The organism is Pseudomonas sp. MAFF 730105, assembly GCF_055380705.1.
Map to the genome: position 1 here is coordinate 2,945,830 of NZ_AP018438.1, position 57,671 is coordinate 3,003,500.

The 57,671-nt window shown below is 63.9% G+C and carries 33 protein-coding genes and 4 pseudogenes (2 of these 37 only partly in view); 13 read left to right on the forward strand and 24 right to left on the reverse strand.

The genetic code is table 11. The annotated features are described in order from the left end of the window. The 7 genes and pseudogenes from PCOSP_RS13165 to PCOSP_RS13195 form a co-directional block, all read right to left on the reverse strand. A pseudogene (locus PCOSP_RS13165) lies at window positions 1–4,551 on the reverse strand (non-ribosomal peptide synthetase) (it extends 5,657 nt beyond the left edge of the window). A gap of 91 nt (window positions 4,552–4,642) precedes the next feature. Beyond that, window positions 4,643–13,900, reverse strand: coding sequence for a non-ribosomal peptide synthetase (locus PCOSP_RS13170; protein WP_464711599.1), 9,258 nt, complete (start codon window positions 13,898–13,900; stop codon window positions 4,643–4,645). Next, window positions 13,876–18,591 carry an amino acid adenylation domain-containing protein gene (locus PCOSP_RS13175; RefSeq protein WP_464711601.1) on the reverse strand — a complete coding sequence of 1,572 codons (4,716 nt, stop codon included), beginning with the start codon at window positions 18,589–18,591 and terminating at the stop codon, window positions 13,876–13,878. The genes PCOSP_RS13170 and PCOSP_RS13175 overlap by 25 nt, the downstream gene beginning before the upstream one ends. A 58-nt stretch (window positions 18,592–18,649) precedes the next feature. Beyond that, window positions 18,650–21,709, reverse strand: a complete 3,060-nt coding sequence (locus tag PCOSP_RS13180) for a non-ribosomal peptide synthetase (protein ID WP_464711603.1) — start codon at window positions 21,707–21,709, stop codon at window positions 18,650–18,652. A 111-nt stretch (window positions 21,710–21,820) separates the two neighbouring features. Then, window positions 21,821–22,867: a TauD/TfdA family dioxygenase gene (locus PCOSP_RS13185; protein ID WP_139642333.1), complete on the reverse strand. Its 1,047-nt coding sequence runs from the start codon at window positions 22,865–22,867 to the stop codon at window positions 21,821–21,823. 17 nt (window positions 22,868–22,884) lie between these two features. Then, window positions 22,885–26,295 (reverse strand): condensation domain-containing protein, encoded by a 3,411-nt coding sequence (locus PCOSP_RS13190; protein WP_464711605.1) that lies wholly within the window; start codon window positions 26,293–26,295, stop codon window positions 22,885–22,887. 8 nt (window positions 26,296–26,303) lie between these two features. Then, entirely contained in the window at window positions 26,304–27,281 is a 978-nt protein-coding gene (locus PCOSP_RS13195) for a TauD/TfdA family dioxygenase (protein WP_139642338.1), read from the reverse strand. 247 nt (window positions 27,282–27,528) lie between these two features. Between PCOSP_RS13195 and PCOSP_RS13200 the strand changes: the two genes are divergently transcribed. The 5 genes and pseudogenes from PCOSP_RS13200 to PCOSP_RS13220 all read left to right on the forward strand — a co-directional run. Next, complete coding sequence (locus PCOSP_RS13200) at window positions 27,529–29,595, forward strand: TonB-dependent receptor (protein WP_175386083.1); 2,067 nt, start codon at window positions 27,529–27,531, stop codon at window positions 29,593–29,595. A gap of 107 nt (window positions 29,596–29,702) precedes the next feature. Beyond that, entirely contained in the window at window positions 29,703–31,124 is a 1,422-nt protein-coding gene (locus tag PCOSP_RS13205; RefSeq protein ID WP_139642342.1) for a diaminobutyrate--2-oxoglutarate transaminase, read from the forward strand. Window positions 31,125–31,224: 100 nt separating this feature from the next. Further along, window positions 31,225–31,593: a fe2+ zn2+ uptake regulation protein gene (locus PCOSP_RS13210; protein WP_175386084.1), complete on the forward strand. Its 369-nt coding sequence runs from the start codon at window positions 31,225–31,227 to the stop codon at window positions 31,591–31,593. 229 nt (window positions 31,594–31,822) lie between these two features. After that, a pseudogene (locus tag PCOSP_RS13215) lies at window positions 31,823–32,500 on the forward strand (PAS domain-containing protein); the annotation flags it as partial. 114 nt (window positions 32,501–32,614) lie between these two features. Beyond that, window positions 32,615–33,088 (forward strand): annotated as a pseudogene (locus tag PCOSP_RS13220) (methyl-accepting chemotaxis protein); the annotation flags it as partial. 38 nt (window positions 33,089–33,126) lie between these two features. Here the strand turns inward: PCOSP_RS13220 and PCOSP_RS13225 are convergent. After that, window positions 33,127–34,613, reverse strand: a pseudogene (locus PCOSP_RS13225) (aldehyde dehydrogenase family protein). Between the two features lie 207 nt (window positions 34,614–34,820). On the opposite strand from PCOSP_RS13225, the gene PCOSP_RS13230 reads away from it, so the two are divergent. Further along, window positions 34,821–35,792 carry a methyl-accepting chemotaxis protein gene (locus PCOSP_RS13230; RefSeq protein WP_464711607.1) on the forward strand — a complete coding sequence of 324 codons (972 nt, stop codon included), beginning with the start codon at window positions 34,821–34,823 and terminating at the stop codon, window positions 35,790–35,792. A gap of 39 nt (window positions 35,793–35,831) precedes the next feature. Here PCOSP_RS13230 and PCOSP_RS13235 read toward each other — a convergent pair whose 3' ends face one another. Both PCOSP_RS13235 and PCOSP_RS13240 read right to left on the reverse strand, forming a co-directional pair. Further along, the gene (locus PCOSP_RS13235) at window positions 35,832–37,160 is read right to left on the reverse strand and encodes an alginate export family protein (protein WP_464711608.1); all 1,329 of its coding nucleotides are present in this window, start codon (window positions 37,158–37,160) and stop codon (window positions 35,832–35,834) included. 66 nt (window positions 37,161–37,226) lie between these two features. Next, window positions 37,227–37,418: a hypothetical protein gene (locus tag PCOSP_RS13240; protein WP_139642350.1), complete on the reverse strand. Its 192-nt coding sequence runs from the start codon at window positions 37,416–37,418 to the stop codon at window positions 37,227–37,229. 31 nt (window positions 37,419–37,449) lie between these two features. Here PCOSP_RS13240 and PCOSP_RS13245 point away from each other — a divergent pair, with 31 nt between their 5' ends. The 3 genes from PCOSP_RS13245 (at window position 37,450) to feaR (ending at window position 40,600) form a co-directional block, all read left to right on the forward strand. Beyond that, window positions 37,450–38,949: an APC family permease gene (locus tag PCOSP_RS13245; RefSeq protein WP_464711610.1), complete on the forward strand. Its 1,500-nt coding sequence runs from the start codon at window positions 37,450–37,452 to the stop codon at window positions 38,947–38,949. Then, window positions 38,894–39,514 (forward strand): DUF3156 family protein, encoded by a 621-nt coding sequence (locus PCOSP_RS13250; protein WP_464711611.1) that lies wholly within the window; start codon window positions 38,894–38,896, stop codon window positions 39,512–39,514. Before PCOSP_RS13245 ends, PCOSP_RS13250 begins: the two co-directional genes overlap by 56 nt. A 123-nt stretch (window positions 39,515–39,637) precedes the next feature. Continuing rightward, a complete protein-coding gene (gene feaR, locus PCOSP_RS13255) occupies window positions 39,638–40,600 on the forward strand; it encodes a transcriptional regulator FeaR (RefSeq protein ID WP_464711613.1) in 963 nt (320 codons plus the stop codon). A 427-nt stretch (window positions 40,601–41,027) separates the two neighbouring features. Here feaR and PCOSP_RS13260 read toward each other — a convergent pair whose 3' ends face one another. The 6 genes from PCOSP_RS13260 to PCOSP_RS13285 all read right to left on the reverse strand — a co-directional run bounded on the left by PCOSP_RS13260 (window position 41,028) and on the right by PCOSP_RS13285 (window position 45,979). Then, window positions 41,028–41,795 carry an SDR family oxidoreductase gene (locus PCOSP_RS13260; protein ID WP_464711615.1) on the reverse strand — a complete coding sequence of 256 codons (768 nt, stop codon included), beginning with the start codon at window positions 41,793–41,795 and terminating at the stop codon, window positions 41,028–41,030. Continuing rightward, the gene (locus tag PCOSP_RS13265) at window positions 41,785–42,588 is read right to left on the reverse strand and encodes an SDR family NAD(P)-dependent oxidoreductase (protein ID WP_464711617.1); all 804 of its coding nucleotides are present in this window, start codon (window positions 42,586–42,588) and stop codon (window positions 41,785–41,787) included. The genes PCOSP_RS13260 and PCOSP_RS13265 overlap by 11 nt, the downstream gene beginning before the upstream one ends. After that, window positions 42,581–43,402, reverse strand: a complete 822-nt coding sequence (locus tag PCOSP_RS13270; RefSeq protein ID WP_464711618.1) for a molybdenum cofactor biosynthesis F family protein — start codon at window positions 43,400–43,402, stop codon at window positions 42,581–42,583. Before PCOSP_RS13270 ends, PCOSP_RS13265 begins: the two co-directional genes overlap by 8 nt. An 85-nt stretch (window positions 43,403–43,487) precedes the next feature. After that, window positions 43,488–44,147 carry a helix-turn-helix transcriptional regulator gene (locus PCOSP_RS13275; RefSeq protein WP_464711620.1) on the reverse strand — a complete coding sequence of 220 codons (660 nt, stop codon included), beginning with the start codon at window positions 44,145–44,147 and terminating at the stop codon, window positions 43,488–43,490. A gap of 52 nt (window positions 44,148–44,199) precedes the next feature. Beyond that, a complete protein-coding gene (locus PCOSP_RS13280; protein ID WP_139642369.1) occupies window positions 44,200–44,565 on the reverse strand; it encodes a cupin domain-containing protein in 366 nt (121 codons plus the stop codon). Window positions 44,566–44,680: 115 nt separating this feature from the next. Next, a complete protein-coding gene (locus PCOSP_RS13285; RefSeq protein WP_024779817.1) occupies window positions 44,681–45,979 on the reverse strand; it encodes an NAD(P)/FAD-dependent oxidoreductase in 1,299 nt (432 codons plus the stop codon). 298 nt (window positions 45,980–46,277) lie between these two features. Between PCOSP_RS13285 and PCOSP_RS13290 the strand changes: the two genes are divergently transcribed. From PCOSP_RS13290 to hpaR, 3 genes are all read left to right on the forward strand, one after another. Then, complete coding sequence (locus PCOSP_RS13290) at window positions 46,278–47,447, forward strand: p-hydroxyphenylacetate 3-hydroxylase oxygenase component (RefSeq protein ID WP_139642371.1); 1,170 nt, start codon at window positions 46,278–46,280, stop codon at window positions 47,445–47,447. A 72-nt stretch (window positions 47,448–47,519) separates the two neighbouring features. Continuing rightward, on the forward strand, window positions 47,520–48,461 hold the full coding sequence (locus tag PCOSP_RS13295) for a p-hydroxyphenylacetate 3-hydroxylase reductase component (protein ID WP_464711623.1): 942 nt from the start codon (window positions 47,520–47,522) through the stop codon (window positions 48,459–48,461). A gap of 238 nt (window positions 48,462–48,699) precedes the next feature. Beyond that, on the forward strand, window positions 48,700–49,122 hold the full coding sequence (gene hpaR, locus PCOSP_RS13300; RefSeq protein WP_041020126.1) for a homoprotocatechuate degradation operon regulator HpaR: 423 nt from the start codon (window positions 48,700–48,702) through the stop codon (window positions 49,120–49,122). A 141-nt stretch (window positions 49,123–49,263) separates the two neighbouring features. On the opposite strand, the gene hpaI is transcribed toward hpaR, so the two are convergent. The 8 genes from hpaI to PCOSP_RS13340 form a co-directional block, all read right to left on the reverse strand. Continuing rightward, window positions 49,264–50,061 (reverse strand): 4-hydroxy-2-oxoheptanedioate aldolase, encoded by a 798-nt coding sequence (hpaI, locus tag PCOSP_RS13305; RefSeq protein WP_464711625.1) that lies wholly within the window; start codon window positions 50,059–50,061, stop codon window positions 49,264–49,266. A gap of 18 nt (window positions 50,062–50,079) precedes the next feature. Further along, window positions 50,080–50,883 (reverse strand): 2-oxo-hept-4-ene-1,7-dioate hydratase, encoded by an 804-nt coding sequence (hpaH, locus tag PCOSP_RS13310; protein WP_024779822.1) that lies wholly within the window; start codon window positions 50,881–50,883, stop codon window positions 50,080–50,082. Between the two features lie 10 nt (window positions 50,884–50,893). Next, the gene (locus PCOSP_RS13315; RefSeq protein WP_175386096.1) at window positions 50,894–52,198 is read right to left on the reverse strand and encodes an MFS transporter; all 1,305 of its coding nucleotides are present in this window, start codon (window positions 52,196–52,198) and stop codon (window positions 50,894–50,896) included. A 47-nt stretch (window positions 52,199–52,245) separates the two neighbouring features. Next, the gene (locus tag PCOSP_RS13320; protein ID WP_139642382.1) at window positions 52,246–52,638 is read right to left on the reverse strand and encodes a tautomerase family protein; all 393 of its coding nucleotides are present in this window, start codon (window positions 52,636–52,638) and stop codon (window positions 52,246–52,248) included. Between the two features lie 24 nt (window positions 52,639–52,662). Next, the gene (gene hpaD / locus PCOSP_RS13325) at window positions 52,663–53,520 is read right to left on the reverse strand and encodes a 3,4-dihydroxyphenylacetate 2,3-dioxygenase (protein ID WP_024779825.1); all 858 of its coding nucleotides are present in this window, start codon (window positions 53,518–53,520) and stop codon (window positions 52,663–52,665) included. Window positions 53,521–53,768: 248 nt separating this feature from the next. Beyond that, window positions 53,769–55,229: a 5-carboxymethyl-2-hydroxymuconate semialdehyde dehydrogenase gene (gene hpaE / locus PCOSP_RS13330; RefSeq protein ID WP_464711628.1), complete on the reverse strand. Its 1,461-nt coding sequence runs from the start codon at window positions 55,227–55,229 to the stop codon at window positions 53,769–53,771. A 5-nt stretch (window positions 55,230–55,234) separates the two neighbouring features. Next, window positions 55,235–56,005, reverse strand: a complete 771-nt coding sequence (locus tag PCOSP_RS13335; RefSeq protein ID WP_175362888.1) for a fumarylacetoacetate hydrolase family protein — start codon at window positions 56,003–56,005, stop codon at window positions 55,235–55,237. After that, a complete protein-coding gene (locus tag PCOSP_RS13340) occupies window positions 56,002–56,679 on the reverse strand; it encodes a fumarylacetoacetate hydrolase family protein (protein WP_464711630.1) in 678 nt (225 codons plus the stop codon). Before PCOSP_RS13340 ends, PCOSP_RS13335 begins: the two co-directional genes overlap by 4 nt. Window positions 56,680–56,863: 184 nt before the next feature. Between PCOSP_RS13340 and hpaA the strand changes: the two genes are divergently transcribed. After that, window positions 56,864–57,671: the 5' portion of a 4-hydroxyphenylacetate catabolism regulatory protein HpaA gene (gene hpaA, locus PCOSP_RS13345; protein WP_139642391.1), read on the forward strand. 98 nt of this gene lie beyond the right edge of the window; only the first 808 of its 906 coding nucleotides appear in the window; its start codon is at window positions 56,864–56,866; its stop codon lies beyond the right edge, outside the window.

Below are 57,671 nucleotides of genomic sequence, written 5' to 3' on the forward strand. Positions count from 1 at the left end.
CTGTTGCATCGACGACAACGGGTAGACGTCTTCGATGTTCGACCAGTCCAGGGGCTCGGCCGCCAGGGTCGTCGCTTGCGTGTGGCACAGCGGGAAGGCCTGGCTGGCAGGGCGCAGGTCGGTTGCGCTGTGCAGCCTGGCGAGTTCGCTCAAGCGTTGCATGAGCCGTGGTGCCCAAGTCGCGGCGAGGCCGCCCTGGCTGCGCAGGTGCAGGCAATCGTCCTGCCACCAGGCGTCGAGGGTCAGCGGACAGGTCGACGCGGTCGACGGGTTCGCCGCTTCGACCTGGGCGAGGATGCCGTGTGCTTCGCGATGGCTGTCGAGGTTGCCCAGCCAGCGAATGGCGACCGCTGCCGCCGGCAGATCGCGCAGGGGCTCTTGCAGGTAAGTGTTGTCCGACAGGTAGCGCAAGGCGCCGTAGTCAACGCCTTGTTGCGGGTAGGCGCGCATCTGCGCGACCAGGGCCTGCACGCGTTGCAGCAGGCTGTCGCCTTCGGTCTGGAGGAAGTACGGCACGGCCAGATCCAGGGGGCCGAGGATGCGTGCCGGTTCGAGGTCGGCCACGGCGATGGGCGCATCGACAGGCAAGCGCTCGGTGGCGGGGCGGGTGCCTTGAACGCTCAGTGCAACCAGGCCGTCGCCGCCCAGATCACGGCATTGTTCCACCACGGCAGCGGCCAGCAGGTTGTTCCAGTCCAGCTGCAGCACCTCGGCCACGCGTTTGAGTTCGCTGGAGGTGGTGGCGGGCAGGGCGTGCTCGACCATGCTGCTGGGTTGCTCGCTTTCCGGCAGTTGCAGCGGCTCCATGCCGGCGTATTGCAGCCAATGTTCCCAGGCGTCGTCGAGGGCATCGCTTTGGGCGTGTGCCTGCTGGTGTCGCGTCCACTGGCTGAAATCGCCGCCGGCATAGGACAGGCGGACCGGCCGGTGATACATCAGCTGTGCCAGCGCCAGGTTGAGGTCGGCGAGCAGCAGCGACCAGGATGCCTCGTCCACGCACAGCGGGTGAGCGGCCAGCAACAGGGACGGCTTGCCAGCCACGTCCAGCAGGCAGGCATGCAAGGTCTGGCCGGCGTCCAGTTCAAGCGCGTCGACACCGGCCTGGGCCAGGGCCTGCAAGTGCTGTGGGTCGCACTCGGCCAGTTTCTCGTGGGCGATCAGCGGCGCCTTGGCCGAGCCCAGTACCCGTTGCTGCCATTGCCCGTCGGGCAACGCTTTGAGTGCCAGGCGCAAGGCCTGATGGTGTTGCTGCAAGGCGCTGATCGCCTGGCCCAGCAAGTCGCTGTCGATGACCTGGGCCAGCGCCACGCAGCGCCAGGTGGCCTCGAGCGGGCCCTGTTGCAGGCGTGCCCGTTGGCCGGCGCCCAGTGGCAGCTCGTAACCGTCGGCAAGGTTTTCCGCCACCCCCTGGCTGGCATCGGCACCCAGTACCCGGGCGATGTCGGCGATGGTGCGGTTTTCGAACAACTGCCGAGGCGTGAGCTTCAGTCCCTGCTGGTTGGCGCGGGCGATGATCTGCAAGTTGATGATCGAGTCACCCCCCAGCGCGAAGAAGTTGTCGTGCACACCCACCCGTTCAAGCTTGAGAACCTCCTGCCAGATGTCGGCCAGCAGTGCTTCGACTTCGTTGCGCGGGGCGACATGGCTGGCGCTGTCGTCGGTGGGTTTCTGTGGCGTCGGCAAGCGCTGCACGTCGACTTTGCCATTGCGGGTGAGGGGCAGTTCGTCGAGGGTGATGAAGTGCGCCGGCACCATGTAGTCCGGCACGCGGGCGCTGAGGTCGTTGCGCAGCTTGGCGGGTGAGATCGATTGGCTGGCGACCAGCCAGGCCACCAGGCGTGGGCTGCCGTCCAGTTCGACGACGCGCACCAGTGCCTGCTCGATCAGCGGTGACAGGCGCTTGATCTGCGCCTCGACTTCGCCCAGCTCCAGGCGGTTGCCACGGATCTTCACCTGGCTGTCGACTCGGCCAAGGAACGCGATTTGACCGTCGACTTGCCAGCGCACGCGGTCGCCGGTGCGGTACCAGCGCTGTTCGTTCGCATCGACATGGAAGCGTTCGGCGGTGAGGTCGTCCCGGTGCAGGTAACCCCGGGCCAGGGCGCCGCTGATCAGCAGCTCACCGGACACGCCGATGGCGGCCAGGCGACCATTGCCATCGACCACCTGCAGTTGGCGGTTCGGCAGCGGCCGGCCGAGAGCGATGCTGCGCAGGCCCGCCGGCAGTTCGGTCGCGATGGCGCCGACGGTCGCTTCACTCGGGCCATAGTGGTTGAACACCTTCAAGCCCGGTGCCAGGCGGTTCACCTGTTCCAGCAGCGCCGGGCTGAGGGCGTCGCCACCGAACACCAGCAGCGCGCGGGGCAGCAGGCGGGCATCGGGCAGTGCCTGCAACAGGCCGGCGAGGTGGCTTGGGGTGATTTTCAGCACATCCACCGGATGCTGGTCGAAGAGTTCGGCCAGTGCCAGTGGGCTGAAACCGCTGTCTTCATCCACCAGCAACAGGCTGGCGCCGCTGCACAGCGCACCGAACAGTTGGGTATGGCCGAGGTCGGCGGCGATGCTCGACAGCAAGCCGTAGCGGGCGGCCGCCGGCGGGTTGAGCACGGCTTGCACCGCCGTCAGGTAGTCGACGATGGACCGGTGCTCGACCACCACACCCTTGGGCGTGCCGGTGGAGCCCGAGGTGTAGATCACGTAGGCGGCATCGCTCGGGCTGTGGGCCACGGCGGGTGGCACGTCTGGCTGGGCGGCGATGGCCTGGGCCTGTTCGGTCAGCCATAGCGTCGGTGTGTGCTCGGCCAGGCCCTTGAGCAGCGGCGAAGGGCTGGCGCCGATCAACAGCGCGGCGCGGCTGTCTACCAGCACGTCAGCCAGGCGGCCGGCGGGCTGCTTGATGTCCAGCGGCAGATACGCCGCGCCGGCCTTGAGGGTGGCGAGCAGGGCAACGACGAAATCGGCACTGCGCTCCATGGCCAGGGCGACCACGCTGTCGTGGCCGATACCCTGGGCGCGCAGGTATTGGCTGAGGCGGTTGGCCTGTTGATCGAGTTCACGGTAGGTCAGTGCCACCTGGCGATCGCGTACCGCCAGTTGTTCGGGGTATGCGGCTACCTGCTGTTCGAAACGCTGGTGCAGGCAGTCCTGGGATACCGGCAGTTGCGCGCCGAGCCCTTGTACCAACAACTGCTGGCGTTCTTCCAGGCTCAGCCACTCGAGTTCGTTGACCCGGCACTGGGCTTGCGCCGTCATCGCCAACAGAATCGCGCGCAACTGTGCGGACAACACCGCGACCTCGGCGTCGCTGAAGCGGCTGCGGTCGTAGCTGATCAGGTAGTGCAACTGTTTGTCCGGCATCACGATCAGCGACAGCGGGAAGTGGTTGCGACCCTGGGTCAGGGTGATGCCGTCGGCCCGCTGCTCGCTGGCCGGGGCGCTGAAGCTCAAGCCGCCGGTGTCCTGGTTCAGCGCATCGGTGACCGGGAAGTTTTCGAACACCAGGATCGAATCGAACAGCGCCTGTTCGGCGGCGATGCGCGTCATCGCCTTGAGTTTGCCCAGGGGCAGGTAGGCGTGGTGGCGCAGGTCGCTGTTGGCGTGCTGCAACTGCTGCAGCCAATCCACCAGCGCCGGGCTGTCGGCCCACTGTACCCGCAGCGGCAGGGTATTGATGAACAGGCCGACGGTGCTGTCGACCGCCGCCAGGTTCTCCGGGCGGCCGGCGACGGTGACGCCGTAGACCACGTCGTCACGTCCGGCGTGTTGGCCCAGCAGCAATGCCCAGGCGCCCTGGATCAAGGTGTTGATGGTCAGGTCGTGGCGCCGGGCGAACTGTGACAGCTGCTCGGTTTCGCTGTCGTCCAGCAGGCTTTCCCGCTCGGCGAAAGGCGCTCCAGCAGGCGCGGCCTCGCGCACGGCAAAGTTGGGCAGCGGGGTCGGTTCGCTGAGGTCCTGCAACTGCTCGCGCCAGAAGCCTTCGGTGGCTGCCATGTCCTGCTCCGCCAGCCAGGCGATGTAGTCGCGGTAGGCACGGGTCGGTGGCAGGTGGGCGGGGCGGCCATGGGCTTGCTCGTAGTAGAGCGCCAGCCATTCCTGCACCGCGATGCCGACGCTCCAACCGTCCATGAGGATGTGATGGAAGGTCCAGATCAGGTGCCAGCGCTCGGGTGCCAGGCGCACCAGGCAGACGCGCATCAGTGGCGATTCATTCAGCTCCAAGGGTTGCGCCCGTTGTTCCAGGCCCAATTGTTCCAGGGCGGCCTGTGGGTCGGCACGGTCCTGCCAGTCCAGTTCGGTCAGGGGCAGGTCGACGTCCTGCTGCACCACCTGATAGGCATCGTCCAGCTCTTCCCAGAGAAATGCGCTGCGCAGCACGGCGTGGCGCTGCATCAGCGCCTGCCAGGCACCGCGAAAGGCGTTGAGTTGCAGCGGGCCGTTCATTTCCAGGCTCAATTGCTGGTAGTACACCCGCGAATCCGGTTCAAAGACACTGTGAAACAACAGGCCGTGCTGGGTCGGCGAAAGGGAGTAGATGTCTTCGATGTTGTTCATGCTTGCTTGGTCCATTTCAAAGGCTTGAAAACAGTGGGTGTCGGGCGGGCGCCGCGGTGGTCAGGCAGTGACCCCGCGGCGGCTGCGCCACTCACTGGCTTTGGGAGTTCGGTTTGGTCTTGAGCTTGCCCAGCAGTTTGTCCAGGGACTTCTGGTTCAGCGCCTTGGCGAGCGGGAAGTCCGAGGGCATCAGCGCGCCGGCCTGCGGATCGAGGCAGTGCTCGACCAGCGCTTGCAGGTGCTCCAACAGGCGAGCGGGCAAGCGGCTGTCGGCCTCCGGCGTGACGCTGTGCCATTCGACACGCAACACGCCGTCCTCCAGCCACGCCACCACTTCGCGAGCATGGGTCACCCGGTTGGCCGGCGACACGTCCGCCGGTGGGGTCATGCTGCTGGCGCGCAACCAGCCCTCGGGCGTTTGCTCATGTCCGAGGTAGTTGAACAGCACATCGCCATGACTGGCCGGCAGTTCACCCCGTTGACGCAGCAAGCCGTAGCCAAGGCCCTGGCCCGGCACGGCACGCAAGGTTTCCTTGGCGTTGCGCACCTGGTCGCCACGGGCGCCGCTGGCGCTGACGCGCAACGGCAACAGCGTGGTGAACCAGCCGACCGTGCGGCTGACGTCCAGGCCGTCGAAAGGCGCATCGCGGCCATGGCGCTCCAGATCCACGACGATGTCACTGCGATCTTCGGTTTCCGCCAGGGTCGCGGCGAGGGCGGCGATCAGCAGTTCTTCCGGTTGCGTGCGGTACGCTGCGTGGGACTCGGTCAGCCATTGGTGGGTGCGGGTGACCTCCCAACGGGCCGACAGGGTCCGGCGCTCGGCCACGGTGGCAACCGGCGACCGGTTCACGCTGATCTGAGTGCTCCAGTAGCGCTGTTCGCCCGCGACCTTGGCGGCGTGGGCATGCAGGTGCTCGGCCCACTGGCGGTAGGAGGTGGTTTTCGCCGGCAAGGTGGTTTGTTCGCCGCGCTCCAGTCCTGAATACAGCTGTTGGAAATCCTCCAGCAGCGGCGTCCAGGACACCGCATCCACCACCAGGTGATGAGCCACCAGATACAGGCGCTGCGGTTCACCTTCCAGCAGGGCAGCGGCAAACAGGGGACCGTGTTGCAGGTCCAGGCTTTGTGCGACCTGTAGCAGTTGATCCGGGTGCTCGCAGCAAGTCATTTGCGCCGGCGCTACAGGAGCGATCCGTGCTTGCCACTGTCCATCGACCTCGGCGAAGCGCAAGCGCAGGGCGTCGTGGTGCGCGACCAAGCGATCCAACACCGCCTGCACGATGGCTGGCTCAAGACGCCGGTCGCTGTCGGCCAGCACGGACTGGTTCCAGTGCGCGGCCTGGGGTTGCTGTTGGTCGAAGAACCACTGGTGCAAAGGCATCAGCGGCATCGTACCGGTCACTTCGCCCTGTTCGGCCTGGGTCAGCAGGGCCGTGGTCACCTGGGCCAGCGCCGCCGGGGTGGGCGAGCGGAACAGGTCCCGTGGCGTCAGCGAGTAGCCGTGTTCGCGCAGGCGTGAGATCAGCTTCAGACCGAGAATCGAATCCCCGCCCAAGGCGAAGAAACTGTCGGTGGTGCCGACCTCGCGGCCGCCGGTCAGACTTTCGCCAAGCAGCTCGCCGAACAACTGGCACAACAGGCTTTCCAGCGCGTTGCGCGGCGCGGCGTAGTCTTTCTGGGTTTGCGGCAAGGGCAGGGCCGCCAGGGCCTTGCGGTCGATCTTGCCGTTGCTGTTGAGCGGCAGCGTCGGGACGTGGACCCACACCGCCGGCACCATGTAGGCCGGCAACTCGGCGGCGAGCAGGGTGTCGAGGCCCGATTGCGCCGCGCTGCTGCTGTAGAACGCCACCAGCCGGTTATCGATGACCAGGGTGCAGGCCCCGGTGATGGCCGGCAGGTTCAGCACCGCGGCGTCGATCTCACCGAGTTCGATACGCTGGCCGCGCAGCTTCACTTGGTGATCCAGACGTCCGAGGTATTCGATGTTGCCATCGGCCAGGAAGCGGCAGCGGTCGCCGGTACGGTACAGGCGATCACCGTCGATGAACGGGCTGGCGAGGAAGCGTTCCTCGGTCAGGTCCGGACGCTTGAGGTAACCGCGAGCGACGCCGACACCGCCGATGTACAGCTCACCGATGCTGCCGATGGGCAGCGGTTGCAGGCTTTCGTCGAGGATGTACAGGCGCAGGTTGGCGATGGGTTTGCCGATGGGCACGATTACGTCGTCCACCGAGCAGCGCCAGACCGACACGTCGATGGCCGCTTCGGTCGGGCCGTACAGGTTGACCAGTGCCGCCGGGTGTTGGCCCATGAAACGCCGGACCAGATCCACCGGCAGCGCTTCGCCGCTGGCAAACACCTGGCGCAGGCTGCGGCAGTCGACCAGGCTCGGCTCCTCGACAAAGGCGCGGAGCATCGACGGTACGAAGTGCAACGTCGTGACTTGTTCTTGCTGGATCAACTGGCTGAGGTACGCGGGGTCGCGATGACCATCCGGACGGGCGACCACCAGGGTGGCGCCAGTGATCAGCGGCCAGAAGAACTCCCACACCGAGACGTCGAAGCTGTACGGGGTTTTCTGCAGCACCCGGTCGTTCGGACCAATCGGGAACGCGTCCTGCATCCAGTACAGGCGGTTCATCAAGGCGCCGTGTTCGTTCATCACGCCTTTCGGTTGGCCGGTGGAGCCGGAGGTGTAGAGCACGTAGGCCAAGTCGTTGGCAGTAACGCTGATCGGGTCGAACGCCGGAGCCTGGGGCAGGGTGTCGAGGGTCCAGGCCTGATGACCGGTTGGCAGGCGCGACAACCACTGCGCCTGGGTCAGGCTGACCTTGGCGTCGGCATCTTCGATCAGGAAGGCCAGGCGCCCGGCGGGCAGCTCCGGATCCAGCGGCAGCCACGCGGCCCCGGCATGGACGATGCCGAGCAGGGCGACGACCATGTCCACCGAGCGCTCCATGCACACCGGCACGATGTCATCGGTGCCGATGCCGGCCGCACGCAGGGCCCGGGCAACGGCTTGCGCCCGTTGATCCAGCTCGGCGTAGCTCAGGCGTTGAGCTTCGAACACCAGCGCCGGGGCGTTGGGGCTGAGGGCCGCTTGTTGGCTGAGGGCGGTGTGCAGGTTGGTCGGGCCGCTGTAGTGACGCTCGGTGGCGTTCCAGCGGTCCAGTTGCTGCTGATCCTGCTGCTGCGGGAACAGCTCGATCAGCGTTCGCCCAGGCGCCGCCACCAACGCATCCAGCAGCGCACACCACTGCGCGCTCCAGCGTTGCATCGTCGACTCGTCGAACAGCGCCGCTTGGTATTCCAGCGCCAGGGTCATGTCGTTGCCGTCATCCTGGACTTCCCAGCTCTGTTCGAACTTGGCGTCGATCACCGGCAGCGTCTGCTCTTCGACCTCCAGTCCCGGCCATTGGCTGCTGTCCACGCGGCCATAGTTGAGGGAGAACAGCACCTGGAACAGCGGCGTGCGGTTCAGGTCGCGGTGTTGGGCGACGGCGCCGACCAGGGTGGCGAAGGGCAGGTCCGCGTGGGCCTGGGCCGCACGCAGATCGGCTTCGAGACTGGCGAGCAATTGCTCGGCCGGGGCCCGCTGGTCGACTTCGCTGCGGATCACCAGGGTGTTGACCAGGCAGGCCAGCAACGTCTGGGATTGCGGCTGATCGCGCTGGTCTGCCGGGGTGCCGAGACGAATCTCGCGCTGACCGCTGTAACGCGCCAGCAGTGCGCTCAGGGCCGAGGCCAGCACCACGTAGCTGGTGGTGCCGCGCTGACGGGCGAACTGGCGGATCGATTCGGCGCGCTGGGCACCGAGGTTGACGACCAGTTGCCGGGCCCGACGATCGGCTTCGGCGCCCCGTGGATGGTCGATAGGCAGGTCGAGCTGGTAGTCGTCCTGGCCCAGGTGGTTTTTCCAGTAATCCAGGCTGTCATTGCGTCGGGCCTGGGTGTCCGGGTGCTGTTGCCACAGGGCGAAGTCGACATAGTCGATCGCCAGCGGCGTCCAGGCCGGCGACTGTCCATCGAGGCCGGCGGCGTAGGCCTGGGTCAGCTCGTCGATGAGCAATTGCATGGCCCAACCGTCGGTGGCGCTGTGGTGCAGGCACACCAGCAACAGGTTTTCGTCGCTGTCCTGGCGTTGCAACAGATGGGCACGCCAAGGTGCGGCGGCTGCCAGGTCGAACGGCGCCATCAACTCGGCTTGGGCCTTGGCGCAGGTCGCGGTCCAATCCTGTGTGGCAACGGCCGTGACCGCGAGCGCTGGCCCATGGTCGTCGATCAGCAGCTGCGGCTCGCCCTGGACTTCGACAATCCGGCTGCGCAGCACCAGGTGGCGTTGGCTCACCTGTTCGAAGGCGTCGCGCAAGACGCGGACCTGCAGCTCGCCGCGTAACGTCAGGGCGAACGGCATGTGGTACTCGCGGGAGTCCGGCACCAGGCGACTGAGCATCCAGAAGCGCTTCTGCGCCAGCCCCAAGGGAAGTGCCGCCGGACGCGGCTGCGCGGTGATCGATTCGTCCACTGTCGCCACGCCCAGGTAATCGGCGAGGGCCGCGACTGTCGGGCGTTCGAACACCACTGCCAACGGCAGGGAAACCCCCAGGCGTTCACGGACCCGGCTGACCAGTCGGGTCGCCAAGAGGGAATGGCCGCCGAGCTGGAAGAAGTGATCTTCGATGCCCACCGACGCGCACTCCAGCACTTCGCTGAACAGCTCGCAGAGCGCGCTTTGCGTGGCGGTGCGCGGCGCGGTATACGGCCGGTCACTGTGGTGTTCCGGCAGCGGGGTCGCGGCGAGGGCCTTGCGGTCGAGTTTGCCGTTGCTGTTCAGGGGCAGGCTGTCGAGCTGGACGAAGAAGCTGGGCAGCATGTGCGAGGGCAGGTTGTCGCTCAGTGCGCTGCGAATGGCAGCCTCGTCGGCGTCACCGCACCAGAAACTCACCAAGCGTCGCTCCAGCAGCAGGGTCGCGGCGTCGCGCACACCGCTTTGCGCCAGCAGCTCAGCGTCGATTTCGCCAAGTTCGATACGCTGGCCGCGCAGCTTCACCTGGTGATCCAGACGTCCGAGGTATTCGATGTTGCCATCGGCCAGGAAGCGGCAGCGGTCGCCGGTGCGGTACAGGCGATCACCGTCGACGAACGGGCTGGCGAGGAAGCGTTCCTCGGTCAGGTCCGGACGCTTGAGGTAACCGCGAGCGACGCCGACACCGCCGATGTACAGCTCACCGATGCTGCCGATGGGCAGCGGTTGCAGGCTTTCGTCGAGGATGTACAGGCGCAGGTTGGCGATGGGTTTGCCGATGGGCACGATTACGTCGTCCACCGAGCAGCGCCAGACCGACACGTCGATGGCCGCTTCGGTCGGGCCGTACAGGTTGACCAGTGCCGCCGGGTGTTGGCCCATGAAACGCCGGACCAGATCCACCGGCAGCGCTTCGCCGCTGGCAAACACCTGGCGCAGGCTGCGGCAGTCGACCAGGCTCGGCTCCTCGACAAAGGCGCGGAGCATCGACGGTACGAAGTGCAACGTCGTGACTTGTTCTTGCTGGATCAACTGGCTGAGGTACGCGGGGTCGCGATGACCATCCGGACGGGCGACCACCAGGGTGGCGCCAGTGATCAGCGGCCAGAAGAACTCCCACACCGAGACGTCGAAGCTGTACGGGGTTTTCTGCAGCACCCGGTCGTTCGGACCAATCGGGAACGCGTCCTGCATCCAGTACAGGCGGTTCATCAAGGCGCCGTGTTCGTTCATCACGCCTTTCGGTTGGCCGGTGGAGCCGGAGGTGTAGAGCACGTAGGCCAGGTCGCTGGCCGCGACGCTGATCGGGTCGAACGCCGGAGCCTGGGGCAGGGTGTCGAGGGTCCAGGCCTGATGGCCGGTTGGCAGGCGCGACAACCACTGCGCCTGGGTCAGGCTGACCTTGGCGTCGGCATCTTCGATCAGGAAGGCCAGGCGCCCGGCGGGCAGTTCCGGATCCAGCGGCAGCCACGCGGCGCCGGCGTGGACGATGCCGAGCAGGGCGACGACCATGTCCACCGAGCGCTCCATGCATACCGGCACGATGTCATCGGTGCCGATGCCGGCCGCACGCAGGGCCCGGGCAACGGCTTGTGCCCGGCTATCCAGCTCGGCGTAGCTCAGGCGTTGGCCTTCGAACACCAGCGCCGGGGCATTGGGGCTGAGGGCCGCTTGTTCGCTGAGGGCGGTGTGCAGGTCGGTGGGGCCGCTGTAATGGCGCTCGCTGGCGTTCCATTCGGCCAATTGACGCTGGCGCTCTGTCGCTGCCAACGGCGACCAGTCCGCGAGGCGGGTCTGTGGTGCATCGAGCATGGCTTCCAGCAGTTGCTGCCATTGCTCCAGCCAACGCCGGGCGGTGGTTTCGCTGAACAGCGCGGCGCGGTATTCCAGCAACACCGACAGCACCTCGCCGTCATACACTTCCCAGTTCAAATCGTACTTGGTGGCCTGGGCGCTCACGGCGCGTTCGCTGACCTGCAACGACGGCCAGTGCGGGCAGGACGCATCGGCGTTCTGCATGGCGAACAGCACCTGGAACAACGGCGTCTGGCCGAGGCTGCGGGCCGGCTTGAGGTGCTCGACAACCTGGTCGAACGGCACGTCCTGATGCTGCTGGGCGTCCAGTACGCGGTGACGGACCTGATTCAGCAAGCCTTCGAAGTCCAGGCTCGGATCGAGATCGGCGCGCATGACCACGGTATTGACGAAGCAACCGATCAGCGGCTGCAGCTCGGCGAACGGACGTTGGGCCACCGGGCTGCCGACCCGCACGTCGCGCTGGTTGGCATAGCGACCCAGCAGCAATTGCGCGGCGCTGAGCATCAGCATGTACAGGGTGGCGCCGCGTTGCTGGGCGAACTGTCGCAGACGTCCGACCAGGGCCGGCGGCAGTTGCAATTGCACCGCACCGGCTGCCGGGGCGAGGTGGTTGGGGCGGCCCTGTTCGGTGGGCAGGTCCAGCAGGTAGTCGCCGTCCTCCAGTTGCCCACGCCAGTATTCCAACTGGCTGCTGAACGCGCTCTGTTGACCCGGCTCGCGCTGCCAGAGGGCGTAGTCGGGGTATTGCAGCACCAGTTCCGGCAGCGTGGCTGCCGTGCCCTGGCAATGGGCGCTGTAGCAGCGGCCCAGTTCATCCAGCAGATTCTGGCTGGAGGCATCGTCGGTGGCGCAGTGGTGCACGGTGAGCAACAACAAGGCCTGGGTGTGACCGCTGCGTTGCAGCAGGGTGGCGCGGATCGGCACTTGGCTGGCGAGGTCGAAACGGCGTCCGGTTTCTGCGTGGATGGCGTCGTCGCTCAGTTGCTGCCAGTGCGCGTCGCTGGTGGCTTCCAGGGCTGTCGACTGCAAGGTGATGTCGACTTGTGGCTCGATGACCAGCGCCAACTCGCCATCGCTCTCGCGCACGATGCGGCTGCGCAGGATTTCGTGACGTTGCACCACACTGTTCAGGGCCGCTTGCAGGGCCTGGGTGTCGAGCTCACCGTCCAATTGCACGGCGCTGACCACGTTGTATTCGCCACCGCCGGCGCTCAGTTGTTCCAGGAACCACAGGCGTTGCTGTTCGAACGACAACGGCAAGCGCGCGGGACGTGGTGCCGGGACGAAGGTCGCGGCGGACGCTTGCAGCGGATCGCCCAGCAGCGCGGCCAGGGCCTCCAGGGTCGGATGTTCGAACACGGCCCGCAGCGGCGGCACCGTGGCGAACTGTTGGCGCAGACGGGCAAACAACGCCGCTGCCAGCAGCGAATGACCGCCGAGGTAGAAGAAATGGCTGTCGCGACCGATCTGCGTCGACGGCACCTTCAGCAACTCCGACCACAGCGCGGCGAGTTGTCGTTCGGCGCTGCTGCGTGGCGGATCGAGGGCGTCCGGCGCGGCTTGGATGTCCGGGGCCGGCAGGGCCTTGCGATTGAGTTTGCCGTTGTCGGTCAGCGGCAGTTCATCGAGCAGCACAAACGCCGAAGGCACCATGTAGTCGGGCAGGGCGGCGCCGATGGTCTTGCGCCAGGCGTTGACATCGGCCTGCTCGTCACAGGTCACGTAGGCCACCAGGCGCTTCTCGCCGGGCACGTCTTCCCGAGCCAGCACCACGGCCTGGCGGACGCCGGGTTGGGCGCCGATCAGGGTTTCGATTTCCCCCAGTTCGACGCGGAAGCCACGGATCTTCACCTGATGGTCCATGCGCCCGAGGTATTCGAGCTGGCCGTCGGGCAGCCAGCGCACCAGGTCGCCGGATTTGTACATCCGCGCGCCTTCCAGCGGCGAGAAGGGGTCCTCGATGAACACCTTCGCGGTCTGCTCGGCACGGTTGAGGTAGCCCAGGGTCACCCCGGCACCGCCGATGTGCAGTTCGCCCGGAACGCCCACCGGCAGTGGGTTGAGGAACCCGTCGAGAACGTAGGTGCGCACGTTGGCAATCGGCCGTCCGATGATGGGGCGCGCCGGGAAATCATCGACCGCGCAACCGGTGGCATCCACCGTGCACTCGGTCGGGCCGTAGGTGTTGAAGAAGCGGCTGCCGGCAATCGACGGCAGGCGTTGCCACAACTGCGCGTCCACGGCGTCGCCACCGAACAGCACGAAACGTGGCAGGTACACCTCGCCACGGCGTACGCCGTCGCTTTCGAGCAGGGCCTTGAGTTGCGCCGGGGTGCACTCGAAGGCCTCCAGGCGGGTTTCTTCGAAGAACTGCGCCAGTGCTTGTGGGTCGTAGCGCACGTCTTCCGGGGTCAGGTACAGGCTGTGGCCATCGAGCAGCAGGATGAGTTCGGCCACCGAGCTGTCGAAGGCGAACGAGTAGTTGAAGCTGGTGCGCATCGGCTGGTCGGTGTAACGGCGGTACAGGCCATGGATCCGCGCCCAGGCCAGGTTGACCACCGAACCGTTGGTGACCAGGGTGCCCTTGGGCTTACCGGTCGAGCCGGAGGTGTACATGATGTAAGCCAGATCATCCGGTCCGGCGAGCGGCGGCAGGTTGTCGTCCGGCTGGTCGGCGAACAGCGCCGCGTCGCTGTCCAGGCGCAGGCGTGGCAGGTCGGCGCCCAACTGTTCCAACAGGCCCTGTTGGCCGAGGAACAGCGCCGGTTGCGCGTCTTCGAGCATGTAGGCGAGGCGATCCACCGGGTAGGTCGGGTCCAGCGGCACATAGGCGCCGCCGGCCTTGAGAATCCCCAGCAGGCCGACCAACAGTTCCAGCGAGCGCTCGACACACAGCGCCACCGGACGATTGGCGACCACGCCACGGCTGCGCAGATAGTGCGCCACCTGGTTGGCCCGGCGGTTCAACTCGCCGTAGCTCAGGCGACGGCCCTCGAAGCACAACGCGTCACGCTCGGGGTGCGCTCGGCCTGTTGTTCGAACAGTTGGGCAAAGGTCAGATGGGTGGGCACCGCCATCTCGGTACGGTTCCATTCCACCACCGTGCGCTGCCATTCCGCGTCCATCAACAGCGGCAGGGCTGCCACCGGGCGTTGCGGTTCGGCGAGCATCTGCTCGAGCAAGTGCTCCAGGCGGGCCAGGGTCTGGCGAGCGCTGTCGGCGACGAACAGGTCCAGGGCGAACATCAGCTCCAGTTGGATCGGTGCATTGGCCGGGCACAGCACGTGCAAATCCAGGTCGCATTCCGAATGCCGCAACGGAGTGTCCAGGGCTTCGAATTCCAGCCCCGGGAAGCGCAACCGCGACTCCATGGCCAGTTGCTGGGCCACCATCACTTGGTACAGCGGTGCGTGGCTGAGGCTGCGGGGCAGTTGCAGGCTATCCACCAGTTGCTCGAAGGGCAGGTCCTGGTGCAGCAGGCCGCTGCGCAGGCGCTCGGCCACCTGTTGCACCAGGGCGGTGAAGTCGGCCTGGGGCTCGAAGTCCGCCCGTATTGCCAGGTTGTTCAGCAGAATGCCGAGCAGGCCTTCGGTGCCCGGTTGTTCGCGGTGGGTGACCGGGGTGCCGACCAGCACGGTGGCATCGCCGCTCAAGCGGTGCATCAGCACGGTGAAGCCGGCGAACAGCACCGTGAACGGCGTGGTGCCGAGGCGGCTGGCGAAGGCTTGCACCCGGCCGCTGAGGTCGGCACTGAGTTCGCGCTGGACGATCCCGGCGCGGTAGCTCTGCATCGACGGCCGTGGATGGTCGGTGGGCAGCGCCAGCAGCGGGCTGCCTTCGCTGTCGCGGCGGTCCAGGGTGCTGGTCCAGTAATCCAGCTGGCGCTTGAGTTCGGCGCCTTGCAGGTGTTCGCGCTGCCAGAGGGCGAAGTCGGCGTATTGCACCGGCAAGGCCGGCAGTTCAGCGGCGGCGCCATTGCAACGGGCTTCATACCCGAGGGCCAGTTCCCGCAGCGCGATGGTGGCTGACCAGGCGTCCGACACCAGGTGATGCAGGGCGATGCCCAGTACGTGCTCTCCCGGTGCCAGGCGCAGCAGGCGGGCACGCAGCAACGGCGGGGAGGTCAGGTCGAACGGTTGCTCGAAGGTGTCTTGCAGGGCATTGAACTGCGCGCCTTCGCGGGCGGTGGCGGTCAGGCCGGACAAGTCCTCGAAGGGCAAGGCGATGTCCAACGACTCGCTGATGCGTTGGCAAGGCACACCGTCGGTGCTGTGGATGCCGGTGCGCAGGATTTCATGGCGCGCCAGCAGGTCGTTCAGGCTGGCATGCAGCGCCTGGACATTGAGTTCACCCTTGAGGTGCAGGGCGAACGGGATGTTGAACAGCGTCGTGCCCGGGGTCAGTTGCTCGATGAACCACAGGCGTTGTTGCGAGAACGACAGCGGCAACAGGGCCGGGCGCGGCTGGGCTTTCGGTGACTTGAGGGCGGCGGCTTGTGGCGCGGCGGCGTCGGCCTGACGGGCGGCGATGCTCACGGCCAGCAAGGCCACGGTGGGCTGTTCGAACAGCGTGCGCAGCGGCAGGTCGAGTTTGAAATGGCTGCGCAGTCGCGCAACGATCTGGGTCGCCAACAACGAATGGCCGCCGAGGGTGAAGAAGTTGTCTTCCACACCCACGGTGTCGCGCCCCAGGACCTCGGCCCAGATCGCCGCCACGGCGGTTTCCAATGGGTTGCGCGGGGCGATACTTTGCTGGGCGTCGGCCTGCCAGTCCAGTTCCCGGGCGGCCAGGGCCTTGCGATCGACCTTGCCGTTGTTGTTCAGCGGCAGGCTGTCCAGGCAGACGAAGGCGGCCGGGACCATGTACGGCGGCAGTTGCGCCCGCAGGTGCTCGCCCAGGCCGTCGCTGCCCAGAGTGTCGTCATGGGCCGACCAGTACGCCACCAGCCAGGCCTCACCGACGCTGCTTTCCCGCAGCAGGACGGCGGCTTCGCGCACGTTCGGGTGTTGCGCGAGGCGGTGTTCGATTTCGGTCAGTTCGATCCGGTGGCCACGCAGTTTCACCTGCTGGTCGCGGCGGCCGAGGTATTCGATCACCCCGTCTGCGCGCCAGCGTCCCAAGTCACCGGTGCGGTACACGCGGCCTTCAAGTTGCGGATGTTCGATGAACGCATCAGCAGTGCGCTGCGGATCATGCAGGTAGCCACGGCCGACCCCGACGCCACCGACACAGATTTCCCCAGCGACACCCACGGGCACCGGACGCAGGGCTTCGTCCAGCACATACAGGCGGTTATTGGCGGTCGGCTGGCCGATGGGCATGTGGCTGATGTAAGCGGCCGGGGCTTCGAAGATCGGCTGGAACGCTACGTCGTCGGCGCATTCGGCCGGCCCGTAGGCATTCATCAAGGCGATGTCGGGGAAGCGCGCGAACCAGTCCCGGGCCACGGTGGGCGGCAGGGCTTCACCGGTGGGCAGCACCCAGCGCAGGTCCGGCAGTTGCAGGTCGCACGGGCACAGGGCGAGCAGGGTGCGCATCAGGCTCGGGACGATTTCCAGCACGCTCAGGCGTTCGCTGGCGAGTACCTGCAGCAGGCGCTGCGGGTCGTGGGCGACTTCGTCCGGGAGGATGTGCACGGTGGCACCGAGCACCGGCGCGGCGAGGAACTGCCACACGGAAATGTCGAACGCCACCGAAGCGGTCTGCGGAATCCGGTCTTCGGCGCCGAGCCCCAGGGCCGGGACCTTGCCGAAGATGTTATTGAGCATGCCGCGTTGTTCGATCATCACGCCCTTCGGCGTACCGGTCGAACCCGAGGTGAAGAGAACGTAGGCGAGGCTGTCCGGACGGCCGAGAACAGGTAGTGGCGAGTCGTTGCCAGTCTTCCAGCAGGCTTCGGCGAACAGCGCCACTGGGGCCTGCTCCAGACCGCTGAGCAACGGATCGAGCAGGACGCTGCAACCTTCGCTGGCGACCAACAACGGCGCGCGGGACAGGCTGAGGATCTCCCGCAGGCGTTCAGGCGGATGATTGACTTCCAGGGGCAGCATGGCCGCGCCGGTCTTGAACACGGCAATCATCATGGTCAACAGCGCCAGGCCACGGGGGGCGGCCAGGGCGACCAGTTGATCTTCGCCGGCGCCGGCCTCGCGCAAGGCGTGGGCCAGTCGTGTGGAGCGCTGGTCCAGCTCGGCGTAGGTCAGGGACTCGCCGTCACAGAGGGCGGCGACCTGCCCGCCGCGTTGGGCGACCTGGTGGGCAAACAACTGCGCGTAGCTCTGATCCAGCGGGAAATCATGGGGATTGACCGCCCAATCGCCCAACAGTTGTTGGCGCTCCTCGACGGCCAGCAAATCAAAATGACTCAACGGCGCATCCGGCGCTGCCAGCATGCCCGCTACGAGGCTGGCGATATGGCCCAGCAGGCGCTCGACGGTGGCGGCTTCGAAGCGTTCGCGGTCATAGGACACGCGAATGCCCAGTTGTTCGCCGGGCAGGATCACCACGGTCAAGCCGTAGTGGGTGTGCACGCTGTGGTCCATGCCTTCGAGGCTGAACTGGAAACCACCTTCGAGAATTTGCTCATCGATGGGGGCGTTTTCGAACACCAGGATGCTGTCGAACAGGGTTTCGCCACGAGGGAAATCGCTCCAGCCCTGGATATCCGTCAGGGGCGTGTGTTCAAAGTCGCGCATGTCGACGTTGAGCCCTTGCAGATCACCCAGCCAACTGCCGAGGGAGGCGTCCGGGTCCACCGACACCCGCAGCGGCAAGGTATTGATGAACAGTCCGATCATTTCCGCAACGCCGGTCAGGTCCGCCGGACGACCGGCCACGGTGACGCCGAAGACCACGTCCCGTTGGCCGCTGTAGCGCGACAGCAACAATGACCAGACGCCCTGGAAAAAGGTGTTCGGGGTGATCCGACGGCTACGGCAGAACGCCGCCAGCGCCTGGGTTTGCTGTTCGCTCAGGTGAATCAACTGATCGTCCACCAGCACCGCGTCGGTGTAGCGATCATGGGCCACGCCGTTGTCCACGGTCAGCGGCGTCGGCGCATTGAGGCCTTGCAGTTGGCCGCGCCAGAATTGCTCGGCCTTGCCCGCGTCCTGGCGTTGCAGCCACTGGATGTAGTCGCGAAACGGCCGTGGGCTTTTCAGCTCCGGAGTCCGGTCGTTGCACAGCGCCTCGTAGACCTTGAGGAAGTCCACCGTCACCAGGGAAATGCACCAGGCATCCATCAGGATATGATGGAAGCTGCGAATGAATTCGTAGGACTCATCGGCCAGGCGCACCAGCCGAAAGCGGATCAGCGGTGGCTTCGACAGGTTGAAGCCGACTTTCTGTTCGTCTTCCAGCAGGCTGCGGATGCGCGCTTCCTGCTCGTGGGCGGCGAGCCCGCGCAGGTCGAGGGTGTCCAGCGGAACCTTGACCTCGCGGTGGATCACCTGCACCGGTTGCTTCTGGCTTTTCCATTGGAAGCTGGCGCGCAGGGAAGGGTGTAGCGCCACCACCTGGCGCCATGATTCCAGGAAGGCCACTTCATCGATGGCCCCGCCGATGCGGTAGCGGTCCTGCATCAGATAGACACCGGAGTCTTCGTGGAGCAGGGAGTGGAAGAGCATCCCTTGCTGCAACGGCGACAGCGGGTAAACGTCTTCGATTGGATTGCCGGTGGTTTTTTCGGTGGTCATTGAAAGCGTCCTGCGTAAAAGGGGGCAACGGTGATGGCCTGGCGACGGGAGGAGCGACTCACAGGTCGGCCTCGTCCAGTTCGGCCATCAGCGCTTGCATTTCGTCGTCGGACAGGCCCGAGGCGCTGAACTCGGCACTGTCTGCCAGCGGGGCGGCGGATTCGGCCAGTGGTTGCGCGACCTCGGCCATGGCGGCGATGGTCTGGCGTTCGAAGACTTGTTTGGCCGAGAGCGCGATTCCTTGCTCATGGGCCTGGGCCACCACTTGCAGGCTCAGGATCGAGTCACCGCCGATGGCGAAGAAGTTGTCGGTGACGCTCACGTTCGCCAGCTTCAGGACTTTGGCGACGATGGCTTGCAAAGTGGTTTCCATGGCGTTGCGCGGCGCGACGTGGGTGCTTTCGTCGAACTGATCCGGGTCGGGCAACTGACGGGTGTCGAGTTTGCCGTTGGGGGTGCGTGGGAACGTCGCCAGGGTCAGCACCTGGGCCGGGACCATGTACGACGGCAGGCGCTCACCGAGGAAACGCTTGATCGCCTCCGAGTCCGGTGCATAGCCATGTGCGGCCAGGACGTAGGCGAGCAGGCGTTTGCCGGCAGCATGCTCCTGCACGATCACCGCGGCTTCGCGCACGTCGCTGTGGCTGCACAGTTGCCGTTCGATTTCCCCGAGTTCGATGCGATAGCCGCGCACTTTGACCTGATGGTCCTTGCGTCCGAGGAACGCCAGGCGCCCGTCGGCCAGCCAGCAGGCCAGGTCACCGGTACGGTAGGCGCGAGTGCCGTCGGCCAGGGTGACGAAGGCTTTGGCGGTTTCTTCCGGTTTGTTGCGGTAGCCCCGCGCCAGGGTCGGGCCGGCGAGGACGATCTCACCCGGTTCACCGATGCCGCAGGCCTGGTCGAACTCGTTCAGCAGGCGCAGGTCCATGCCGGCAATCGGACGGCCGATGCTGACGCTGCGGCTCGGCTCCAGTACCTCATGACTGGCCCAGACCGTGGCTTCGGTAGGGCCGTACTCGTTCACCAGACGGGCGCGTGGCAGGGTCTTGCTGTGTTGGGCGACCAGGGCCGGCGGGCAAGCTTCACCGGCGACGATCCAGCACTCGAGGCTGTCGGCGCTGGCGCTGCGCTGCAATTGATCGAGCAGGGCCTGATAGAGCGAGGGCAGCGACAGGCCGTGACTGACCTTGTGCTGGGCAACCAGCTGCGCCAGGCGCGCCATCTCCAGTTCTTCCCCAGGCGCCGGCAGTACCAGCCGGCCACCTTGGGCCAGGGTCCAGAAGATCCCGGCGACCGAGCTGTCGAAGGCGAACGAGGACAACAGCAGGTAGGCGCGCACGGGCGTTTCATAGGCAGCCATGCGCACCTGGGTCGAGAAACTCAGGGCGCCGTGGCTGATTTCCACGGCTTTCGGTGCGCCGGTGGAGCCCGAGGTGTAGATCAGGTAGGCGAGGGCGTTCGCGTCAGGCAGGGGCAGCGGCGGCAGGTCGCTCGTGTCGTGTTCGCTCAAGTCATCCAGCACGAAACGTTGCAGGGTCGCCGGCAGGCTGTCGGCCAATTCGGCACTGACCACGATGTGGGCGATGCCGCTGTCGGCCAGCATGTAGGCACGTCGATCGGCCGGATAGGTCGGGTCGATCGGCACATAGGCGCCACCGGCTTTCAACACCGCGAGCATGGCGACGATGGCGGCGTTGCTGCGGGGGAACAGAATGCCGACGGGCACGTCGCGGCCGATGCCGGCGGCCACCAGTTGATGGGCCAGACGGGTGGCGCAGGCGTCGAGGCGGGCATAGCTCAGGTCGCCGTCGGTGTCGCTGAGGGCGATGGCGTCCGGTTGCTGACGAACCTGACGGGCAATCAGGTCCACCAGGGTCAGCGGCTCGATGGATGGCGAGCTCGGTGTGTTCGCGATAATTGCCGATTGCAACGGTCCGCCGAGGGGCAGGTGGGACCAGGCCTGTTGCGGTTCGGCCAGGGCGCCTTGCAGCAATTGCAGCCATTGTTCGCCAAGGCTGCGTGCGGCTTCGGTGCTCAGGGTATGGCAATCGTAGCTCAGGCTGGCGTGCAGGCTGTCTGGCAACTGGCGGACATTCAGGCAGGCTTTCACCGGGCCCATCAGCGCGTCGGCATAGCGTTCCCGGGTATCGCCCGAACGCCAGGCGAAGGCGTAGCCCGCAGTGAGGTCCCGGGTGTAATAGTCTTGCCAGCCGGTGCTGCGTTCCACCGAGGCAGCCAGTTGTTGGCTCTGCTGGAGCAGGGTGGTCTGGGCATCCAGGTCGATGTTCAGGGGCAGGCACTGTTCGAACACGCCCAGGACGTTGTCCAGTTCGGCGCCACGGCTTTCGTGGATCAGGGTCAGCGGGACCTGTTGCTGACCGGCCAACCGGCCGAGTACCGCCGCCCAGGCGGCCAGCATCAAGGCCGAGGTCAGGGCCGGGTGACGGGCAAGGTCGGCGGGGAGGGCCAGTGCCTGTCGGGCAGGGGCGAAGCCGGCACCGCAGGGCGCTTCAAGGGACAGCTGCAAGGTGGGCTGCTCGGCCTCGTCCAAGGCTTTCCAGAAGTTCACGCCTGGATGGTCGGGTTCGTCTTCCACCAGGTTCCAGCGCCATTCGGCGTAGTCGGCGTATTGCAGGGCCTCGGACAGATCCGCCGGGGTATCTTGCAGCAAGGCGTCGGCCAGCAGCCTGAGGCTGGCGAGGTCGAAATGGCTGCCCGCGCCAGCCAGGTCCAGCACCGATGCGTCATCCGCCAGGCGCACCAGGGTCACGGCCAGCGGCGCGGCCAAGTCCCGGGAGTGTGAAACGAGGCGCGCCAGTTCGGCATCCTGGTCGGCGCTGTTGTGCTGGCGCAGATCCAGCTGGGCCACCGTCAGTGTGCCGGTCTCGTCGATCACCTGCACCGGATGACGCAGGCCCGGTACCGGCATCAGGCGAGTCCGCAGGATTTCACTGGCAGCCAGCAACGCTTGCAGGCGGCTGTTCAGCGCGTCGACGTCGGTCGGGCCGGACAGCGACCATTGCAAGTGACAACCGAACGGGTGCTCGGCAGCGCCCTTGATGTGGGGATACAGCGCTGCCTGTTGCGGCGAAATACGAAAACCTTGAAGTCCGCTCATGTTCAACTCGACTGGAAAATGGGGTTTGATCTGGGGGCAGCGCCGGCGCCGGGGCTTACGGACTGACCGTCACGCAAGCCGCTGGCGAACGACGGGTGCCGCCGTTGAAAGTCAAAGGGTCACGTCGCTCGACAGCAGGGCTTCGGCCATGCCGGTCATGATTGCGCGTCTGCCGGTAAAGGGTTCGCGTCCGTGGACCGCGAGCATGTTGTCGATGAACAACACATCGCCCTGTTGCCAACTGAAACGCACCAGCGAGTCGAGGTAGGCCGCCCGCAGCGACTCCAGGACCTGCGGTTCGATGGGTTCGCCGTCGCCATAAAAGGTGTTGGTGGGCAGGTCGAGGTCGGTGAAGTTGCTCTGCAGCGAATCGCGGATGTGCGGCGGCAGGGTGCTGATGTGGAAGAAGGTGGCGTGGTTGAACCAGACCTCTTCACCCGTGCGCGGATGGCGCACCACAGCGGGTCCACGTTGGCGGGTGCGCAGGCGATTGTTGTCTTTCCATTCCACTTCGATGCCGACGCTGGCGCAGTAGCTTTCGACGTCGCTACGGTCTTCGGACTGGAACACGCTCTGCCACGGCAGGCCGAAACCGTCGCCATAGTTGCGCACGTACATCACGCCTTTTTCCCGGAAGCGTGCTTCGATCTCCGGGCTGATGGCGGCCTTGACCGCACGGGTCGAGCCAATCGGGGTTTCGCCACCGGTCTCGGAGGGAAGCTGGCAATAGAAGAACAGTCGCAGCGGGAAACGCGGCGAATAGGAGTGTTCGTTGTGGGGGAAGATCATCTGGTCGGCCGGGTAGTCGGTCGAGGTGTAGATGTTGCCGCCGACCCGAGTTCTGGGCGAAGCACGGAACATGTATTCCAGGGCACCGGGGGAGAGGGTGGCGATCACCTGGTCGAACTGTTCGACGGACGCCACGTTGAACCCGCGAAACAGCAGGGCACCGTATTGCAGCAGTTTTTTCTCCAGGGACTCGCGTTCGCCAGCGGCCCAGGCCACCAGATCGACGCCGCTGACCGCCGGCTCGATCACCAGCGGCAGGGCGTGGTCGGGGCTGAGCAGGCGTTCGGTGACCAGTTGCTGTTCCGAGACGTTCATGGCTTTGCGGCGCACGGCGCCAAGGGCGCGGGGCGATGGGGGCAGGGTAGACATAACGGCATCCGACTCGGTTAAAGGGACATTGAGCGACGTTTGGCTTGCAGCATCTGGCTGCGACCGGCCAGCGTCCGGGCCTGTTGCCGCTCGCGCTGGAAGGCCTGGTCCCAGGTATCGATGCGCTCGGCCAGGGCCGGCAGCGGCTCGTCCAGCAACTGGTGCGTTTCTTCCAGCAGGCGCGTCCACAGGTGTTGCAGGCGCAAGGCGCGGTCCTGGTCGAAATATTCGCCGCGATACTTGAGCGTCGCGTCGAGCCCTTCGGTGCCGTGCACCAGGTCGAGCACCAGGTGGAAATCTCCCGGTGCCTGTGCCACCTCCAGGGTCTGCAGGTGCGCGCCGGCGATGGCGGTCGGCGTGACTCGTGACGGCTGATAGTTGAGCTTCACCTGGAACAATGGCGAGTGACCGGGCAGGCGTTGCGGCGCCAGGGCCGACACCACCAGGTCGAAAGGCAGGCCCTGGTGGGCATAGGCCAGGCGCGCCTCATCGCGAACACGCTCCAGGAAACCGGCCAGGGTCGGTTCACCCTGCAGGTTGCAGCGCAACGTCAGCTGGTTGACGAAGAAACCGATGACGTCATTGTGCTCCGCCAGTGGACGGCCGCTGACGTCAGTGCCCAACAGGAATCGTTGTTGGCCGCCCAGTTGCTTGAGCACCAGTTGATAGCTGGCCAGCAACAGCATGAACAAGGTCATGCCGCGTTCGCGGGCCAGCGTCGAAAGTGGCTCGCAGAGGGCATGGGGCACCTTGAAGTCCAGGCTGTGTTCGCCCGGGGTCTGGCCACTGCCGCCCAGTTCGAGGGTCTGTGGCAGACCGGCCAGATGCTCACGCCAGAAGTCCTGCTCGGTGACGATCCGCTGTTCGCTCCAGTGCGCCGCTTCCCACTGGGCGAAATCGAGGTACTGCACCGGCCACCCGGCGTCCGCCGAGCCAGCCAGTTCCGCCAGCAGCACTTGCGCCGAGCGACCGTCAAAGGCGATGTGGTGTACGGTCAGCAGCAGATCGTGTTGCTGCTCATCTCGACTCAGCAACTGCGCCCGCAGCAGGGGACCGTTGACCAGATCCACCGGCGTGGCGTGTTCGCTCGCCAGGTAGTCGTGCAGCGCTTGCTGTTCGGTCTGTCCGTGCCAGTTCAACGGCACAGGCGTGGCGGGGAGAACCTGTTGCTGCGGGCCGTCCACACCGTCGCGATAGACCGTGCGCAGCACGCTGTGACGGCTGACGAGGCTGTTCAAGCGCTCGGCCAACCCCTCGACGTCCAATGGACCTTGCAGGCGCAGGTGCAGCACCAGATTGTGGCGGGTGTCGTCCGGGTTCATCTGGCGCAGGAACCACAGCCGGCGTTGGGCGAAGGACTGGCGAGTTTCGCTGCCATCCGTACGTTCGGCCGACGGAGTGAGCGCCGCTGATGGTGCACTGAGGAACGCCAGCAGATCTTGCGCCCAGTGCGCCAGCGTCTGTTCGCCGAACAGGCTCTGAGTATCGAGGTTCCAGCCCAGGTCTCTGTGCAGGCGAGCGGCGAAATCGGCGACGCCGATGGAGTCCAGGCCTTGGCCGATCAGACTCCGTTCGAAGTCTGGAAGCAGATACGGATTCACCCCGTGCAAGGTCTGCTGGAGCCATTGCCGGCAAGCGGCCTGGGCGTCTTGCGCCGAAGCCTGCACAAGACCTCTGAGTTGGCCGAGTTCCAGGGTTTCGCCGCTGGAAGCGAGCTGCCCGCCGCTCTGGGCGATGATGCTCAGCGTACCCGCCGCCAGTTGCTTGCGCGCACCTTGGCGGGCGATTTTGCCACTGGTGGTCATCGGGATGGTGCCGGCTTCCACCAGCACAATCTGGTCGATGCCGCAGTCGGCGGCTTCGCGCACGGCGTTCTGCATCGAGGCGAACAGCGCCGGGTGCCGCGCCGGGTCGACGAACTTGCGCTGCGGCTCGGCGACGATCACCAGTTTCTCCCGGCCCAGGGTCGGGTCCATTTCCGAGAACGCGGCGATGCGCCCGGTGCGGATGCCCGGTTCGGCATCGGTGATGGCGAACTCGATGTCGTGGGGGTACAGGTTGCGTCCGTTGAGAATCAGCAAGTCCTTGAGCCGCCCGCAGATCACCACCTGGCCCTCGTGCATGAAACCCAGGTCGCCGGAGCGCAGGTAATGGTCGGTCGAGCCGACAATGCGCGCTTCAAAGGCTTCGCGGGTGGCCTCGGGGTTTTTCCAATAGGACTCGGCGTTGCTCGGCCCCTTCAGCCACACTTCACCGATGCGATCGGCAGCGCAGCGCTCATGGGTTTGCGGGTCGACGATGGCAATGCTGTGCAAAGCCTGGGGGAAGCCACAGGCGACGAATTCGACGGCGGCGGCACCGGCGGCCGCCAGGGCCACGCGACCGGTTTCCAACACCGCTTTGTCCAGGCGCAGCGTCACTGGCAAGGCGTCTTCCGGCGTAGCGCTGACACACAGAGTCGCTTCGGCCTGGCCGTAACCGGGGCTGATCGCCAACGGGTTGAGGCCACAGGCGGCAAAGCGCTGGGCGAAGGTTTCCAGGGTGCCGGGGTGGATCGGCTCGGCGCCGTTGATGGCGTGTTTCCAGGCGCTCAGGTCCAGTTGGGCGATCAGGTTGTCGCTGACCACCCGATTGCACAGGGCATAGGCGAAATTCGGCGCGAAACTGACGGTGCCGCGGTAGCGACTCAATGCCTGCAACCAGGTCGACGGTGCGTTGACGAAGGTTTGCGAAGCCATCAAGTAGCAGGGCATACCGCTGTAGATCGGCGCCAGCAGGCCACCGATCAGGCCCATGTCGTGGTATAGCGGCAGCCAGTTGACCATGGCGCCGTGCTCATCGAAACCATAGGCCTGGCGCATCAGCTCGACGTTGGCGATCAGGTTGCGCTGACGCACCTCGACGCCCTTGGGCGAGCCGGTGGAGCCGGAGGTGTATTGCAGGAAGGCCACGGTCGAACCGTCGATGGCCGGGCGTTGCCATTGGCTGGGCGGTGGTGTGCCCAGGTGCTGGACGGTGAGCACGTCGACACGGCCCTCCACCAGTTCCAACAAGCCTTCGCAGTGATCTGCCGGGGCGAGAATCAGTGCCGGCTCAGCGTCCACCACCACGTTGCGCACGCGTTCGAGGTGCCGCGGTTTGCGCGACGGCGGCGGAAACAACGGCACGGCGATCATGCCGGCATACAGGCAGGCACAGAACGCCCGGGCGTAGTCGAGGCTGCTGGGCAGCATCAACAGCACGCGATCACCCGGCGCATAACGCGACTGCAACGCGGCCGCCAGGGACTGGGACTGCTCATGCAATTGAGAGAAAGTCAGGGTTTCGCCGATCGTGACGCCGTCCGGCAAAAAGTGCAGGGCAGCACGTTCTGGAAAGCGCCGGGAATTGGTTTCCAGCACTTCGATCCACTGTTCGAATGAAGACATTGTGCAATTCACGCCATGGCCACGATGACCTTGCGGTCACCGGTGTAAGGATTGCGACCGTGTGCGACCAGTCGGTTATCGAGCATCAGCACGTCGCCGGGCTGCCAGGGGAAGCTGACGGCGGTCTGGCGGTAGACCTCGCGCACGCGGTCGAGCATCTCGTCGGGGATGGCCGAGCCGTCGCCGAAATACACATGGCGCGGCAGGTTCTCTTCACCCACGGCGGCCAGGAGGCTGGCGCGTACGCTCGGTTCGATGGCCGACACATGGAACAAGTGAGCCTGGTTGAACCAGACCCACTCGCCGGTCTCGGGATGCTGCTGCACCGCCGCGCAACGCTGACGGGTGCGCAGGTCACCGTCGGCTTTCCATTCCCACTCGATGTCGTTGTCCTGGCAGTAGCGTTCGACCTGGGCCCGGTCCTCGGTGTTGAAGACTTTCTGCCAGGGCAGGTCCAGGGCGCCGCTGTAGTTGCGCACGTAAAGCAGCTCGCGGCTGGCGAACAGCTCGCGGATCTCGGTGGGCATGCGCTGGTAGATCAGGCGACTGTCGGCAATCGGCGTCTCGCCGCCGGTTTCACTGGCCTTGATGCAGTGGAACCAGATGCGCGAAGGCCAGGGTCGGGTATAGGCCTGCTCGTTGTGCAGGGGGATGAACTGATGGGCCGGGTATTCCGTGGAGCTGTACACCCCGGCGAAGACTTTACTGCGCGGCGTGGAGCCGAATTCGTAGCTGGCCAGGGGGGCACCGAAGCTGGCGGCGAAGCGCTTAAAGTCGATCGGGGTCGCCACGTTGAAGCCGCGAAGCAAGACCCCGCCCACGGTGTTCAGCACATGGGGCAGGATGTCGCGCAGCGAGGCGTCCAAATCGTGAATCGACTGCCCAGGCGTCGCCTGCACCAACACGGGCAACGAGTGTTCACCGCCGTCCGTGGAAGTCATTGAAAAAGGCTCGGAACGCCTGTCCAGGTGTTCGATTGAGGTCATCCTTGCACATCCTCTTCTATCTTTTTCGACCCGTTACGAGACCTGAAGATGGCGCGCCAGGCGCCTCTGTAGGACTCGTCTGTAGTGTTTTGGATCTAATACAGGACGACATACTAGGTACAAATGAGAGAGATTATCAATACTATTTATTTAATTTTTTTTTTGGATTAGACTCCGCTCCGCTGGCGCCAAACAGCGTTCGGCCAGCTCAAAAAAACCAAAAATATCTGTCGCAGGGGTGCGGGGCTTGAATTTCAAAAAGAATACAATTGCGTTGGCTGTGGGGTCGGCAATCGGCCTCGGCAACTGTGCATGGGCAGCGGAAGAGTCCACTGCCGTGGAGATCGCTCCGATCACTGTGACGGGTGAGAAAATCAACCGTACCCTGGAGCAGACCCAGTCCAGCGTTGTGGTGGTTACCGAAGAGAAGCTGCGTGAGCACAACGATAAGAACCTTGTGGACCTGTTCGCTCGTACACCGGGTGTCTATAGCCAGGCGGACAATGAAACCTGGGGGATTCGTGGCGTGCCGGTGTCGGGGTTTGACGACCAAGGGCCGGCAACCATCAATGGACCAATCTCGGTGTATGTCGACGGTGCCGTGCAACCGAGTCGGGCGCTAACCTTAAGCCCGGTACCGCTCTGGGATGCCGAGCAGGTCGAAGTCTTCCTCGGCCCGCAATCCACTACCCAAGGTCGTAACTCCCTGGCTGGTGCAGTGGTGATCGAGACCAAGAAACCGACGTTCCAGCCCAGCTTCTCGGCGCAAACCAGTATGGGGAACTATGGTGAGCATGGGGCGGCCGTAGCAGGTGGTGGCGCGATCGTCGATGATAAGATCGCCGGCCGGATTGCTGTGGACTATACCGACGGCGACGGCTACATCCGCAACACCGCGCTCGATAAGGACGCCAACCCGCATCGCACCAGCAACACACGTGGCAAATTGCTGATCCTGCCGAATGACGATACAGATGTTTTGTTGACCTACGCCCATAGCGAACACCGCCAGGGCGACCGCTCGACGATGCGCGGTGCTGATGGCAAACCCAGCTATTACGATATCTCCTCCAACACCGAGGCTTTCGACAATCTCAAGCAGGACACCCTCAGCGCCAAGGTGGACTATCGTCTGAATGATGCCTGGACGTTGACGAGCCTAACGGCCAATACCAGCTCTGACTACAGTAACCGTCTGGACTCTGATCAGACCGCTCTGAGTAATGACGTAATTCTGCGTAAGCACGAGGGTGATCTGTTCAGTCAGGAGCTGCGTCTGAATTACGCCTCGGACACACTGAAAAGTGTCGTTGGTGCCTACTACGGGCATAACACGAACAAGTTCCATGATCGGTTACTTGCTACTGATCCCGTGGACAATGGCAGCGTCAAAGGTGAGACCAAAATCGAGAACAAGGCGGTGTTCGGTGAAGTCAACTGGACGTTCGCCCCGCGCTGGACATTGATTACCGGCCTGCGCTACGACCACGAGACGAATGATACCGACGTCGAAGAAGATACCTTTTCCAGCGCAGCCCAAGTTAAGAAGTCGTTTGACGCTTTGCTACCTAAACTCGGTATCGACTACGAACTGGCCACGGATCAATACCTCGGTTTCACTGTTCAAAAAGGCTATCGCGGCGGAGGCGTCAACGTACGCGCCGGTAGCGGTCACCAGGCCTATGACCCGGAGTACACCACCAACTACGAGCTGTCTTACCGTGGTTCGTTCTTTGACAAGACGCTACGTACCCGCGCCAATCTGTACTACACCGACTGGAAGGATCAACAGGTCAGCGTGCGGCGCACCGGCAGTCAGTTCATTGATGTCTTCAACGCCGGTCGCAGTGACATCAAAGGCCTGGAGGTATTCGTCGAGAAAGATGTCACCGAACAGCTGACGCTGAACATGGGTGGTTCCATCACCGATGGCAAGTACAAAGACTTCGTCACCGGTAGGGGGCAGGACATGAGCGGCGAATCGTTCCTCGCTTCGCCCAAGTACAAGATGTCGGTGGGCGGTGTCTATCACTACGACGACCGCCTGATGTTCGGTACGGACGTGACCTATCAAAGCACTGCGCCTTCGGAATACGAATTCGATTCCAACGGCAAGGTCACCGGTGAGCGTCGGAGCGACAACTACGTACTGGTCAACTTCAACACCGAGTACAAGCTCACCAAGAACGTCGCCGTGTCCGCCTACGTCAAGAACGCGTTCGACAAGGAATATGTCACCAACAACCGCAGCGACGACATTATCGACGTCGGCGCACCACGCACGTTGGGCATGATCCTGCGTTACGACATGTAAGCCCAGGGGCGCGGGAAGGCAATCTTCCCGCGCCCGGTTTGCCGTGTCACGGATGTTTGTTTTCAGGCTGTTGTTCCCTTCCAAACCCAGCCTCCATGGAGGAAATCATGAACGCTTTTTCAAATGCCACGACGGGTGGCGCGCCACAGCTACGCCTGTTGCACACCGGTCTGTCGAGCCCTTACTGCCTGGATCCGACGCCGCTGCTGGAGCGCCAGCAACAGCAGGAATCCAATGCCCGCAGCTACCCGCGACGCATTCCCCTGGTGCTCGAACGGGCCCATGGCATCTATGTGCAGGACAGCCGCGGGCAGGTGTTCGTTGACTGCCTGGCGGGCGCCGGCACCCTGGCCCTGGGTCATAACCACCCGGTGATCGTCGAAGCCATCACCCAGGTCATGGCGGCCGGCGTGCCCATGCACACCCTCGACCTCATGACCCCGGTCAAGGACGCTTTCGTCCAGGAGATCTTCGCCTGCCTGCCCAGCGAATTCGCCCGTAACGCCCGCATCCAATTCTGCGGCCCGAGCGGTGCCGACGCGGTCGAAGCCGCGCTCAAGCTCACCCGCACCGCCACCGGCCGCCACTCGGTGCTAGCGTTCGAAGGCGCTTATCACGGGATGACCCTGGGCACGCTGGCCATCAGCGGCAACCTGTCGCCGAAAAATGCCCTCGGCGCACTGACGCCGGGGGTGCAACGCTTGCCGTATCCCCATGATTTCCGTTGCCCGTTCGGGGTGGCCGGGGACCAAGGCGTGACGTTGAACGTGCGGTATCTGGAGCATCTGCTCAATGACCCGGAAAGTGGCGTGACCGCCCCGGCGGCGATGATCCTGGAGCCGATCCAGGGCGAGGGCGGGGTGATTGCCGCGCCGGACCGCTGGCTCCAGGAACTGCGCCGCTTGACCCAGGCCCACGGCATTCCGCTGATCGTCGACGAGATCCAGTGCGGCATCGGCCGCAGTGGCCGGATGTTCGGCTTCGAGCAGTCGGGGATCACCCCGGACGTCATCACCCTGTCCAAGGCCATCGGCGGAGGCCTGCCGCTGGCGGTGATGGTCTACAACGATTCGCTGGACACCTGGCAACCGGGCGCCCACGCCGGCACGTTCCGCGGCAATCAGCTGGCCATGGCAGCCGGCACCGCGACCTTGCGCTTCATTCGCGATGAAGGCCTGGTCAAGCATGCCGAAACCGTGGGCGCCCACCTGCGCAAACAGCTACAGGCGCTGCAAAGCGAGTTCGCCTGGATTGGCGACGTGCGTGGGCGCGGGCTGATGCTGGGCATGGAAATCGTTGACCCACAGGGCACCGTCGACGTGCAGGGGCATGCACCGGCGGATACTACCCGGGCCAAGGCGTTCCAGCAGGCCTGCCTGAAGCATGGCTTGATCGTCGAACTGGGCGGGCGCCATGGCGCGACCGTGCGCTTCTTGCCACCGCTGATCATCACCGAACAGGAAATCGATTTCGTCGCGCAAATCCTGTTCCAAGCGGCCAGCACGATCAACGAGCGTCCCGTTCGCTAAAGGACTCCCAAGGGGCTTGCCGACAGGGACGGCAAGCCCCTTGGTTGGGAAGAGGTCACCGGACTTTTGCTACCCGTACATTTTGAAAAGGACTATTCGCATGTACAGACATTCCGCATCCGCGTCTCCCGCTACACATAAACAAGGCGAGACAGCGGCCACTCGACAACCCCCCGAAGACGACCGTCACAGCATCCGTGAGTTGCTGCGACATTACGGGCTGCGCACCAGCCTGATCCGCCTCAAGGTCATCGATGCCTTGCTCGTTGCCGCCAGGGATGGGCGTTCCATCAACGTGCGCGGGGTGCACCACTACCTGGGGCTGTTTGCTGCCGAGTTGTCGCTTGTCAGTGTCCGTGAAGTGCTCAGACGGTTGTGTGATGAGGGCGTCATTCTTTTTCAGCCTGACAAAAGCTACCGCTTTACCCGCGAGGCCAGCGCAATACTGGAGCAGTGCTCGAGCCGCTGACCGGATTAGATCGTTAGGGTCCTTGCGATGCTTTCTTGACGTCAATACATAATTTTGTTAGGCGGTATCAAGCCCCCGACTGATGAGTCGATAGCCCTACAAGGTCCGACTGATTTGTAGTTTCGTCGAGGGGTACGTCATGTTTAATTCAACGCTAAAAAACGAACTGATGGCCAGGACAGCCGAGTTGGCAACCTACAAGGGATTGGTTGGTGCATTGGAACGGTCGATGGCCGTTGTCGAGTTCAGCCCCGATGGCAAGTTGCTTCGGGCCAATGAGAATTTTCTCAGTACGATGGGTTACCGTGCGGACCAGTTGGGCGGCCTGTCCCATCGTGACTTCTGTACCCCCAAGCTGTCAGGCAGCGCTGAATATCGCGAATTCTGGAATCAGTTGCGTGCCGGTCAGTTCGTTTCCGGCACTTTTCAACGCGTCGGCGGACAAGGCCAGCACATCTGGCTGGAAGCCAGCTACAACCCTGTAAAGGATGAAAATGGCCGCGTCGTGAAGGTGGTCAAGTACGCACTGGACGTCACGGCCAAAGTCGCGAACGAGGCCGAAACCCGCGGCAGGCTGGCGGCGCTCGACCGGGCCATGGCGGTGATCGAGTTTGACCTGGGCGGCAACATCCTGACCGCAAACGATAATTTCCTGCACGTCATGAACTACTCGCTGACTGAGCTCAAGGGCAAGCATCACCGGATGTTTTGCGAACCGGAGCTGGTCAGCCGTTCCGAGTACAGCGATTTCTGGCGCCGTCTCAACGCCGGTGAGTTTTTCAGCGGCCAGTTCAAGCGTATCGGCAAGCACGGCAAGGTGGTCTGGCTGGAGGCGAGTTACAACCCGGTCTACGACGCTGAAGGCAAGTTGAGCAAGATCGTCAAGTTCGCCACCGACATCACCGAACGGGTGGAGAAGTTCGAGGAAGATTCCCGAGGGGCGTCCCGTGCCTATCACATCTCCGCCGAGACCGAGAGGGTCGCCGAGCAGGGCGCCCAGGTGATCCATCAGACGGCCAAGGAAATGCGCGAGATTGCCGACAACATCGGTGCCTCCGCGCGCCTGGTCGGGCAACTGGGGGCTCGTTCGGAAGAGATCACGGCAATCGTCAATACCATTCGCGGCATTGCCGAGCAGACCAACCTGCTGGCCCTGAACGCCGCCATCGAGGCGGCGCGGGCCGGTGATCAGGGACGGGGGTTCGCGGTGGTGGCCGACGAAGTCAGGCAACTGGCCGGGCGTACCAGTCGCTCGACGTCGGAGATCGCGGAAATGATCAACATGATCCTGTCCGAAACCCGCGAAGCGGTCGCCAGCATGAGCGTGACCCATGAGGGGGCGTTGCGCGGGGTGACCCTGGCCGACCAGGCCGGATCGGTCATCGTGCAGATCAGGGCCGGCACCACGGACGCACTCGAAGCGGTGAGCATGTTTGCATCCAAGCTCGATGAGTCCGATGTCATTCCCAAGACGGCAGTCGGCTGGGTGGGTTGAGACGAGCCGGATCTCCAGGGCGAACGCGGCCGCGGTCCTCAGTAGCGAATCATCACTGATTTGAGTTCGGTGTAGTCATCGATGAAGGCACCACCGAACTCCCGGCCGATCCCCGAGGCTTTGCTGCCACCGAACGGCACGGCCGGGTCGAGCAGGGTGTGCATGTTCACCCAGACGGTGCCGGCTTCGATGGCCGGTACCATGCGCAGGGCCTTGCTCAAGTTCTGGGTCCAGAGGCTGGCGCTCAGGCCGTATGGGCTGTCGTTCATCAGGTCCAGCAGTTCCTCCTCACTGTCGTAGGGAAAGAACGTCGCGATGGGGCCGAAGGTTTCTTCGTGGAGCAACGTGTCGTCACGACGGTGGGCGAGGATGATGGTCGGTTCGACATAACAGCCCGGCCCCTCGATCAGGTTGCCGCCGTGGACGATGGTGTTGTTCTGCGCCCGGGCCTTGGCGAAGCATTCGCCGAGTTTGCGTTGGTGCGGGCGGTTGCTGACCGGGCCGAACTGGGTGCCTTCATCCAGGGGGAGCCGATGGTGAGCTGGCCCAGGCGCTGGGCCAGTTTGTCCATGATTGGCTCGATCTGCGAGCGGTGGACGAAGAACCGTTCCGCTGCGGCGCAGATTTGCCCTGAGTGCAGGAAACCGGCTTCGATGATGCCGTTGACCGCCACGTCCGGATCCACATCCGGCAGGAACCCCGCCGCGTTCTTGCCGCCCAGCTCCAGGGTGGCACGGGTCAGTCCCGCACCCATCGCCGTCTGGCCCACCGCGATGCCGGTCGGCACGGAGCCAGTGAACGAAACCTTGTTGGTGCCCGGGTGCTCGATCAAGCCTTTACCCACCTGACCCCCACCGGTGAGCACGTTCAGGGCGCCCGCCGGCAGGCCGGCCTGCATGGCCAGTTCGGCGATGCGCAGGATGGTCAGCGGCGTGAATTCGCTGGGCTTGATGATGACGCTGCAGCCAGTCACCAGCGCCGAGGCAAGTTTCCAGATGGCGATCATGGTGGAAAAATTCCACGGCACGATACCCACCACCACGCCGACCGGTTCGCGCAGGGTGAACGCGGTGTAGCGCTCACCGGCGAAGGAGGGCAGCGACGGGGTGATGGTCTGGCCGCCAATCTTGGTGGCCCAGCCGGCGTAGTAGCGCAGGAAGTGAGCGGCCTGGTCGACTTCGAAGGCGCGGGAAATGTGAATGATCTTGCCCGACTGGCAGGTTTCGATCTGCGCCAGTTCTTCGCGGTTCTGCTCCATCAGGTCAGCCAGCTTGAGCAACACATGGCCCCGGACCGCCGGTGCCGTCTGGGACCATTCCTTGAAGCCGCGCCGGGACGACTCCACTGCCGCGTCGATATCGGCAGCCATGGCGTCGCTGACCTGGGCGATGACTTGACCGGTGGCGGGGTTGATGACGTCCAGGGTCTGGCCGCCTTGGCTTTCGACGTAGCGGCCGTCGATGAACAGGGCGTGACGCCGACCGAGAAAGGCGTCGACCTGAGGCAGCAGGGCAATATCGCTCATGGGAGTTTCCTGATCGCGAACAAGAGAAAACCCGAGGTTAATCGCTGGCGGATGGCGCGGCTTGACTGTGCCTGCCGTGACGTATGTCTGTGCCTGCCAGGGAGGCGTTGGCAGCCAGGAGCAAAACCCATTGCAGCCAGGAACAAGCCAGCGTCGTCGGTTTGCGGTCAGATCGGTGTTTCGACGTGATGGGCAAAGGGGCGGGCGATGTTTCTCCAGACCAACAGACAGAAGCTGGCATTGAGCGCCCAGGTGCAACGGGCGCTGGCCGGTGAAACCGACGACACAGCCGTGCTCGACGCGTATCCGCAGCTGCGGGCGTGCCTGGCCCGGCACGCTCGACAGATGGCGGAAGGCACCGAGCGCTTTCTTCGACTCGAAGAGCAGTTGGGCGAGCAAGTGGCCCGAAGTCAGCAAGGCGAGCGTGAACTCGAAACGGTGCATCAGCACCTGGCCCAAGCGGAGTTGCGCGAACGCGAACTGCAGATGCAGTTGGATGAATACCGCCAGCAGTTGCAGCAGCAACGCCAGGAAGCGCAGATCTGGGAGTTGCTGCAATCGACCCTGACCGAAGGCTGCTGGGACATCACGGTGGTCAATGGCGATCTTCAGCACCCTGCCAGCGGCATGCGTTTTTCCAGCCAGTTCCGCTCGCTGCTGGGCTACAGGCCAGACGAGCTGCCCGATGGCTGGGATGCCCAGGTGGGGATCACCCACCCGGACGACCTGCCGAAGATCATGGCGATTTTCGACCGGGAGATCCTCGGTTCCCAGGGCAGCGGCGAATACGTTTTCGAGTACCGCATGCGCCACAACAGCCGCGACTACATCTGGTGCCGTGAGCGCGGGCGCGCGGTACGGGATGCCCATGGGCGGCTGGTGCGGGTCATTGGCGCGGTGCGTGACATCAGTGATGAGCGTTCGGCCCAATCCACCCACCAGCGCATGTTGGAGCAGAACCAGGTCACCTACGCCCAGATCGCCACGGTGGTGGGGGTGATCAAGGGGATTGCCGACCAGACCAACCTGTTGGCCTTGAACGCGGCGATCGAGGCCGCCAGGGCGGGGGAGGTCGGACGGGGCTTCTCCGTGGTAGCCGATGAGGTGCGCAAGCTGGCGGAGAGTACCCGCCAGGCGACGCATCAGATCCAGACGATGCTGCATCAGCATAAACAGTAAGCGGATCGGGAGCCGCCGTCCTGGCCGCTCCCGATGCGTTCAGAACGGCACTGCCACCACCAGTTGGCTGTAGACGTTGGTGCCGTTGCTGCCCACCTGATTGCCACCGTTGCTCTCGTCCTTTTCCGGCTTGTACAGGCCCACCAGCGGCGTGACGATCAGGTGCTCGTTCAGCGCCCATTCCACATACAGGTCCAGCTCTCGGCCGTCGAGGTTCAAGGCCTGGCGGGTGTGCAGGGTCTTGTAGTCGAAGAGCAGCGCGCCGAGGGTCACGGTTTCCGCCGGCTTGAGCTTGAGGCCGACGTGCTGGATGGCGGTATTGCTGTTGAACGGGCCGGAATAGTTGCCGGCCACTTCGCCCTGGAACCAGGTCCCGTAGCCACGGCTCAGGCCGTTGAACATCGAGTCCCAGTTCTGCGAGTAGCGGCTGTAGCGATAGGTCAGGTCCGGCGTCCAGGGCAGCTCGGAGAAGGTATAGCCGGCCTCGGTGTACCAGGCTTTTTCCGGGCCGGCGTCCTTGTCCTGCCAGGCGTATTCGAAGGCGAAGTGAGCGTTTTCGATGCCGGCGTTGCCGCTGCCGCGCAGGCTGTAGATGTCCATGCCTTCGCGCTGCTTCTGGAAGTCGCTGGCGTAGTGATCATCGACGTCGATGCCATGGATGTAGGTCAAGCCCAGGGTGCCGGGCGCGCGGGTGTATTCCAGGGTACCGGCGGCCATTTCGGTGTTGGCCTGGGCGCGGTTATCGGACTTGATCCACATCAGGCTGCCATGCACGCCTTCCTTGCCGCCCAGGCGCAGCACGGCGGTCTTGTCGAAGGCGTGACGGGCCGCCAGGTAATAGGCGCCGCCCCGATTGAACTCGCCATCCGCTGGGCCTTTGCCCAGGTTCAAGCCGTCGTCGTTGATGATGAAACCATCGCCCAGGGTGATCACCTGGCGACCATAGGACAGGTCGACGCCATCCTTGCCCAGCACCGGAAACAGATCCCCCGAACGCCAGCCGGCGAAGGCTTCATCGAACTGGGTGGTGCGTTCGGAACCGTCGCTCAGGCCGGCCGGATCGCCGTCGCCCCAGGTGCCGGAGCTGACCATATTGGCCGTGCCGTAGACACTGCCCATGCTTGCGAGTGTCTGCTCGATACTCAGGCCATACTTGATGAAACCTTCCCGCCAGCTCGAACCGCCGGTGTTGCCGTCGTAGTTCTTGCGGCTGTTGAACATCCCGTAGACCGCCAGGAAGTTACCGGTGACAGTGGTGTCTTCGTCGGCGTAAAGCTCATAGGCCTGGACCGACGGCCCGGCGACCAGCAAGGCGATGCCCAGGCCAATGGCGTGGCGCAGCGGTGGTGTGTGATGTGTGTGCTCCATGGTGTTTCCCCAGTGTGGTTGGATGGCAGAGCACGCATTAAGGCGAGCGGGGGGCGGGGAAGTCTTTCACCTGGCTGCCAGGGAATTGACCCAGCCCGCCAGGTGACGGACGCTGGCAGGCAGCAACAAAACCGGCGGCAGACATGGGCAAGACGCCCGGGACGGCGCGGCGCAAAGTGAGGCTGCACGCAACGCCGTTTCGATCAGGGACTGGCTGGGGGGCTCGAATGCCGGCTCCTGGACGGCGGTGGCATCCATACTAAAAATCCGCTTCTCGAGGATCTGCACCATGTCGATCAATGACCGGCTCACCGCCCACTTGAACCGGGGCACGGTGGGCTTTCCCACCGCCCTGGCCAGCACCATTGGCCTGATCATGGCCAGCCCGGTGATTCTCACCGCGACCATGGGTTTCGGTATCGGCGGCAGCGCGTTTGCCGTGGCCATGCTGATCGCCGTGGTGATGATGCTGGCCCAGGCGACCACGTTCGCCGAGGCCGCGTCGATCCTGCCCACCACCGGTTCGGTCTATGACTACATCAACTGTGGCATGGGGCGCTTCTTTGCGATCACCGGCACGCTGTCGGCCTATCTGATCGTGCACGTGTTCGCCGGCACCGCCGAGACCATTCTTTCCGGGGTCATGGCACTGGTGAACTTCGAACACCTGAACACCCTGGCCGAGTCCGCCGGGGGCTCCTGGCTGCTTGGGGTCGGCTTCGTCATCGTCTTCGGGGTCCTCAACGCTTTCGGTGTCAGCGCGTTTGGCAGGGCCGAGATCATCCTGACCTTCGGCATGTGGACCACGTTGATGGTGTTCGGTGTGCTGGGCCTGATCGCCGCGCCGGCGGTGCAACTGGAGGGCTGGTTCGGCGTCTCGCTGGTGGGCACTGACCTGATCACCATATTGTCGCTGGTGGGCATGGCAATGTTCATGTTTGTCGGTTGCGAGTTCGTGACGCCATTGGCGCCGGACCTGCGCAACTCGGCCAAGGTCATGCCCAGGGCGATGGTGCTGGGCTTGTTGGGTGTCGCTTCGTGCATGTTCATCTACGGCGCAGCCATGAAACGCCAGGTGGAAAACGTGCTGCTGGACGCTGCCAGCGGCGTGCACCTGCTGGACACGCCCATGGCGATTCCGCGCTTCGCCGAACAGGTCATGGGTGATATCGGCCCGATATGGCTGGGGATCGGCTTTCTGTTTGCCGGCGCTGCGACCATCAACACCCTGATGGCCGGCGTGCCGCGGATTCTTTATGGAATGGCGGTGGACGGTGCTCTGCCGAAGGTCTTTACCTACCTGCACCCGCGCTTCAAGACGCCGCTACTGTGCATCGTGGTGGCGGTGCTGATTCCTTGCCTGCACGCGCTGTGGCTCGGCGGCAACACCGACAACATCATGCACCTGGTATTGGCGGCGGTGTGTGCCTGGAGTTTTGCCTACCTGCTGGTGACCGTGTCGGTGGTCAGCCTGCGGATCCGTCGGCCCGACCTGCCACGGGCCTATCGCTCGCCGTGGTTCCCGTTGCCACAGATCCTGTCCAGCGTCGGCATCGTGTTGGGCATGTGGTTCATCACGCCACCGGGCATGAACCCGGCGGACATCTACATCCCGTTCGCGGTGATGCTCGGTGGCACCGCAGCCTATGCGTTGTTCTGGACCCTGGTGGTGCAGAAGGTCAATCCATTCACGCCGGCGTCGGTGGAAGACGTGCTGGCCAAGGAGTTTTCCCATGAACCAGGGCAACCTGTCGATGCGTTTGACGAGCGTGCTGCAAAAACTGTCTGAGCTGTTCAGCGCCAGCCGGGTCCCGGCCGGTTATCGGCCTGGGGTAACCCTGGAATATCTGCGGCGCAACCTCGGGTTGGCTCGATTCGAGTTATCGGGGCCGGCGTCGGCGACGCTGGTCACCGACGACGGCAGCCTTCGTCTGGAGGTTGTCGAACGCACCGAGTCACAGCTCCTGATGCACCTGGTGATGACTGAGTTCGTGCTGCGTGTGCCGGCATCGATAGAGGGCATGGCGCGCCTGGAACTGCACCATGGCGGGGCCATTCGCCGCAATGGCATTCGCTGCCGGCCGCGGGGCGGGGACACGGCGTTGGCGGCCCGGTTACAGGAGGCTGTAGAGCAGGACCCGGCGTTGTATCAGGCGCTCATGCCACTGGACTTCAAGCGCTTGCGCATCGAGCTGCAAGGGCGCGAATGGCGTGTGTGCCTGGAGCACATGGGCGGCAGCGAGGTGGTCAACCGCATGCCGGCGTTTCGTCGTTACATTCCTATCGGACACGAGCAGCGCAGGGCGTTGCTGACGGTCTTGAGCGGCTTGCAACGGGTCTTGAGGAACCTTTGATTCTGTTGTGATGCCCTGGCATCAATCCTGCTACTGCTCTGGCGATCAGGTACTTGTTGCGTGCATATAGATAACATGTTAACTATTGCCGTACAAAAACAATAAGCCACTGCGGAGAGCGCCATGAGCATGCAACAGGTTGGGCAAGACGGGCTGGAATCCTGGAACCGGGATCTGCGCGCCACTTGCGGTCACTTCGAGACGGAGTTGGCGTTTAATCGTGCGTTGTTCATCGGTCAGGTATCGAATTTCTGCCGTGGCGGCCTATCCCTTTCCAACCTGCGCACCAACGCCGGCTCCATCAAGCGCCATTCACCCAATCCGGATCACGACGATGATCAGGATTGCCTGCTGGTCAGTCAGCGCAGTGGTTACTGCCGCATCACCCAGAACGGCCTGAGCATCCAACTGGCCCCCGGTGAGCTGCTGTTGATGGATTCGGCCGGCTCGCTTGAGATCAGCCCGTTCGGCTTGATCGAGCACGCCGTGCTGTCCTTGTCTCGCCAGGATGTGTCGAGACAACTGGGCGCAGAGACCGAGACCTTCGGCAAGGTCTCTTCGAGCAAGGCCTGCGGGCGGATGCTGCATGTGCTGATGGATCAGTTGTGCAAGGACACCCCGGACGGCGAGGGCGTGGCGGGTGAGGGGGAAGCCTTGCAGAATGCGTTTGTCTCGCTGCTGGGGTCGGCGCTGGAACACACCACCGATGCCCGCGATGACGCTGTGTCGCTGCAGGGCAGCCATCTGCGCAGCTATGTGCAGAAGGTCATCGACGAATCCTTGAGCCAGCCCGGCCTGAGCCCGGTCGGGTTGGCCAATCGCCTGAACATCTCGGTGCGGCACCTGTACCGTTTGTTCGAAGAGCAGGATGACAGCGTCTGCCGCTACATCCAGCGGGCACGGCTCAAGCGCAGTGCCGATGACCTGAGCAACCCGTTCCTGCGGGACGAATCCATTACCTCGATCGCCTATAAATGGGGGTTCACCGACTCGGCTCACTTCAGCCGTTCGTTCAAGAAGCAGTTCGAACAGTCACCCAAGGATTTTCGCTCCAGCCACCTGCAGCAGGCCTTGGGGATGGTTTGAGGCGGGATGGTTGTTGGCCGAACTACCGCCATCGCGAGCAGGCTCGCTCCCACAGGGGAGTTGTGGTGTGTGCGGCATTGGGGACACAGCTGAACCTGTGGGAGCCGGGCTTGCCCGCGATGACGGCGGCACATTCAACATCTCTGTGACAGATACACCGCTTTCACGAGCAAGCCCGCTCCCACAGGGGAGTTGTGGTGTGTGCGGCATTGGGGACACAGCTGAACCTGTGGGAGCCGGGCTAGCCCGCGAAGGCGGCGGCACATTCAACATCTCTGTGACAGATACACCGCTTTCGCGAGCAAGCCCGCTCCCACAAAGGGGTTGTGGTGCTGTGCGATTGCGGTGAACACCTGGAACCCATGTGGGAGCGAGCCTGCTCGCGATGGCGGTGGTTCTGTCACCACCACCGCAAGCCAACCCCGCTTCAAACCTCCGGCAAGGTCGAGCCGCCGTCGACCACCAGGGTCTGGCCAGTCACATAGCTGGCCAGGTCGGACGCCAGGAACAGCATGGCGTCGGCGATGTCGGCCGGTTTGCCCAAGCGCCCCAGAGGGACCCGCCGGGCGATGTCCTGGTTGAGGTCATCGTCACCGAGGTTGGCCATGGCCGGTGTCGCGATCATGCCGGGTTCGACGCCGTTGACCCGGACATTCTCAGCCGCCAGTTCCAGCGCCGCGTTGCGAATGAAACCATTGACCCCGGCTTTGGACGCGGCGTAATGGCTGAGCCCCGGATACGCCACCCGTGGGCCGGTGACCGATGAAGTCACCAGCACACAACCTTGGCCCTGGCGCCGGAACATCGGCAGCGCCGCCTGGGTCAGCCAGAACAGCGCCGACAGGTTCACCGCCAGCGTCCGTTCCAGTACCGCCGGCGTAATCTGCTCGAAAGCCGTCAGCGGAAAGTACCCGGCGTTGTGCACCAGCACATCCAGCCGTCCCAGGCGCTGCTCCAGCCCGGCCATCATCGCAGCAATCGCCGTGGCGTCAGCCAGATCAACGCCGACGGCTTCCACCCGACAGCCCTCGGCAGTCAATTCATCGGCGAGCGTTTCGGCCCGTGTCAGGCCCAGGTCGGCGATCACCACGCAGGCCCCGCGCCAGGCGAAGCCTTCGACAATGGCCCGGCCAATGCCTTGGGCACCGCCAGTCACCAGTACCGTCTTACCTGTGAAATCCAGATCATCCGGCATGGGGTATCTCCATTCGGCTGAAGGCCAGTGTCGGCACGTCGACGATGCTGGAACCGCCATCGGCCACCAGCGCCGCGCCGGTGATGATCGACGCGTCCGGGCAAGCCAGGAAGCGACAGATATGGGCAATTTCCTCGGCGCTGGCTGGCCGGCGCAACGGCACGTCGGCGCAGACCCGGGCGTAGGCCTGTTGCAGCGTTTCGCCATGGAACTGCATCAATACCTGCATTTCCTCATCGGCCATCGGTGTGCGGACCCAGCCTGGACAGACGGCATTGACCCGCACGCCTTTTGGCCCGTAATCCCGCGCCAAGGAGCGGTTCAGGCCCAGCAGCGCGTGCTTGGCGGTGGTGTAGCCGCAAACCTGCGGCCCCGCTGCCAATGACGCAATGGAAGCCACCAGCACAATGTTGCCTGCGCTTTCCTGAAGCAGTGGCAAGCAAGCCCGTGCGCTGTAGAACGCGCTGTCGAGGTTGCTGCGCATGGCCGCGTCCCAGGCCTGTGGGCTGGTCTCGGTGGCGCTGCCCTGGCCCATGCCACCGGCACAGGCCAGCAACACATCGAGTCGGCCGAAGCGCTGGCGAATCTGTGCGACGAAACCGTCCCAGGTCGCCGGGCAAGCCGCATCGCCCACCAGCACCAGGCCGCCGATCTCTGCGGCCAGTTGCTCCAGGGGCTCGCGGCGTCGGCCAATCAACACCAGATTGGCGCCTTCGGCCGCGTGCAAACGGGCACAAGCGGCGCCGATCCCGGTGCCGGCGCCGGTAATCACCACGGTGCGAGATTCAGACATCGGGATACTCCGTGCGGTTGAGGACCTGACAGTAGGAACTGACCGGGAAGTTGGAAAACTCATCGAACGACACCCCGGCGTAGCCGAAAATCTTGCCGTCACTGCGATGCTGTTGCAGGTCGATCAGCACCAGGCCGAGGGTCGGGATGATCTTTTCCCGCCAGACGAACAGGTACAACTCATCGGCGACCTTGTAGGTGTCGCATCGATCGGTGTCGCACAGGCCTTGCTCCACGCCCTTGAGGCACTGCCAGGCATAGAACCGGTCGTTGAGGTAAATGTGTTCGTAGACTTCACTCGGGCTGTAGCGATACAGGTTGCGCAGGCCCACCAGCTCCGTGCTCGGGGCATGCGGGCAGAGGCCTGGCTGCCAAGGGCGATCAAGGCTGCCATGGAGAAATTCGACACCGACAGCCGTCAGCGGCTGACCGGCCAATGCACGCCCGTACAGTCCTTCGCGGGTTTGTGCCTGCTCGGGCATGCGGCCGATCACCGCAGTGAACGCCGCGTTGGCGGTATCGAGCACCAGGCTGACCGACAGGGTTTGCGCGCCTTCGCCCTTGAGGAAGTCCACCAGGTACAAGCCCGGGCGCACCGACGTGGCCCGATACGGTGCCGTGCCGCTGGAGTGCCCATCGGTCGCGTGCCACGACAACGTTTCTTGCTCGAATCGATGCTCGATCTGCCAGCCATTGGCGAAATTCAGGGTGAAGGTCTTGCCGCTCAGGTCCGCCAGGTTTGGCAGGATGAAGGCTTCTGGGGCAAAGCCATCGGCCAGGGCGCCGACGGTGATCCAGTCTGTAGATGTGCTCATTGCAAGGCTCCGGTTGGATGAAGTGTCCACCCGGATCATGGGCGCCTGTGCAGTCGTGGACTATCAACCGGATGGTTGAGCCGTGTCAGAGAAACAGCGAACTGACCAACTCGGTGCGGCTGCTCACGCCGACCTTGCGGAACAGGTTGATCAGGTGAGTCTTGATGGTCGGCAAGCCCACATCCAACTCCCGGGCCAGGTGTTTGTTGCTGACGCCCTGACGCAATAGCAAGGCGATCTGGCGCTCCTTGGGCGTCAAATTGCTCAAGGCATCCTCGTGGTCGGGCAGGTGGGCGACGGCCAGTTGCAGCAGGCCCTGCAAGGCGTTGAGTTGGCTCAACTGCTGGCTGGTGAAGGCACCTTGTTCGGCGGTGCGCAGCAACGAGATGGCGGCGTGCGGCTGACCGTCCCGACGGGCGAAGACTTCCACCACATCCACAATGCCGTGGCGCTGCAAGAAGCTGCGGTAGCGCTGGTTGTCCCGTACCGGTTGGCGGGCCATCGCCAGGCCCAGCGGCACCACTGCCTGCTCGCCGGACACGCATTTGCGCGGTTGCAGCGGATCGAACTGGCAGTAATTGTCCAGGTAATCGCGGTGCATCTCGCTGCTCATGCCGTGCAGGCTGAAATCATGGGCCTGCAAGTGCCGGTCGACGCAGTAGAAGGCCGCCCGGCTGGCGGGAATCAGCTGGGTGAACGCTTGCAGGCAGTGGCCGGCGATGTCCTGGGTGGCGATCAGGTTCATGGGCGTAACCTTCGTCATACGGGCCGCCGGTGATTCCGGCGGCCCTGTCCGGTCAGGCTACCGCGAAGTAGTGCTTGACGAAACTCTCGCTGACCACTTCCCACAGCACTGGCGTGCCCTTGGTCACGAACCAGCTGTCGCCGGCCTTGTAGCGGGTGCTCTGGCCGGTGGCTTCGTCGGTGAGCACCACTTCGCCGGTGACCACGGTGGCTTGTTCGGCGAAGGGATACACCATCCTGAACTTGCCCTGGGTGGTGCCGAAGTAGGCGCTGCTGATGGCGTCGGTCGGGGCGCCGAAGGTCATCTTGCCGAAGGCTTTGACTTCGCCTTCGAGGATTTGCGAACCCAGGTCGGCAACGGTGCCCCAGGCGTCCAGTTCGGACAGCTGGATGTCTTTCTTGAGGGTGATGAGGGACATGGCAGTGACTCCTGATGATTGAGACGGATGTGGTTTTGTGGCGAGGGGATTTATCCCCGTTGGGCTGCGCAGCAGCCCCATAGGCACTCAGATACGGATTCAGGCCCACTACACGTCAGCGACGCCCATTCCAGTAACCCGACAGCTGATGCCAGGACTTGCCAGCGGTCAGCAGCAGCGGGCGGATGGCATCTTTGCCGATGATGGTCGGGCGCTTGATGGAACTGACCAGGTCGTAGCGGGCCGAGCCTTCGCTCATGCCCTCGGCCAGCACCTTGCAGATGATGTGGCTCGGCGTGACACCAAAGCCGGAATAACCCTGGACGAAAAAGGCGTTGCGGCGGCCGGGCAGGGTGCCGATCTGCGGGAACAGATTCGGGCTGCACGCCATCGGACCGCCCCAGGCCAGGTCGATTTTCACGTCCTTGAGGTAGGGGAAAATCTTCAGCATCAGGTGCCGATTCCAGGCCTTGAGGTCCTGGGGGATGTGTTCCACCAGCGGCGTGGCGGCACCGAACAGCAAACGGTTTTCATTGGTGACGCGGTAGTAGTCGATCACCGGGCGAATGTCGCTGTAGGCACCGCGGATCGGGCTGATGCGCTGGATCAGTTCATCCGACAACGGCTCGGTCATCATCTGGAAGGCGTAGGTGTTGATGGTCGAACGATGCAGCTCCGGCTCCAGCTTGTTGAGGAAGCTGTCGCAGGCCCACAGCAGTTTGCTGGCCTTGACCGAGCCGCGCCCGGTGCGCACGGTGATGCGTTCGCCGTAGCTGACCTCCAGGGCCGGGCTGTTTTCAAAGATACGCACGCCGTGGCCGGCCAGGGCCTTGGCTTCGCCCAGCAGCAGGTTCAGCGAATGCACATGCCCGCCGCCCATGTGCAGCAAGGCGCTGCCGTAGGCCTTGGAGCCGATGATCTGCTGGACGTCGGAGCCGCCGAGAAAGCGGATCTCGTGTTTGCTGTTGATCGACTTGAAGTCTTTCTCCCAGGCCCGCAGGGTTTTTTCCTGGCGGGCGTTGAAGCCCATGTAGCCATAGCCGTGGCAGAAGTCGGCATCGATGGCGTATTTGGCGATGCGGTCCTTGATGATGTCGGCGCCCAGGTCGCTGATCTCGAAGACCTGGCGCAGACCGTCTTCGCCCACGTCCTTCTTGATCTTTTCCAGGTCATGCCCGATCCCGGCCATGATCTGTCCGCCGTTGCGCCCGGTACCACCGAAGCCCAAGTAGCGCGCCTCGAGCACCACGATATTGGTGATGCCTTTTTCAGCGAGCTCCAGCGCGGTGTTGATGCCGGAGAAACCACCGCCAATCACCACGACATCGGCTTCCACGTCTTGCTCCAGGGTGGGGAAGCTGAGGTTGTACTTCTTGGTGGCGGTGTAATAGGTGGGCGTTTCGATATTGATCATGACGCAACCTGACAAAGTGAAAGGAAACTCCGTGCAGAGCCCTGCACGCGATGCCTCTATTAAGGGCCCGGAGCGGGGCGCTTGTCTTGATCATCCGTGCCGCGGGACTTGATCGAGCGCGCCATCGCTCGGTTCTTTCGCCATGAAAAGTACAATCTTGGATCTGGAAGGTGCATTTTTCGGCTGCCCTTGAATGCCCATACTGGACCGGCCTTAATCATTGATCCCACCATTTCTGCAGCACGAACCTGCAAGTCCAGGTGGGATCGGCAGACGCCAATAATAAAAGAGCCCGTCCATGAAAAAGCCAAATCCGCTGCTCGAAGACCTCAAGCCCATCCTCCCGGTCATCGCCGCCAATGCCTTCCAGGCGGAACAGGACCGAAGCGTTCCGGCCGAGAATATCGCCTTGCTCAAGGGCATCGGTATGCATCGGGCCTTCCTGCCGAAGAAATACGGTGGCATGGAGATTTCTCTGCCACAGTTTGCCGATTGCATCGCGCTGCTGGCCGGCGCCTGTGCCAGTACGGCCTGGGCCATGAGCCTGCTATGCACCCACAGCCATCAGTTGGCGATGTTCCCGGCCAAGACCCAGGAAGAAGTTTGGGGCGACGATCCCGATGCCACCGCCAGCAGCAGCATCGCACCGTTCGGTCGAACCGAAGAGGTTGAGGGCGGCGTGATGTTCAGCGGTGAGATGGGCTGGAGCAGCGGTTGCGATCACGCCGAGTGGGCGATTGTCGGGTTTCGTCGCAAGAACGCCGAAGGCACCCAGGACTATTGCTTTGCGGTACTGCCTCGAAGCGACTATGCCATTCGTGATGACTGGTTCGCGGTGGGCATGCGCGGCAGCGGCAGCAAGACGTTGATCATCGACAACGCGTTTGTGCCGGAACACCGGATCCAGAAAGCCAAGGACATGATGGAAGGCAAGTCCGGCGGCTTCGGCCTGTACCCCGACAGCAAGATCTTCTACTCGCCGTATCGGCCGTATTTTGCCAGCGGCTTCTCCACCGTCAGCCTGGGCGTGGCCGAACGCATGCTCGAAGTGTTTCGCGAGAAAACCCGCAACCGCGTGCGCGCCTACACCGGTGCGGCAGTGGGGGCGGCCACCCCGGCGCTCATGCGCCTGGCCGAGTCCACCCACCAAGTGGCGGCGGCCCGGGCCTTCCTCGAAAAAACCTGGCAGGAGCACGCCGAGCACAGCGAGCGTCACGAATACCCGAGCCGGGAAACCCTGGCGTTCTGGCGAACCAACCAGGGCTATGCCACCAAGATGTGCATCCAGGCGGTGGATCGGCTGATGGAAGCGGCCGGCGGTGGCGCCTGGTTCGAAACCAACGAACTGCAACGGCTGTTCCGCGATGCGCACCTCACGGGCGCCCATGCCTACACCGACTACGATGTCTGCGCGCAGATCCTCGGGCGCGAACTGATGGGCCTGGAGCCCGATCCCTCCATGGTGTGACCGCCTGCTCGCCGAGTCCCGCCCATAAAACAATAAATCGAGGCCGTCACCTGAGGCGGCCGGGAGTCTTGCATGTCCAGTATTTCCGATAGCCCCTTTGATACCCGCGCATTCCGCCGCGCCCTGGGTAACTTTGCCACCGGTGTGACCGTGGTCACCGCCGCGGCTGAAGATGGCCGCAAGGTCGGCGTGACGGCCAACAGTTTCAACTCGGTGTCCCTGGACCCGCCGCTGATTCTCTGGAGCATCGACAAACGCTCCAGCAGCCACGGCGTGTTCGAAGCGGCCAGTCACTTTGCCGTGAACGTATTGGCCGCCGACCAGATCGACCTGTCGAACAACTTCGCCCGGCCCAAGGAAGATCGCTTCGCTGATATCGAATTCGATAGCGGCGTCGGTGGGGCGCCGGTGTTCGCCGATTGCGCCGCACGTTTTCACTGTGAAAAATTCCAGCAGGTCGACGGCGGCGATCACTGGATCATGATCGGCAAGGTTGTGGCCTTCGACGACTTCGGTCGCTCGCCGCTGCTCTATCACCAGGGCGCCTACTCGATGGTCCTGCCCCACACGCGCATGACCCGACGCGAAGAGGGGCAAGCGCCCAGCAGTCACTTCCAGGGGCGCTTGAGCCACAATCTTTACTACCTGATGACCCAGGCATTGCGGGCGTACCAGGCCAGCTACCAACCACGGCAACTGTCCACTGGATTGCGTACCAGCGAAGCGCGGATGTTGATGGTGCTGGAAAATGACGCCGGGCTGAACCTGACTGACCTGCAACGGGAAGTGGCGATGCCGGTGCGCGAGATCGAAGAGGCCGTGGCCAACCTCAGGCGCAAGGGCCTGGTCAGTGATGAGGGCGACCGGGTGCGCCTTACCATCAAGGGCATCGACGAAACCGAAGGGCTCTGGGCCATTGCCAAGGAGCAACAGGACAAGGTGTTCGGCCAGTTTGGCGAAGCTCAGGTGGAGCATTTCAAGACGGTGCTCAAAGGGGTGATCAAGGGCGCTTGATGCAGTTTCGATGCCGAATACAAAAGGCAATAACACCCCAGTACCCTGTGGGAGCGAGCCTGCTCGCGATAGCGGTAGGTCAGTCAATTATCTTGAGACAGACACACCGCCATCGCGAGCAGGCTCGCTCCCACAGGGGGGGCCGGGTGCTCGATTTCACTCACCACGGACAACTGGGCAGCGGTGATGCTAAGATTTAGTTAACTCATTAACTAAATCCCCCGACGAACATTCCTCCATGCCCAAACCGCGCCAATCCTTGACCCTGACCCTGCTACAGGCCCGTGAAGCGGCCATGGGGTTTTTCCGTCCTTCCCTCAATCAACATGGCCTGACCGAGCAGCAATGGCGGGTCATTCGTATCCTCAGCCAGCACGACGAACTGGAGATCAATCGCCTGGCCGAGCTGGCCTGCATCCTCAAGCCCAGCATGACCGGCGTGCTGGTGCGCATGGAGGCGGCGGGCATGGTGGTGCGGCGCAAGGCCGAGCAGGATCAGCGACGGGTCCTGGTGCGCCTGGCACCCCAGGGGCAGGCGTGCTTCGACTCGATGAGCCAGAGCATGGAGGCCAATTACCAGCGATTGCAGGAGAAGTTGGGGGAGGAGAAGTTGCAGACGTTGTTGGGGTTGCTGAATGAACTGAAGGCGGTCAGGCGCTGAGCTTCCTGTTGCGACTTCTAAGGAGAGAAAGAATAGCTGTGGGAGCAAGGCTTGCCCGCGATGAAGCCATCTCGGTCTCATGGTGAACCGCATCAGCTTTATCGCGGGCAAGCCTTGCTCCCACAGGGCGTCTGACTTGGGTCAGTAAACCCCACCCGTCGCAGGCTTCGGCGCATCCTTGAACGTCGCCGCCAGAGTCTGAAGGCCGCGCATCAGCACGGTCGTGTCCACCCCCACCGCAACGAATGCCGCACCCAGCTCGATGTAACGCCGGGCCAGTTTCTCATCGGCACTGAGGATCCCCGCTGCCTTACCGGCCTGACGAATACGGGCGATGGCGTCCTCGATGGCCGCTTGCACCTCCGGATGGCCCGGATTGCCGCGAAAACCCATGGACGCGCTCAAGTCCGCCGGCCCGATGAACACACCGTCGACGCCTTCCACGGCGGCAATGGTGTCGAGGTTGGCCAGACCCTCGCGGCTTTCGATCTGCACCAGCAGGCACATCTGTTCATCGGCCTTGTCGAGGTAACCGGGGATGCTGTTCCAGCGCGACGCCCGGGCCAGTGCGCTGCCGACGCCTCGGATGCCGCTGGGCGGGTAGTGCATGGCGCGTACCAGCTCGCGAGCCTGGCCGGCGCTTTCCACCATCGGCACCAGCAGAGTCTGCACGCCGAGGTCGAGTACCTGCTTGATCAGCGCGGTGTCGCCGATCACCGGGCGAATCACCGGCTGGCCGGGGTAGGGCGCCACGGCCTGAAGCTGGCCGAGGAGGCTGCGCACGTCATTGGGGGCGTGCTCGCCGTCGATCAGCAGCCAGTCGAAACCGGCATTGGCCGCCAGTTCGGCGCAGTAGGGATCGGCCAGTCCGAGCCACAGGCCAATCTGCGCTTCGCCACTTTTCAGCCGTTGTTTGAACGTGTTGATCGGCATGTCCATGAAGCAGTCCTCGAACAGTCAGACGAAACGGCAAGCGATGGAACCGAGCATGTCGTAGTCGACATGAAAGGTATCGCCCGGGTTGGCCGCCACCGGGCGGGTGAAGGAACCACCGAGGATGACCTGCCCCGGTTGCAGGGTGACGTCATAGGCCGCCAGCTTGTTCGCCAGCCAGGCCACGCCTTTGGCCGGGTGATTGAGCACCGCCGCCGAAACGCCGGACTCCTCGATCACGCCGTTGCGGTAGAGCACCGCCGGCACTTTGCGCAGGTCGATCTCGGTGGGACGCACCGCGCGACCGCCCATGACCACGCCGGCGTTGGCGGCATTGTCCGAGATGGTGTCGAAGACCTTGCGGGTGGCCTTGGTCTGCGGGTCGACCTGCTGGATGCGCGCATCGATGATTTCCAGCGCCGGGATCACCCATTCGGTTGCATCCAGCACGTCGAACACCGTCACGTTCGGGCCTTTCAACGGCTTGCCGAGGATGAACGCCAGCTCCACTTCCACCCGTGGAACGATGAAGCGCTCGAAGGGAATGTCGGTGCCTTCGTCGAAGAACATGTCGTCCAGCAGCGCGCCGTAGTCCGGCTCGGTGATGTTCGAAGAGACTTGCATGGCCCGGGAGGTCAGGCCGATCTTGTGGCCGACCAACTTGCGGCCGTCCTTGATCTTTTGCGCCACCCAGGCGCGCTGGATGGCATAGGCGTCATCGAGGGTGATCTGCGGGTGATCGAGGGAAAACTGCCGCACCTGTTCCCGTGAGCGCTCGGCATGGTCGAGGCGGGCGGCGGCTTGCTGGATGAGGCTTTGATCGAGCATGACAAGGTCCCTATTGAGGATTGACGACGGCGGCCCGGGTGCGCAGCACCAGCAGGCCACCCAGGGTGATGAACAGCGCCAGGACATAAAGGGCCAGGCTGGCGCTCTGGGTGGTGTCCCGCATCCAGCCGATGAGGTAGGGCGCGAAGAATGAGGCGATGCTGCCGAAGGAACTGATCAGGGCAATCCCGGCGGCCTGGGTATTGTTGGAAAGGAAGGCGGGCGGCAATTGCCAGAACATCGGCAGTGCGGCGCTGGCACCCATGCCGGCGACGATCAGGCCACCGAGCACCAGCGTCGAGTTGCCGGGGGAGAGCCCGGCGATGGCGATGCCGGCCGCCGCCATCAGCAGCGGCACGCAGAGGTGCCAGCGGCGTTCACGATTGCGATCCGAAGAACGACCGCAGCCGATCATGAAGAAACAGCCCGCCAGGTAGGGCACCGCACTGAGCAAGCCGACCTTGCCATCGCTGCCGATACCGGCGCCGTGGATCAGGGTGGGCATCCAGAAGGCCAGGGTGTTTACCGCCAGCATCACGGCGAAGTACACCGCCACCAGCAACCAGACCTGCGGGTTATTGAGGATCGCCGAGAACGAGGTGATGGATTTTCGCTGCTCCTCGACACTCAGTTGTTCGCGCAGTTGCTGTTTGGCCTGGGGCGTGAGCCAGCCGACCGTCTCGAAACTGTCTGGCAGGCACTTGAGCACGACCAGGCCCAGCAGGATCACCGGCAACCCTTCGAGGACGAACATCCACTGCCAGCCGCGCAGGCCGCCCACCTCGTGGAAGTGTTCGAGAATCCCTCCGGACAACGGACCGCCTATAACCCCCGCCATCGGTACGGCGATGGCGAACAGCGCGGTTACCTGGGCCCGACGTCGCGCCGGGTACCAGCGGTTGAGAAAGACCAGGATGCCCGGGAAGAACCCGGCTTCGGCCACCCCCAGCAGAAAGCGCAGCACATAAAAACCGGCGGCGCTGTCAATCAGGAACATGCTGGTGGACAAGGCCCCCCAGACCACCATCAGCGTGGCGATCCAGCGGCGTGGTCCGACCCGGTCCAGGGCCATGTTGCTCGGCACGCCAAACAGCGCGTAGGCGATGAAGAACAGGCCGGCGCCGAAGCCGTAGACCGTGTCGCTGAACTGCAGGTCGGCGCTCATCTGCATCTTGGCGAAGCCGATGTTGATGCGGTCCAGGTGGGCAAACAGGTAGCAGACCAACAGCAACGGCATCAGCCGCCAGGTGATCGTGGCGTGGGTGCGGTCGTGCGCGACGGAGCCGGCAGTGCCAGCGGGATTGGCTATGCTCATGATCTTGTACTTTTTGTCAGAGGGCCGATGGGTAACTGCAGGCGCGCTTAGCTCGTCCGGGCCTTGAGAAAGGCGTGGACGTTGTTGGCCTTGAAGTTGAGTTGCTCGTGCAGTTCGATCATCTCGAACGACAATGCCAGCAGGCGCTGGGCCTGGAGTTCGGCGAAGTGCGCGGTGATCACCTCGAAGAGTTGCTCCGCGACTTTCTGGCGGGTGGCGAGGTCGCGGCCGTGGCCGACTTTCAGCGTCATGTGCACGAAGGCGTAGTCATGCTTGCCATCGGCCATGCGCCAGGTGTCCAGGCGCACCCCACGGCTGCGGATGCCGCCGAGGGGAAACACGCCGCTGTCGCCCAGCAAGGCGTGGACCTTTTCAAACAGGCCGGGCAAGTCAGCCTGTTGTTCGATGTTGTCGGTGTACTCAGCGATGAAGTGCGGCATCGTCGGATCTCCTGCGTAGGCTGGTCAAACCGGAAAAATGGCGTTGATCTGGCCGGTGCCGGAGCTGCCGAAGGGTTCGGTGATGATTTCGGCGGGCTTGTCGTAGTCCGGTCCGCCCAGCAACCCCAGGAGCATCGCCGTGTCATGCATCTTGCCTTCGCCGAAGCAGTGCTCGGCGTAGTCCGGGAGCATGGCGCAGAACTCCTTCCAGCGACCCTCGCGCCACATCTGGACGACGTGCAGGTCGACTTGCTTGTCGAATTCCCGGGTCCAGTTATGGATGTTGGCTTCGGCGTTGCGATCATCGGAGAACCGGTGGGACAGCGAGCCGGACGCCAGCACCAGCACCTTGCGGTCGCTTTTTTCGATGGCCCGGCGCACGGCAGCGCCAAAGGTGAAGCTGTCTTGCAGACGATGCCAGGCACACCAGGCGGCAATCGAGACGACGTTGAGCTTCTGCTCCGGCGGGACGTCCATGTGCATGTAGCGCATGGGCACCAGCGTGCCGTATTCCAGTTCCAGGCTGGGGATGTTGTGGGCCAGGGTACGGACATCGGCGGCGTTGGCTTCAGCGGCAATCAGTTCGCCCAGTTCCGGGGCCCCCGAGTACTCGTACTCCATGTTCTTGATGAAGTGCGGCAGCTCGTTGCTGGTGTAGATGCCCTTGAAATGTTCGCCGCTGTTGACGTGATAGGCGCTGTTGACCAGCCAGTGCACATCGAACACCACGGCGGTATCGGCACCCAGCTCACGGGCGCGGCGGCCGATTTCCTTGTGCCCGGCGATCGCTGCCGCGCGGCAGCCATGGTGCTTGCCGGGCAGCTCGGACAGGTACATCGAGGGAACGTGGCAGATCTTCGCAGCCAGGACGACTTCGCCCATGATGATTCTCCTGAAAAATTGTTCTTGTTGGGTCTTGGGTAATCGGTGAGTCACAACCTGTTCTGAATGGACCACAGCCCTTGTGGCGAGGGGATTTATCCCCGCTGGGCTGCGAAGCGGCCCCGAATCAGTCAACCCTGGCCAACCTGATACACCGAGGTGTCTGGTTTTGGGTCTGCTTCGCAGCCCAGCGGGGATAAATCCCCTCGCCACAGGGGTTGTGGTCATCACAGGGGGCATCGCTGGTTTCAGATACCCCATCGCGGAATGTGATGACCACCCATGGAGATGCAAACGTTCTTGATCTCGGCAAACACCTCGAAGCTGTACTGTCCACCTTCGCGCCCCGTTCCGGAACCCTTTACGCCGCCGAAAGGCTGGCGCAGGTCGCGTACGTTCTGGCTGTTGATGAACACCATGCCGGCCTCGATGCCGTGGGCCAGGCGATGGGCCTTGCCGATGTCCTGGGTCCAGATGTACGACGCCAGGCCATATTCGGTGTCGTTGGCCAGTTGCAAGGCTTCGGCTTCATCCTTGAACGGGATCAGGCAGACTACCGGGCCGAAGATTTCCTCCTGGGCGATGCGCATCTTGTTGTTCACGTCGGCGAACACCGTCGGCTGGATGAATTGGCCGCGACTCAGGTGCGCCGGCAGGTTGGCCGGGCGTTCCAGGCCACCGGCCAGCAGGGTGGCGCCTTCTTCGAGGCCGATTCTGATGTAGCCGGTGACTTTGTCGTAGTGGCCCTGGGTGATCATCGAGCCGACCTGGGTCTTCGGATCCTGCGGATCGCCCACGATCAGGCGCTTGGCGCGGGCGGCGAATTCGGCGACGAACTGCGGGTAGACGCTTTCCTGGATGAAGATCCGGCTACCGGCGGTGCAGCGCTCGCCGTTGAGCGAGAAGATCGTGAACAGCGCCGCGTCGAGTGCCCGTTCCAGGTCCGCGTCTTCGAAAATCAGCACCGGCGACTTGCCGCCGAGCTCCATGGAATACTTCTTCAACCCGGCGGTCTGCATGATTTTCTTGCCGGTGGCGGTGCCGCCGGTAAAGGAAATCGCCCGCACATCCGGGTGCCGGACCAACGCATCGCCCGCCGTCGCGCCGTAGCCCTGGATCACGTTCAACACGCCGTTGGGGATTCCCGCTTCCACGGCCAGACGCCCCAGTTCGTTGGCGGTGAGGGGCGACAACTCCGACATCTTCAGCACGGCGGTGTTGCCCAGGGCCAGACACGGCGCGGTCTTCCAGGTCGCGGTCATGAACGGCACGTTCCACGGCGACACCAACCCGCAGACGCCCACCGGCTGGTACAGGGTGTAGTTGAGCATCTGGTCGTCGACCGGGTAGGTGTGACCGTCCATGCGGGTGCAGACTTCGGCAAAGAAGTCGAAGTTGTGAGAGGCCCGGGGAATCAGCACATTGCGGGTCTGGTGGATCGGCAGGCCGGTGTCGAGGGTTTCCAGCTCGGCCAGTTTCGGCACGTCGCGATCGATCAGCTCACCCAGCTTGCGCATCAGCCGGGCACGTTCCTTGGCAGGGGTGTTGGCCCACTTCGGAAAGGCCTCCTTGGCCGCAGCCACCGCCTGTGCGACTTCCTCGGCGCCGCCGCTGGCGACTTCGCCAATGGCTTCGCCGGTGGCCGGGTTGTAGTTGATGAAGACGTCTTTGCTTTCGACCTCACGGCCGTTGATCCAATGTTTGATCATGTTGCTCAAGCCTCTTTACGGGATGCGAAGAACGCGGCTTCGCTGACAATTCGATTGACCAGGCGGCCGACGCCTTCCACTTCCACCACCACTTCATCACCGGGCACCACGTCCGCCAGGCCTTCCGGCGTGCCGGTGGCGATCATGTCGCCGGGTTGCAGGGTCATGAAGCTGGACAGGTACTCGATCAGGTAGGGGATGTCGAAAATCATGTCCTTCGTGCTGCCTTCCTGGCGCAGTTCACCGTTGATCCAGGTACGCAGCTTCAGGTTGGCCGGGTCCGGCACGTCGGCGACATCGACGATCCATGGTCCGACGGGGGTCGTGGCATCGCGGTTCTTCACCCGCAGGTTGGGGCGGTAGTAGTTTTCCAGGTAGTCGCGGATCGCGTAGTCGTTGCACACCGTGTAGCCGGCCAGATAGTCCAGTGCGTCTTCGCGCTTGACGTTGCGGGCGGCCTTGCCGATGACGGCCACGAGCTCGCACTCGTAGTGCATGTACGCGACGTTGTCCGGGCGCCAGGTCTGCTGGTTGTGACCGGTGTAGGTGCCGGGGGACTTGATGAACGCCAGGGGCTCGGTGGGCGGTTTGAAGGCCAGCTCGGCGGCGTGGTCGGCATAGTTCAGGCCCAGGGCGAACATGCTGCCAGTGGCCGGTGGCAGCCACTCGACCTGGTCTTCGGCCAGCAGGCGACCGTCGGCCAGGCGCACGGTGTTGCCGGCCTCCACGGTGACGGCATGGACCTGACCCTCGAAACGAATGCGCGCGTGTTTCATGAACGTACTCCTGGTTGCTCGGCCACGACGGTATTGACGAGACGGCCCAGGCCGCGGATGTCCACTTCGACGCGATCGCCGGGCACCACATCGACCCGGCCTTCAGGCGTGCCGGTGATCAGCACGTCACCGGCGTGCAAGGTCATGAACTCGCTGATCTCGGCGATCAGTTGGGGGATGTTGCGAACGAAATTGGCCGTGCTGTTCTGCTGCCGTACTTCGCCGTTGACGTACAGCGTGATTGCCAGGCTGTGAGGATCGGCCACGTTGGCGCTCGGCACCAGTTCCGGCCCGATGGCGCAGAAGCCGTCCCGACACTTGGCTTTGACGGCAGGGCGGTAGTAGCTGTCTTCCGGCAGGCTGAATTCATTGACGACGGTGTAACCGGCCACGTAGTCCAGGGCCTCGGCGGCGCTGACGCGGCTGGCCGACCTGCCCATCACCACGCCCAGGGCCGGTCCCGGTTGCAGTCGTTCGCCATGGCCGGGATGGACCACGGCGGCGTCGTGCCGGTTGCGGGTGTTGGGGGTCTTGATGAACAGCACCGGCTTGACCGGCGGCTTCTGGTAGGGCGGTTGCTCGAACTCGGCGAGGCGCTGTTTCAACTGCCCCTGGTAGTTCAGTGCGACCCCGAACAGGGTGCCGGTTGCGACGTCATGCAGGGCACGGCTCATGCTTGTCTCCTGGCGGTGCAGAGGGAGGAGGGCTCTGCGATATTGTTAATGTGTTAACAGTTATAATTAAGATGTTAACTATCGTCAAGCGTGACAGAATGACCGGCACTGGTTGCCTTCCCGGATTCGGTGCAGGATGAGCCTCGGGCGTTGCCTGAATCAGAATAGAAACGAGTACTGCGTGATGACCGATCGTCAGCCGATCCCGAACATCAACATTGGCCAGGTGTACGACCAGCGCTACAGCGATGCCGAGGTGCACTACGACCGGCTCGCCAACCTGGCGGGCTTTTTTGGTCGGAACATGCCGGTGCACCGCCATGACCGGTTCTTTCAGGTGCACTACGTCAAGAGCGGTACCGTGCGGGTGTATCTGGACGACCAGCAGTACGTTGAATCCGGGCCGATGTTCTTTCTCACGCCACCGACCATTCCCCATTCCTTCGTGACCGAAGCCGACAGCGACGGACACGTGCTGACGGTGCGCCAGCAGTTGGTCTGGCAGTTGATCGACGCCGACCCCGGGCTCGCACCGGCTGGCGTGCAGTTACCGGCAGCCTGTGTGGCGCTGACGCAATTGGGGCCGGAGCAGGCCGGGGAAGTACGCCGGTTGGAATACTTGTTCGAGGAACTGAGCGCGGAGGTGGCAGCCGCTCGGCCGGGGCGCAGCGTGGCGCTGGACGGTTTGACGCGGCTGATCATGATCAGCCTGTTGCGGCTGTGCTCCAACTCCCTGGAAGCGCGGCCGGCGCGGCATGAGGACTTGAAGATCTTTCACCGCTTCAACGAGTTGATCGAAGCGCACTATCTGCAACACTGGCCGTTGTCGCGCTATGCCGAGGGCATCGGGGTGACCGAGGCGCGTCTCAACGACGTGTGTCGGCGCATTGCCGACCTGCCTTCCAAGCGACTGATCATGGAGCGGTTGATGCAGGAGGCCAAGCGCCTGCTGCTGTTCACCGGCAGCTCGGCCAACGAAATCTGCTACCAGC

Coding starts and splice junctions, on each gene's coding strand:
- PCOSP_RS13175 (WP_464711601.1), bottom strand. CDS start 18,591: ATGACCACCGAAAAAACCACCGGCAATCCAATCGAAGACGTTTACCCG.
- feaR (WP_464711613.1), top strand. CDS start 39,638: ATGAGCATGCAACAGGTTGGGCAAGACGGGCTGGAATCCTGGAACCGG.
- PCOSP_RS13320 (WP_139642382.1), bottom strand. CDS start 52,638: ATGCCGCACTTCATCGCTGAGTACACCGACAACATCGAACAACAGGCT.
- PCOSP_RS13240 (WP_139642350.1), bottom strand. CDS start 37,418: ATGGATGCCACCGCCGTCCAGGAGCCGGCATTCGAGCCCCCCAGCCAG.
- PCOSP_RS13195 (WP_139642338.1), bottom strand. CDS start 27,281: ATGACCTCAATCGAACACCTGGACAGGCGTTCCGAGCCTTTTTCAATG.
- hpaE (WP_464711628.1), bottom strand. CDS start 55,229: ATGATCAAACATTGGATCAACGGCCGTGAGGTCGAAAGCAAAGACGTC.
- PCOSP_RS13285 (WP_024779817.1), bottom strand. CDS start 45,979: ATGATCAATATCGAAACGCCCACCTATTACACCGCCACCAAGAAGTAC.
- PCOSP_RS13185 (WP_139642333.1), bottom strand. CDS start 22,867: ATGTCTACCCTGCCCCCATCGCCCCGCGCCCTTGGCGCCGTGCGCCGC.
- PCOSP_RS13205 (WP_139642342.1), top strand. CDS start 29,703: ATGAACGCTTTTTCAAATGCCACGACGGGTGGCGCGCCACAGCTACGC.
- PCOSP_RS13260 (WP_464711615.1), bottom strand. CDS start 41,795: ATGCCGGATGATCTGGATTTCACAGGTAAGACGGTACTGGTGACTGGC.
- PCOSP_RS13250 (WP_464711611.1), top strand. CDS start 38,894: ATGAACCAGGGCAACCTGTCGATGCGTTTGACGAGCGTGCTGCAAAAA.
- PCOSP_RS13335 (WP_175362888.1), bottom strand. CDS start 56,005: ATGAAACACGCGCGCATTCGTTTCGAGGGTCAGGTCCATGCCGTCACC.
- PCOSP_RS13230 (WP_464711607.1), top strand. CDS start 34,821: ATGTTTCTCCAGACCAACAGACAGAAGCTGGCATTGAGCGCCCAGGTG.
- hpaI (WP_464711625.1), bottom strand. CDS start 50,061: ATGGACATGCCGATCAACACGTTCAAACAACGGCTGAAAAGTGGCGAA.
- PCOSP_RS13265 (WP_464711617.1), bottom strand. CDS start 42,588: ATGTCTGAATCTCGCACCGTGGTGATTACCGGCGCCGGCACCGGGATC.
- hpaD (WP_024779825.1), bottom strand. CDS start 53,520: ATGGGCGAAGTCGTCCTGGCTGCGAAGATCTGCCACGTTCCCTCGATG.
- hpaH (WP_024779822.1), bottom strand. CDS start 50,883: ATGCTCGATCAAAGCCTCATCCAGCAAGCCGCCGCCCGCCTCGACCAT.
- PCOSP_RS13295 (WP_464711623.1), top strand. CDS start 47,520: ATGTCCAGTATTTCCGATAGCCCCTTTGATACCCGCGCATTCCGCCGC.
- PCOSP_RS13235 (WP_464711608.1), bottom strand. CDS start 37,160: ATGGAGCACACACATCACACACCACCGCTGCGCCACGCCATTGGCCTG.
- PCOSP_RS13190 (WP_464711605.1), bottom strand. CDS start 26,295: ATGTCTTCATTCGAACAGTGGATCGAAGTGCTGGAAACCAATTCCCGG.
- PCOSP_RS13315 (WP_175386096.1), bottom strand. CDS start 52,198: ATGAGCATAGCCAATCCCGCTGGCACTGCCGGCTCCGTCGCGCACGAC.
- PCOSP_RS13290 (WP_139642371.1), top strand. CDS start 46,278: ATGAAAAAGCCAAATCCGCTGCTCGAAGACCTCAAGCCCATCCTCCCG.
- PCOSP_RS13280 (WP_139642369.1), bottom strand. CDS start 44,565: ATGTCCCTCATCACCCTCAAGAAAGACATCCAGCTGTCCGAACTGGAC.
- PCOSP_RS13340 (WP_464711630.1), bottom strand. CDS start 56,679: ATGAGCCGTGCCCTGCATGACGTCGCAACCGGCACCCTGTTCGGGGTC.
- PCOSP_RS13245 (WP_464711610.1), top strand. CDS start 37,450: ATGTCGATCAATGACCGGCTCACCGCCCACTTGAACCGGGGCACGGTG.
- PCOSP_RS13275 (WP_464711620.1), bottom strand. CDS start 44,147: ATGAACCTGATCGCCACCCAGGACATCGCCGGCCACTGCCTGCAAGCG.
- PCOSP_RS13210 (WP_175386084.1), top strand. CDS start 31,225: ATGTACAGACATTCCGCATCCGCGTCTCCCGCTACACATAAACAAGGC.
- PCOSP_RS13270 (WP_464711618.1), bottom strand. CDS start 43,402: ATGAGCACATCTACAGACTGGATCACCGTCGGCGCCCTGGCCGATGGC.
- PCOSP_RS13180 (WP_464711603.1), bottom strand. CDS start 21,709: ATGAGCGGACTTCAAGGTTTTCGTATTTCGCCGCAACAGGCAGCGCTG.
- hpaR (WP_041020126.1), top strand. CDS start 48,700: ATGCCCAAACCGCGCCAATCCTTGACCCTGACCCTGCTACAGGCCCGT.